The sequence below is a fragment of the Cupriavidus sp. 05T41 genome, assembly GCF_056396525.1.
This window is the reverse complement of the sequence record NZ_JBFTLQ010000045.1, coordinates 1-57,671: the sequence shown is the minus strand read 5'-3', so window position 1 is coordinate 57,671 and position 57,671 is coordinate 1. Positions and strand designations below refer to the sequence as shown.

Below are 57,671 nucleotides of genomic sequence, written 5' to 3'. Positions count from 1 at the left end.
CCACGCTTAAATATGCAGCAGACCAGATCCCGTGCCCGTCAGTGCGCATCTTTGCGTCCGGAAGGGAGAATTATCCACAGAAGCTGTGGATAATTAAGAGCTGCAGGCKACCATAACGACAAGGATTCGGGGCACGTCACTTCCCTTATCGTCATCCTCCAGGATTTTCGTTTAGATGACTTAGCTTTTGCGCCGCTGCACGGCGGTTAGTATCCCCCGCAGGATCTCGATGGGKGGAGGCGGGCAGCCAGCCACAGCGACGTCGACKGGGATGACGTTGGCGACGCGACCGCAACTTGCATAGCTCTCGCCGAAGATACCACCCGTACAGCCGCAGTCACCTACCGCGACGACGAGCTTCGGCTCCGGCGTCGCGTCATAGGTACGCCGCAAAGCCTCTTCCATGTGACGCGAGACCGGTCCGGTCACCAGCAGCATGTCAGCATGCCGCGGGCTGGCAACGAATTTGATGCCAAGCCCTTCGATGTTGTAGTAGGCGTTGTTGAGCGCGTGGATTTCCAGTTCACAGCCGTTGCACGAGCCTGCGTCGACCTCCCTAATCGCCAGCGCCTGACCGAGAATATCGAGGATGTCCTTGTGGATGCGTTGAATCGCGGCGCCGCCATCGGCATCGACGGCCTGGGGCGCAGGCTCGGTCACGATGCCRGTACGGGCAATTTGCTTGAGGAGGAGCCACATCAGAGGTCGTGCCCCGAATAGGAGAGATTGAAAGACTTGTTGATCAGCGGAAAGTCCGGAACGATATTGCCGATGACGGCGTGTTCAAGCACTGGCCAGTTCTGCCAAGAGGGATCATGGCAGTGGCAACGCAAGATCCGGCCGTCGCCGGCGATCTCGAGGGCGACAAGGACTTCACCACGCCAGCCCTCTACCCAGCCTGCTCCGATGGAGATTTTGTTCAGCATCCGGAGGTMACCACATATCGCGCCACCCGGCAGCTCCGAGCAGATGGCGCGAACGAGCCGCAGGGATTCAAGCGTCTCGTCGAAGCGCATCGCCACACGTGCGGCGACATCGCCGTTTCGGTGCGTGGCCATCCTGACGTCTAACCGATCGTAGGGCGGCCATGCGTGGTCGCAGCGCAGGTCCGCCGCTTGCGCGCTGGCGCGCCCGGCGAGCCCCGTGAGGCCAAGCTGGGCTGCGAGTTGTGGCGCCACCCGCCCCGTGGTGAGAAAACGGTCCTGCAGGCCGGCATGTTCGTCATACACGATCCGCAGTGCGCGGACCTTGCGCTCGATGCCGTCGCACTGCTTGCGCAGCCAATCCAGCATCGGCGGCGTCAGGTCGATCGCAACACCTCCGGGCACCACTGCATCCATCATGAGCCGGTGACCGAATACCTCCTTAGACAGGCGCTGCCAGTCCTCGCGCAGTCGCGAGAACTGGGCCAACCCAAAGGCCAATCCGGCATCATTGCCCAAGGCACCGAGATCGCCCAGGTGGTTGGCCACGCGTTCGCGCTCCAGCATCATGGCACGCAGCCAGGCTGCCCTTGTCGGTATCTCGCTGCCCGACGCGGACTCGAGCGCCATGCAGTAGGCCCAGGCATAGGCCACCGTCGAGTCGCCCGATACACGGCCGGCTAGCCGGTGGGCTTCAATCGGTGCGACTTCGGTGAAGCGTCGCTCGATGCCCTTGTGCGTGTAACCCAGGTGGGCTTCCAGCCGCAGCACCTTCTCTCCGACGACGGAGAGGCGGAAGTGGCCGGGTTCGATGATGCCCGCGTGCACCGGGCCGACGGCGATCTCATGCACGCCATCGCCATCGACGCGTACGAAAGGGTAGGCCGTCGGCAGCTTGCCCGCGGCGACCAGCGGCTGCGTCCCGTGTCGCAAGGGAAATGACTCGGGCTGCCACAGGCCATGGTCCAGCCAAGGGCGTCGGTCGCGGCTGCCGTGCACATGGATGCCCGAAAGGTCAACCATGGCGCGCTGCATCCGCCCGGCGCACGGGAATATGGCGCTCAGATCCGGAACTCCCTGCGCTGGATCGTCGAGCCGCAGTTCGAGCCAGACCAGGCCCTCCGGTACGGCATACGCGGCACATGCCGCMAACGCGCCCCCCGCGGCGCTACGGTCGACACCCCACACCGATATGAGGCGCCCTCCCGTGTCATTAACCGTGCGCGCTGCCGCGCTCCATGCGTCGGGACTGACCAGCCCGTGCCATACCGGCAGCGGTGCCGGCAGGCCATTCAGCTTGAGTCCGAGTTCAGGCAGAGCCATGCGCTCAACTCCCCAGCATGGCAGCCGCCTGGCGGTACCATGCATCCAGATACGGCGGGATATAAAGTCCCAGCATCAATCCAAGTACGAGGTGTGTGAACACCGGAATCAGCGCCGGCGGGTGTGCCAGGGGTTTCAGGGTGGTCTCGCCGAAGACCATCGGCTGCACGCGACTGAATACCGACGCAAAAGCCAGGCCGAGCGCGACCAGCAGGAAGGGCGTGGCCCAKGGTTGCTCACGCATCGCGGTGGTGACGATCAGGAATTCGCTGGCGAATACCCCGAAAGGCGGCATTCCCAGGATAGCCAGCACGCCCAACATCAGGCCCCAGCCGACCGTGGGGCTGACGCGGATCAGCCCGCGGATCTCGTCCATGACCTGCGTACCCGCTTTCTGCGCCGCATGGCCGACGGCGAAGAAGATCGCGGACTTGACCAGCGAATGCACCGTCATGTGCAGAAGTCCGGCGAAGCTGGCGATCKGCCCGCCCATGCCGAAAGCGAAGGTCATCATGCCCATATGTTCGATGGACGAATAGGCGAACATGCGCTTGACGTCCCGCTGGMGGATAAGGAGGAAGACAGCCGCCACGACGGAAACCAGGCCGAAGCCCATCATCAGGTGGCCGGTGAGATGGTTGTTCAGCGCGCCGTCCGTCAACACCTTGCAGCGCAGGATGGCGTATAGGGCCACATTGAGCAGCAGGCCGGACAGCACGGCGGACACCGGGGTCGGCCCCTCGGCATGCGCGTCCGGCAGCCAGTTGTGCAGCGGCACCAGGCCGACCTTGGTCCCATAGCCGATAAACAGGAAGGCAAAGGCCAGGGTGATGATATTCGGGTCCAGCCGACCCTTGACCGCATCGAGGTTGGTCCACAGCAGCGCGCCGCCCTCGGTGCCAATGACCTGCTCGGCTGCCATGTAGAGCAGTACGGTGCCAAAGAGTGCCTGGGCGATACCCACGCCGCACAGGATGAAGTACTTCCAGGCTGCCTCGAGGCTGGCTGCGGTCCGGTAGACGCTGACCAACAGTACCGTGGTCAGCGTGGCGGCCTCCATCGCGACCCACACGATGCCCATATTGTTGGTCGTCAGTGCCAACAGCATCGTGAACGTGAATAGCTGGTACATGCTGTGGTACAGGCGCAGCCGCGGCGGCGTCATCTTGCCGTGGTCGCGCTCCACGCGCATGTAAGGCCGCGAGAAGATCGACGTGGTCAGGCCCACGAACGCGGTCAGAGTGACCAGAAACACGTTCAAGGCGTCTATGTAGAACGCACGGTCCCACACGAGCGTGGGACCGTCGTCGATGATCCGACCGGTGAGCAAGCAGGCCGCGATGAAGGTGCCCAGGCTGAACGCGACGTTGACATCGCGCGCACTATCGCGATGGCCCACCAGCGCCAGCACCAGCCCGCCGGCGAGCGGGGTTGCAAGCAGGAAGGCTAGCGCAATCAACTCAGTCCTCCTTCAGCTTCTCGAGGTGGCGGATGTCCAGGCTGTCGAACTGCTCACGGATCTGGAACATGAACACGCCCAGGATCAGCACGCCGATCAGCACATCCAGCGCGATGCCAAGTTCAACCACCATCGGCATGCCGTAGGTTGCCGAGGTGGCGGCAAAGAACAACCCATTCTCCATGGCCAGGAAGCCGATGACCTGCGGTATGGCCTTGGAGCGGGTGATCATCATCAGGAACGACAGCAGTATGCAGGCTAGCGCGATGCCGAGCGTGCCGCTGGCCAGCTTCACCGACAGCCGCGAGATAGGCATGGCCAGGTTGAACGCGAAGATCACCACCAGGATGCCGATCACCATGATGGTCGGGATATTGATCAGCGTCTCCACGTCCCAGCGGATATCAAGCCGGTCGATGACGCGGTGCAGGAGATAGGGGATCAGCAGCACCTTGAGCACGAATGTCACGCCGGCCGACAGGTACAGGTCCGGCTGCCGGGTCACGTAGCCAACCACGGCCGTCGCCAATGCCAGGGTGGCGCCCTGCAGCGTGAACAGGTGGATTAGCGAAAGGACGCGGCGCTGCGAGATCATCCCGAAGGCGAGGATGAGCAGCACCGCACCGAGCAGGTTGACGAACTGGGTCAGTAAGGTGCTCATGTCAGCGGGCAAGCAGCAAATGCACCAGCATGCCGATCACCGCCAGCAAGAAGGCAGTGGCCAGGAACTCGGGGACGCGGAAGATGCGCATCTTGGCACTCACTGTCTCCAGCGTGGCAAGCAGGATGCCGCCCACGGTGAGTTTGAACAGCAGCGCCGGCAGCGCCAGCAGCATGGACAACGGCGCCTGGGCCTCTGCGATGCCCCAGGGGAAGAACAACGCCAGTCCGATACAGGAGTAGGCGAACAGCTTCAGGCTTGACGCCCACTCGATGAGTGCCAGGTGGCGGCCCGAGTACTCCAGGAGGAGTGCCTCATGGATCATCGTCAGCTCCAGATGCGTGGCGGGGTTGTMGACCGGCACGCGGGCGTTCTCCGCCAGCGACACCATGGTGAAGGCAACGCCGGAAAAGGCCAGCCCGGGGTAGATCGCGAGGTCACGATGGGCGAGTGTCTCGACGATGGTGGTGAGCGACGTCGACTTGGAGACTAGCGAGGCCGAGAACAGCACCATCAGCAATGCGGGTTCGGCAAGAAACCCGATCAGCATCTCGCGCCGCGCCCCCAGGGTGCCGAAGGCCGTGCCGATGTCCATCGCGGCCAGCGAAATGAAAACCCGCGCTAGCGCGAACAGGCCGACCAGCGCGATCGCATCAGCCGCAGGTGCCAGCGGGAGGTCGGTCGAGAGCGTTGGGATGATCGCGCACGCCAGGGCCATACAGCCGAACACCACGTAGGGTGTGGCGCGGAACAGCGGCGACGCGTTGTCGGCCACCACCGATTCCTTGTTGAACAGTTTGTGCAACATGCGATATGGCTGCCAGAGGCTGGGCGCGGATTTGTTTTGCAGCCAGGAACGCCATTGATTGACCCAACCCGTCAGTAGCGGCGCCAGGGCGATCGAAATCGCGATTTCTAGCGACTGCGACAGCAAGCCGGAGACCGTCATGGAAGCCTCATCGCATCACCGCCAGCAGCGTGGCAACTAGTGTCAGGAAACTGTATAGCAGATATACCGAGATGCGCCCTTGCTGCATCAGKCTGGCCAGTCGCGCCAGGTATGAAGCCAATTCGGCAGTGGGTAGGTACAGCCAACGCCAGAAGCGGTCCTCGACGGTCACCCGGTAGCGCGGCTGTTCGTCGAACGGCGTCGGCAGGTCGCGCTGCATCAAAAAGAAGGGTTCGAAGATCTGACGGATTGGCTGGCCGAAACCCTCGGCGGTATCCTGCATGCGCGCGGTGCCCCAGGGAAATCCGCAGGCCCATGGTGKGCCGCGGCGCAGCCGGCCATGGTAAAGCCAGCGCACGAGCAAGTAGGCGAGCGCAAAGCTAGTCAGGATGCCGAGGAGGAAGATCACCGGCCCGTAACTGGCTTGACCTAGGCTGCTCGGCGCCAGCAGCCAACTGCTGGTAGCCGCTCGGGCGCCCAAACCGGCGGCAACCAGCTGCTTCGTTACCGGGTCGATCAGCTGGATGAACTGCGTCGGCAGCAGGCCAAGCGTCACACAGCCGAGGGCGAGCCATATCATGCCTGCGCGCTCCCAGGGACCGGCGTCATGCGCGTGGGCGAGTTTGTGCTCGCGCGGCTGGCCGAGGAAGATCACACCGAAGAACTTGACCATCGTGTAGCCGGCTAGGGCCGCCACCAGCGCGATTAGCGCAGCGACCACCGGGATCAGCATCGTCAGCAGCGGCACGGGCAGGCCTGGCGTGAACAGGAAGCTCTGCAGCAGCAGCCACTCCGACACGAAACTGCCGAGCGGAGGCAGCCCGGCGCTGGCCAGCGCGCCCAGTAGCGTAAGCCAGCCAACCCAAGGCATGTACCGAATCAGCCCGCCCAGCTTGCCGAGACTTCGCTCGGCGGTGGCATGCAGTACGCTGCCCGTGCCGAGGAAGAGCAGGCTCTTGAATAAGGCATGGCTTGCGACGTGATAGAGCGTCGCGGTCAGGGCCAGTGCCGCCATCGGCCTCATGTCGTAGGCCGAGAAGATCAGGGTCAGGCCCGTGGCGACGAACAGCAGGCCCATATTCTCGATGGACGAATAGGCCAGCAAGCGCTTCATGTCGCTCTGCACCGCGGCAAAGACKACGCCGAACAGGGCAGTGGCCAGGCCGACGGCCAGAAGCAGCGCGCCCCACCACCACAGACGCATACACAGCAKGTCGAAGGACACGCGCAACAGCCCGTAGATGGCTGTATTGAGCATGACGCCGCTCATCATCGCGGAGACCGGCGAAGGCGCGGCCGGGTGTGCCTCCGGCAGCCAGACATGCAAGGGCAGGACGCCGGCCTTGGCGCCGAAGCCGAACACGGCAAGCAGGAAGCCGACCGAGGCCCAGAAGGGCGTCAGAGCCTGGTCACGCATGTTCGCGAAGGTGTAGTCACCGGTGTTGGCCTGCAGAACACCGAAGCAGAGCAGAATCGCGATCGCGCCGATACGCGCCATCGTGATGTAAAGGTAGCCGGCGCTGCGTACCTCTCGAATGCGGTGGTTTGCTGTCACCAGGAAGAACGACGACAGCGCCATGGTCTCCCACATGACMATGAACGAGTAGGCATCGTCGGCCAGGATGACACCGGCCATGCTGGCCAGGAACAGGTGATATTCCAGGCACAGCAAGCCTGGCGGCGTGCCCTCACCCTTGCGGAAATATCCGGCTGCAAATATAGAGATGCCCGCCGCCGTACCACCGATCACCATTAGGAAATAGGCGGAGAGGCTGTCGAGCCGGATGTGGAAGGGCAGTGCTGGCAGTCCAATGGCTAGTACGGCGACCTCGGGCGTGCCAAGCACAGCGGCAAGTGCCAGGCCGAAAAGCGCCAGCCCAAGCAATCCGCCGAGCGGGAAAAGAACGCGAGACACCAGGGTCAGCCGCTGCAGCGCGGCAACGCCTGCGGCCCCGACGAACAACCAAGCCCCCACAACAACAAGCACCCAGTCGATATGGAGCCATTGAGCGACGGGGGGCACGCTGCTCATGGCCTAGGCCTTGCGACGTGTGGCGCGCCGTCTGGTGGGGGGGGGCGCTTCGGCCTGCGCCGGTGCCTGTTCCTGTGGCGGTGTTCCGTCGTCAGCAGGCTCGGTATTGCCCGCGTGCAACCCGCTGGGCACGTACTGGACCCCATGTTGAGCGAGGTATTCGCGGATGAGCTGGCGCACCACTTGCGATGCCGTCAGATCCTGTTGTGCACAAAGGCGCTCGAAAGCGGCCTTCTTGTTGGGATCGATGAGCAGCGTCAGCCGAGCAGTCTTGATCTCCATGGAGCCTCAACATGCCAATACGATGGTCAGATGCGTCACATCATACATGAACGCCGTGCGACCCAAAAGTGCTTGCCGCCGCCGCGGTTCACCGTCAATGAAGCGACGGCAAAGGTCGCTAATTGCTTGCGACAACCTAGCATACGGAATGAAGATTGCATATGCTACAGAACCTAATGTAATGCAGTAGCGGTGTAATCAACATGTTAATCCTATTAACATATTCCGTCCCAGATTGACCTTGTGCGCAGGCGCGCCMTAGCTGGTCTTTGGAACCTTTGCTCACGTGGCATTTTGTGAGAACCCTCATCTGCCTGAGGGTGACGAGGCGTGGGCGATAGGGAACGGTGATCGACTCTTTCGATGGCCTCGAATCCAGGCAGACAAGGAGAAAGATATGTTTGCGCATCTTCTGCTCGCGGTCGATGGCTCTTTTCTATCTGATGCCGCCTGCCATAAGGCGCTTGCCCTTGCGCAGCAAATGAACGCCCGGGTTACGGCGCTTCGGGTTGGCCCGAACTACCATGTTCTGACCTATCACACTGAAATGCTGACGGACACCCGAGAGCGTTTCACGCAGGAATCCTGGGAGGAGGCCACRAAATATCTACAAGGCGTGGCGAGCGAAGCCGCCGCCGCAGGGGTGCCCTGTGATACGACGTATCTGGTCAACGATCACCCGTACGAAGCCATCATCAAAACAGCCGAGGATAAGGGCTGTGACCTCATCGTGATKGCGTCGCATGGGCGGCGCGGCGTGCAGGGACTGGTGATTGGCAGTGAGACGCAGAAGGTCCTGACTCACAGCAAGATCCCTGTACTGGTGTATCGCTAGATACCATGGCATCGAAGCGCGTGAGGCATTGGCGACAATGGGCTGGCAATGCCATGGACGTCCATTCGCCTGGAAGCAAGCGGCGACAGGACTACGAACCGACCGGGGGAGTGACCATCTCCACTGGCCGTATGGAGGACGGAGAGGCGACCATGGAACTGCTTGTGGAACAGGTGGAGGTTTGGGTGGCAGGGATTCCGGACAAGCCAGGTGGACTGGCCGGATCGTTGGCCCCCCTATGCGATGTGGGAGCCGATCTGCAACTCATCATCGCGCGCCGCAATCCGGACAAACCTGGTGACGGCGTCGTATTTGTCACCCCACTACAGGGTGATAGAGAGATTGTGGCCGCGGCTCTGGTTGGCTTCAACGTGACACAAACGCTGCACTGCGTTCGTGTCATGGGGATTAACCAACCGGGCATCGCATCGGCGCTGACGGAGAAGCTTGCCAAAGCGAATTTGAACCTCCGCGGGTTCTCCGCTTCGGTGATCGGTACGCAGTTTGTCGCCTATGTGGCAGTCGACTCGCAAGCCGAAGCCAATAAGGTAGTTGAGGTTCTCCAGGCTGCCTGAGGTCCAGCGCTTATGCATCAAGGAGAGGAGTAGTGGGGCGCCGGAGCGCCGAGGAGACGTATTCACATTGCCCGCTTGAAGGGCATGGACTGCGGTCCTGCGCCACCCTGCCTGTTGCCGAATCCGGCTAGTTGACGCCAGCACCACGCATGGTGGCTGATCGTAGGCTCGTCCTGAGCCCAATGCGTCGCAATAGTGTCTGAATAGCGGCCGTGGCGACGTCGTCCGTCTCTTGTACATCCTTGAGTACCGCCTGAATCCGCAAGGCCAGCGCTTCAGCAAGCCTTGCCGCAGTGTCGCGCAGCGGACAAGCGTCGCATCTCGCGTAAAGCGCGACATCTCTAAGCAAGGCGTCACCCCGATAGATAGCCACCAGCACCTTCGGTTGGTAGCTACCGTCATCGAGCGCTTTTGCGCGCGGCGTGACGCGATAAGTGACCGCCGGCTTGTGCATGGATGCCTCCCGATAGTTGCCAGACCCTGACTCCGGTCTCGGCATGCCGTAAAGCCAAGTATGAGATTGAGGCCAGCACCACGCATGGAAGGTCCCGATTGGGCGGTAGGCATCTCGGGATGCCTCGCAGTGGTCATTATCAGTGCGATGCCGAGGCCGACCTGCAGGGTGAGGCTGGTAGTCCGCTATGCGGACATCGGTCACTCGCGGTCATTCTTAGCCAGAACCGTAGCGCCAACCTGGGGCCGGGTGGCATAGGCCACCCCATGCTGCTCCAAATAGTCGCGGATCAACTGGCGCACCACCTGCGACGGCGTCTGATCCTGCGCCGCGCACAGGGTTTCAAAGGCTTTCTTCTTCACGGGGTCGATCAACACGGTGAAACGAGCGGTCTTGGATTCCATGCAGCTTAGAGTAGTGTTGTATGATAATAGCGTTATCATTATATACAAGTGAGCGGCCAAGTGCAGCCTGTGGTTCGGGCATACCCAGACGAGCATGTTCCGCCGCCGGCGGCAAGCCATATGGGTAAGCGCCTGGAAGTTGCTTAGGGGCCGCTTTTTATTTGAGGGCGATGTGCTAGACGCGACAATTGAAATGACCAACCGCATGGGCTTGCAAGGTCGCGGCTCAGCGCGGCTAACCTTTACCGCTGCCCAGTTMGAGTCMGAGATCCTGCTTGTCAGCAATGACTGCACAGCGAACGCCAAGAATGTGATGGACGTGATGCGACTCTCAGCGCGGGCGGGAACTCAGGTACGTATTCAGGCCACCGGCCCGGATGAAGTTGCTGCCGTGAAAGTCATCGCCGCACTGCTGACGGAGTGAGGAATTGAATACCACGCCTGATGGAGCCCCACACATGGACCCCAATCGCACCTCCTTTGAAGCCTACTTAAAGTTTCTCTCCGAAGCCCCCGACGACGGCACGCCGACCGTACCGGAAACCCCACTTGCAATTTCACTGCATTTCGATGCGCTGGCTACCCAAAGCATCATGTCGCGACGCGACCCCGACAAGCTTGTTCTTGGCTACACGCGGACGATGATGGCGTTTTTACTGCTGCAGCCGGCACCCACCAGGATCTCGATGATCGGCCTCGGCGGGGGATCATTACTCAAGTATTGCTATCGGCATCTTCCGAATGCGAAGGTGGTCGCAATCGAAATCGATCCGGCGGTGATTGCATTGCGCKATACGTTTCATATTMCGCCCGACGACGAACGGCTCGAGGTGGTTTGCGCGGATGGCGCCGAGTATGTCAAGAATCAGGACGCGCGGCCGGAAGTCATATTGGTGGATGGTTTTCTCRCTCATGGCATGCCGACACAACTGGGCAGCGCGGACTTCTACGCAGCGTGCCATGCCCGGCTCGCCGACGAGGGGGTATTGGTCGCGAACTTCCTCGACAGCGATTCCGATATCCCTTCCTATCTGGACGAAGTTCGTTCGGTGTTCGGCGACTCATTTTCCATTTCCCTGTCCGAGGACAGTTGCAACTACACGCTGCTCGCTTGGAAGAGCGCGCGGGCACTACCCTCGCTGGACGAACTGCTGATGCGCGCGCGCATACTGGAAACCACGCATCCCCTGAATCTGCGCGCGGCCGCGCGTCGTCTGAAACAGGGCAAACGGCTCGCGTCAGATCACACATTCTTGCAGAAGCTCACGGGCTGATGAGCTGGCGGGCCGATGTTGGATAGACACGGCCTGAACCGAAGGTAACGCCCACCGATGCGACCATGCCGATCCGATACTTGCGCAGACTGACTGGAAGGGAGCGCAGTCCAGAAGCCAACCGGCAACTGGCGCGTTATCTTGCCTTTGTGGCGGGCGCCACCAATGCAGGCGGATTCTTGGCGGTGCAGCAGTACACCTCCCATATGTCGGGCATCGTGTCCGCCATGGCTGACAATCTAGCGCTCGGCAGTGTCGGGCTCATTCTGGACGGCCTCGGTGCCTTGTTATCGTTTCTGGCGGGCGCGGCCTGCTCTGCGATTTTGATCAACTGGGGGCGGCGCGAGCGCCTGCACAGCGAATACGCGCTGCCGTTGATGCTGGAGGCGGCGTTGCTGGTATGTTTTGGTCTGCTAGGCAGCAATCTCGAGCATCACGAATGGCTGTTCGTGCCGGCGACGGTCATGGTGCTTTGCTTCATCATGGGGTTGCAGAATGCCATGATCACCAAGCTCTCGAAGGCCGAGATCCGGACCACGCATATCACGGGGATGGTCACCGACATCGGCATTGAACTGGGTAAGCTGTTCTACTGGAACCTGGCCAAAGCCGATGCCGCCAAGCCCATTGTGCTGGCCGACCGGAGAAAACTGCGAGTGCTCGTGACGCTGGTCGCGCTGTTCTTTACCGGCGGCGTAGTCGGGGCTGTGGGCTTCAGGCATGTTGGGTTCAGCGTCACCCTTCCATTGGCCACATTGCTGCTCGCCCTTGGTGCGGTACCCGTCATGGATGATGTGCGGATCCACATGTTGCGCTCGGATTTCCTCCCGCGGCAGGCCGCTCGTGCGCGCGTATGGGCACGCGAGGTCAAGCGAGACGTCCACGCGGTGTGGTTGGCAGCGCGCGACCCTCGCACGCCTCGGTATGCGAAAGCGCTAGCCGTGTTAGTCGCCGCCTATGCMTTATCTCCTATTGACCTGATTCCGGATTTCATCCCGGTCCTGGGCTATCTGGATGACGTGGTGCTGGTACCCCTCGGCGTGTTGCTGGTGGTCCGGTTGATCCCGGCTGAGGTGATGGAACAGCATCGCGCCGCCGCCGCGCTCGCTGCAGAGCGCCCCGTCAGTCGCGTCGCGGTCGTCGTGATTGTTGCGCTCTGGCTTGCCGCTGCTGCAGTGGTGGTGGCCTGGCTGGCTCGGCTGCAAGTTTGACTCGAACGCTCGAAATAGAAGTGGTGTACCCATGGTTGGGCAACTTGGTGCCAAATTGGGAACAGCGTGATGGCGTGGAGCCATGGATAACGTGCTTTGGGAGTGCTGCGAATGAATGCGCGTMCCATGCACGACTTTTGTGTGTCAGATGAACGATAACCAACAAACGAGCCTGCTTATGCTGATCGCGCTCGGCAAGGAGCGCGGATTCCTGACCCACGGTGAAATCAGCGACCATCTTCCTGACGGCAAGGACCAAGCCAGCATTACTGACAGAATTCTGGCGATGTTGGCGGAGCTTGGCATTGAGGTCGTGGATAGAGCGCCTGCTGACACGATGCTGTTAATCGAGGACGMGCCGGTCTCAAGCTCCGATGAGGCCACATTGGAGGAAGCTACCGCCGCCATCACGCAGAGCGATAACCGATTCGGTCGTACCACCGATCCCGTGCAGATGTATCTGCGGGAAATTGGCGCCGTCCAGTTGCTGACGCGCGACAACGAGGTAGAGATCGCGACCCGCCATGAAGAGGCAATCATGGAAATGGTTGACGCAATGGCGAGGTGTCCAACCGTCGTCTCCGAGATATTAGCCATGGCCGAGCAAGTCGAGCGCGACGAGTTGTCCGTAGATGAACTCGTTGATCACGTCGTCGATGCCCAAACCGTGCCCGCTGACAATCCGGGCAAGGATACCGGGTTACAGCTCGACGCCAGCGTAGGCGAGGAGGATGGAGAGCCCGATGATTGCGCCCGKAGTCCGAACACCGCCTCGAAGGCAACGTCAGCTGCCGCCTTGAAGCGGGATGTACTCGAGTGGCTCGCCAGCGTGCGAGCGCGGGTTATCGAATTGACCGCGTCCCACGGGCCTCATGAAGGTGGCACGCTCCGCGATATGCAGGCGCTGGCAGCGATTCGATGTGTGCTCGCCAAGCTGCGCTTCAGCCCAATCGCGATTGAGCGGCTCAGCCGAGTCCTCAACGTGCATCTTGAGGACGTTCGTCAAACGGAACGGCGACTCGCTGGAATCTTGATCGGTCAATGCGGCATGACACGCGATGAGTTCGCGCAGCGCTTAAAGGGTCGTGAAATCCAGTTCGACTGGCCGKAAGCGCTTGGGGCGGACTGTCCTACCCCCAACGGTTTGCTGCCGCGGCAGCTTCTGGAAATCCAGGCGCTGCAGCAACAACTGCTTGCCATAGAATCTCGCGCYGCTATTCCCCTTGAGGATCTGAGGGAAGTCGGCCGGCTGGTGACAAGAGCGCAGGTCAAGGCTCGCCAAGCAAGAGCCKAGATGATCGAGGCTAACCTTCGCCTGGTCGTCTCAATCGCCAAGAAATACATCAATCGTGGCTTGCCACTGTTGGATCTCATTCAAGAGGGCAACATCGGGCTGATGCGGGCGGCGGATAAATTCKACTACCGCCGTGGTTATCGATTTTCGACCTACGCGACCTGGTGGATTCGCCAGGCGGTGACTCGCTCTATTGCTGACAAGGCACCCACCATCGGCATCCCGATGCACCTCGTGGAGGTCGTTGKAAAGATCAATCGGGCCTCGCGCGAGTGCTTCAGTGAAACCGGAGCAATGCCGACGTCGGATATCTTGGCGGCCWAGGTGGGGATGAGCGAGAAGAAGATCAAGTCCATTTTGAACGTTGTCAAGCAGCCGGTATCGCTTGATATGCCGGTTGGGGAGAGCGGGGATGCGTTGCTGGGAGACACGTTGGCGGACGAGATCACCGCCTCTCCTCTTGATGCGGCAGTTCAAGCGGGGCTCAAGCGGGACTTGGAAGCCGTCTTGTCGACGCTGGGTGCGCGGGAGGCGAAGATTTTGCGGATGCGCTTCGGGATCGGCACTGCGACCGAGTACACGCTGGATGAGATTGGCCTGCAATTCGGCGTGACCCGCGAACGTATTCGKCAACTGGAAAGCCAGGCCCTGCGAAAGCTACGGAAGCCCGAGAGCACCKAACGCCTGAATGCCTATCGCGGCGAGTCGTGAGTGCTTCGCACGCGATGCGTTAGCAGGCCGGCAGGTCGACCAGAGGTACGCGGACAGGCCAATGGGGGTAGCCGCACAAATGATTAGTCAAAAAATTAGATTCTTTCGCTCACGGATTCCCTCATTCGAGTGCACCCCTGGATGCCATGACTGCTGTGGACCGGTGACGACCTCAACGGAAGAGATGTCGAGGCTTCCCGTCAAGAGCGATGCCGAGCACGAAGCTGCGCTTACAAACCTTAGTTGCCCTCATCTTGGCAACAAGGGGTGTCAAGTGTATGCTGAGCGCCCGTTGATTTGCCGGTTGTTCGGGACAACACCACGACTGGCCTGCCCGAACGGAAACCGGCCGGAGGCGATGGTCGATCCGTCTATAGAACGGCAGATTCAGCGCTTTTTCCTTGAAACGCGTCACGTGTTGGTTTGAGGTAGCGGGCGCGGTCTCCTACATGGGCGCAACGCGGTTMGAGGAAATACAGATCCAGACCGAAGCTACGCCACAGATGATGGCCTCCCGACTGAAGGCGCTTGAAGCGGACGGCATGGTCGAACGCCACCCATATAGCGAAAAGCCGTTGCGCTATGAATACCGTCTGACGGACAAGGGGTGGGCGTTCTATCCCGTGATCTACGCGCTGCGCGCCTGGGGCGAAACGTGGGCAAAGAAGAAGGACAGGGAACTGGCGATGCATTTCGTGCATCGCGAATGCGGGGACGACGTCGGGCTTGCCAGCATCTGCCCGCACTGCGGGAAACCGGTGGAGCGCAAGGATCTGCACGCTTCAATGGGTAACGATTTCGCGACGGAACGCGCAGCGCGACGTGCTTCCTTCAAGCGGAAATAACTAGACATCACGAATGGCGGCACGAGGCGCCCATGTCGCCTGTCCACTGAGCGCATGCCTTAGTCTGGCGCGAACGGCTGTCCAGAAGCGAATCGGCCTGTTCCCGGCTGATTTCTGATATCCGAGACCTGGTACTCCTTCCACTCGATCAAGCGGTTGCGAGGTCGGCATTCGGCCGAGGCGCTCTCCGACTGATCGCGCCACCTTCACACTTCCCGACCGCCTCTCCAACACGCGCAGCGCATGCGCGCACTGCGGGTCATCCGCCGCACTACCGCTGCGGTGTCGCTCCTGCTATTGCGGGCAGCCTTATCGAATCCTCTTCGCCTAGCACGCTCCTTTGATGACAGCGAGCTTGYCGCCACGGGCTACCGTCTCAGCCTTAATCGTCGGCGCTACCCACTGATCTCCCGTTCATCGGTCGCCGTCTGTCGTTGCTTTTCGTAGTCGCGACGCCCCTTCGGCCAACTGCCGTTTGTGAGCAGATCACCGCAAAGCCTTGTTTTTCTTGATACTATGATTTTCATAGCTACACTAAGACGTACCGATGTGTGAGACGTCACGCACCGTCAATCTTAAGCAGCAGGCGCCACTGCGAGAAGCGACTTTTTACTCAATGAMCTCAAGGAAATCKATCATGACTAGCAACATCGCCAAGCGCTTCGTACTCACTATCGCCCTGGTTACCGCCGCTGCCGGGGCGCAGGCAGCCGKACTGTCCCATCACGGCGCGGGTGGCCCGTACACCGACAGCGCCCGTTCGGTGCAGGAACCACGCAGTCCGTACACCGACGGTGCGCATGTGGAGTCCCACTGAGAGGTAGGCAGGCGTATCMGATGAAGACGTGCCGCCGCACGAGTTCGATCCTGAAATCGTGGCATGTCGTGCGGTCGCTTTGCCGGCTCTGACTGTCGAACCGGCCGCGCTCAACCTGTTTCCCAAGGAAGGACCCCGCAATGTTCAGTCATGTAGTGGTCGGCACCAACGACCTGGAAAGAGCCAGGAAATTCTACGACGCCGTTCTGGGCACGCTCGGCTATGGCGAGGGCCTGCTCCGAGCTATCGGCGACTATGCCTATCTCTCCGACAAGGGCTTGTTGATAGTGACCCGGCCACTTGATGGTCAGCCGGGGCCACCCCCGCCAATGGCGGCACGATTGGCTTCACCTGCCAGTMGATGGACCAGGTGGATGCCCTGCATGCCGCCGCGGTCGCCAACGGCGGCAGATCCGTCGAGGATCCGCCTGGTGTACGCAACACGGAAGCGGGCCMGCTGTATCTCGCCTATGTGCGTGATCCGGATGGCAACAAGCTCTGCGCTCTGTATCGCATTCCTGCCTGACACAGCCGACAGCGACGAAGGCTCGTTCGAACGGCCCTGGCCACGGGGCATCCAGCGGCTTTGCCGCAAGTCCTCCACGAAGCGAGGGCGGAACCATTCCCGATATCGCGTCAATCGATAAACGGCCAGTCAATCAATTTACAAGCTGTGTACTCGGTGGAGTAACACCACTGACGACCACGACGCCCCAATCCTTCCACTTGCCGAGAAATTTGATATGCAAGATAAGCCCAATTTCAATCGCCGTCGCTTTTCCGCAGCCGCGGCGGCAAGCGTTACCGCGGGATCGCTCGGAATTTTCAATCTCTCACAGCATGCAAATGCCATGACTACAGGTGCCCCACTTCAGGGCAGTGACGGGGTTGCCGTGCATCCGTTTCATGTGAATTTTCCGGAATCAAAGCTCGTCGAATTGCGTCGACGCATCAGGGAAACAAATTGGCCTGAGCGGGAAACTGTTTCGGATGAATCCCAAGGTGTGCAGCTCGCGACGATTCAGGCACTCGCGCGCTATTGGGCGACCGGTTACGACTGGCGCAAGGTCGAGGCGAAGCTGAATGCTCTGCCGCAGTTCATAACCGAAATCGACGGGTTGAACATTCACTTCATCCACGTTCGTTCGAAGCATGACAATGCCTTGCCGCTGATCATCAACCACGGATGGCCCGGCTCGATCATCGAGCAACTGAAGATCATCGATCCATTGACCAATCCCACAGCCCACGGTGCGAGCGCATCGGACGCTTTCCACGTGGTGATTCCGTCAATGCCCGGCTATGGATTTTCAGGCAAGCCGACGAGCACCGGCTGGGGTCCCGAGCGCATGGCCAAGGCATGGGCAGTCTTGATGAAGCGCCTCGGCTACACCCGCTATGTCGCCCAGGGCGGCGACTGGGGTGCATTTGTCGTCGATCAAATGGGATTGCAGGCTCCTCAGGGACTGCTTGGCATCCACACCAATATGCCCGCGACGGTTCCAGCCGACATCGACAAGGTGCTCCAGATCGGCGGCCCGGCGCCAGCCGGCCTGTCAGCGGAGGAGAAACGCGCCTTCGAGCAGCTCGACCTGACGTTCAAGGAAGTGAACTACGCCCGGCTGATGGGCTCGCGTCCGCAAACGCTCTACGGCATTGCCGATTCACCTGTCGGCCTCGCCGCGTGGCTCCTCGACCATAACGATGCCGATGGTCAACCGGCTGCGGCAGTCGCCTCGGCTCTGCAGCGGACCAGCAGCGCTACAGGCGAACTGACGCGCGACGAAATCCTCGACAACATCACGCTGTACTGGCTGACGAATACTGGTGTTTCGGCATCTCGTCTCTACTGGGAATACAAGGGCGGCTTCTTTAATGCCAAAGGCGTCAAGATCCCGGTGGCCGTGAGCGTGTTCCCCGGCGAGCAATATCAGGCGCCGCGGAGTTGGACGGGGCGGGCGTATCCCAATCTCGTCTATTACAACAAGGTCGACAAGGGCGGGCACTTTGCGGCCTGGGAGCAGCCGATGCTTTTTTCCGAAGAGCTTCGCGCGGGCTTCAAGCCAGTTCGCGTAGAGACGATGCGCCCGCATGACAATTGACCTGTTCAAGCTCACGGGCCGCAAGCCAATGAGCATATAAGCCTTCGTGAGGCTGCACACATCTGACTTGACTCGCAAGGCAACACACAGTTTAAGGCTGGAGACCGATCCCATGTCAAACAACGCTCCCATATCCTCATCGCGCCGGCACTTTGTCGGTACGGCCGTCGCAGCGACCGCCGCCGGCTCGCTGAGCCCGCTCGGCTTCGCAGGCACAAGCCTGGCATTCGGCAAGATCACGGAGCCTGCGATCGGCGACAAGACCGCGATTCGCCCGTTCCGCGTTCACGTCCCCGAATCGCAGCTCGTCGACATGCGGCGGCGCATCAAGGCCACGCGCTGGCCKGACCGTGAGACCGTGCMCGACGAATCGCAGGGCATTCAGCTCGCAACCATCCAAGGGCTCGCTCAATACTGGGCGACCGGCTATGACTGGCGCAAATGCGAAGCGCGACTGAATTCGTATCCGCAGTTCATGACCGAGATCGACGGGCTCGATATCCATTTCATCCATGTACGGTCGAAGCACGAAAACGCGATGCCGTTGATCGTGACGCACGGCTGGCCTGKATCAGTCATCGAACAGTTCAAGATCATTGATCCGCTCGTCAATCCGACCGCGTACGGCGCTCCGGCTTCAGATGCGTTCCATCTCGTGATTCCGTCCTTGCCTGGCTACGGATTCTCTGCCAGGCCCACCACGACTGGCTGGGGGCCGGAGCGCACCGCGCGCGCGTGGGTCGTGCTTATGAAGCGCMTTGGCTACGACAAATTTGCTTCGCAAGGCGGCGATCTCGGCGGCGTTCTGACCAACATCATGGCCATGCAGGCGCCACCTGAACTGATCGGCATACACGTGAACTTCCCTGCGTCCGTGCCGGCGGACATTCTCAAGTCGCTTGTCGCGGGCGATCCGACGCCCGCTGGCTTGTCGGATGAGGAAAAGCATGGGTATGAGCAATTGAGCGCAAACTTCAAGAGAAAGCGMGGATATGCACTCGAAATGGGTACGCGCCCGCAAACGCTATATGGACTCGCCGACTMGCCCGTCGCGCTGGCTTCCTGGCTCCTCGACCATGGCGACGGTTACGGCCAGCCCGCCGCGGCGTTGAGCGCGGCCGTGCTCGGTCATCCCGTCAACGGCCATTCCGCCGGCGCGCTGACGCGAGACGACCTGCTTGACGACATCACGCTATATTGGCTGACCAATACTGGCATCTCGGCAGCGCGTTTCTACTGGGAATCGCACTCGAACTTCTTCCTTGCAGCCGACGTCAACGTGCCGGCTGCCGTCAGCGCGTTTCCGGGGGAAAATTACCAGGCGCCGAGGAGCTGGACCGAAAAGGCCTATCACAACCTGATCTACTTCAATAAACCTGAAACAGGTGGGCACTTTGCGGCGTGGGAAGAACCGATGATTTTCGCGAGTGAAGTGCGCGCAGGATTAAGGCCCTTGCGGACATAAAGCGCGAAACGCTCCGATGCGCATGTATCGGAGCGCATGTCTTCTACGACAATGCGTGGAGCGCGGAATAGGCCCGCGGCATTCGGTAATCTACAGGCGGCTCCATACTGAACATCAACGACGGGTGAGAGGCCGCTATTTGTTCGAGGCAGACGCTTGAATGTCCGGTCCGGCGCTMAGACGAATGACGCCCGATGGCCGACAAGCGCCTGATCGACCCCGAGATCCGCGACGCCAGTGTCAGTCGGCAAGAGCTGCCCTTCGGCCTGGGGCAGCCTCTACGACTGCGTCTAATGCTCAAGCAGTCATTCGAAGGGGCAAGTGGGCCGCAGGCTCATGGGCGCCATGCACCGAAATCACCACAGCCCAACGCGCGCTCCGCTTGAACTGCGTGCCCCCTGTCATGGACAACGCTGCGAACTTCGCAAGAGCGCACAAATCCGCATAAGGCGGTCGAGGCGTCGCTTGCGCGATTCATCAAGGCTTCGACCAGCCCGACATCGTCCGGGCGTGCGCGTTACTGGCCGAAATGACGCCTGGCAGGAATGGGTTATGCGGGATCTGCTGGGGGCGCTAGGGGATTGCGCGGCGCGGCACCGGAAGACGGTCGAYGCGTGGCAAGGCCCGCGACGATTGCTTAAGCCGTGAGAATATTGACTAGATGCTCCATTTTGCCTTCTGCTTGTGCAAACGCCTCAGCTTCCTCCGTGATCGATCTTCCCGCTCGAAAGACCGTCTGAACAATGCCAGCGAGTGTGTGGTGTTTCACCAGGACGAATCCCTGATGCTTCCCAGAGGACAGGAGCTGCGTATAGGCTTTTAAATCGTGATACCCCACGCGTTTCTGGCTCTCCATTGCGCCCCCGTTTCGACGAGGAGGAATCGTAACGTTGGGGCAGTGCTCAGTGCGGCCTTGGACTGCCGCCAATGCGAGCGGAGAGGTATTGCCTATAGGCGTATTCAACGTCAGCAACGATCTGACGCAGGACCAGCGCATCGATCGTMGCGTTGATGATATCTACCGGCTGGTCCATCGTTTCGGCGGCGTCGCGCGCAGCGCGGATAGTAACCTCGTTGGCAGCGGTGCCGAGGTAGGCCTGGATGCCAAGGAATTCTCGCACGGCCCTGTAGTGCCGGAACAAGGTCGGCGACACCTTCCGGTCGTAGCCAAACTTCGTACCTAGGCTCAGGCCGGCACTGATGCGCACCAACTCCGTCACGCTGGCAGGAATAGTGTCAAGGTCCGGGAAGTGGTGTAACTGCTGAAAGACCTTCAGGAGCACCAGCAGACCAAGTCGGGATTCTTGCCCGCGTGTGGACCGGGTTGCCCAGTCCAGCTCTTCCGCGCTTGGTGTGTAACAGGCCCGCAATTCCTTGAGGGAAAAGACCTTCGGGAAACGCGGGTAGGCGGTACGCTCGACGGTGGCCATACAGGATCTCGACAATCGCTGAAAGGCCGGCCAGCCTAGCTGGGTCAGGTGACAGTTTGCTGCTTATTTCCACAAGTAATTAGTATCGCTTCTTATATAACCAGAAGGATTATGATAGCGGCTTGGGCGTATCTTGGTCAGGGGCCGCTACCACGATCATGACCGGTAATACTACCCAGATCGTGATCGACCTGGTCGATTTGTYGTCGGCCGGGCCTGAGCAGGCAGGCGCGATCCACGTGCGCTTGCGMAAGATGTTGCCCGCTGTGGCGGGCTTTGCCGCCGGTGCGGTGCTGGGCGCGCTGGCGTTCGCTGCCGTCAGCTTCTGCTGTGTCCTGCTGCCGGTACTGCTGCTGGCGGCGCTATGCCGCCAGCGGTGGCAGGCCAGGCTGGTGCTGGCGTGAAAACCTGCGAGGCGGCGCGTTCAACCATGACGCGACCCTCGCCCCCTGATCAAGACTGACGGGCCAGCCTGCTAGAACTTGTGACGGATGCCAAGCACCGCACCGAACTGGTTTTCCGAGCCGGAAACCGTGCCGAAGCCGGTCCCCTGAATGGAGCCGGTGCCACCTGCGGTCAGGCCTAAATTCGAGCCATCCTTGTTCTTGGTGTAACCGAGGTTCAAGTAGGCATCGGTACGCTTGGACAGCGCGTAGTCAGCCGATGCCACGAAGCTCCACGGATCCGCCTTGGTGCCCCGGAAGTCCTGGAAGTAGGCAACGCCGGTCAGGGACAATGCCGGGATCAGCTGATAGCGCAGACCCAGCCAGTACAGATTAGAGACGTTGTTAGCGCCGAGATTACCCGGGAGCGTGGCGCCACCGAGCGCCTTGGCCCAACGATATCCGGCGTAGGCCTTGGCGGGGCCGATGGAGTACGAGCCGGCCAGGCCGGCGCGGCGGATTTCGGCCTCCGTCAGGGGACCGGTCGCGGCCGCGCCGGGATTGGTTGAGTCGTAGATGGCGCCGACAGCGAACGGACCCGCAGCGTAGGTCAGGCTGGCACTGTACTCGCGCCCGATCCTCGGGCTGCCAGGGACTTCACCAGAGGCGCCGGCGCCGGTGTTCGCGCCAAAGCTGTACAGCGCCTTGGCGGACAGGCCACTGAAGGTGCCGATGTACTTGACCGAGTTATCGGCACGGCTGCCGAAAGCGGCGTCCTGCCCCAGGATCGAGTAGTTGGTGCTGACGGCCATCGGGTCGAAGTCAACGTTGAAATCATGGAACGGCGTCTGATGCCGGCCCAGGGTCAGGGCGTTCCAATTGTTCTGCAGGCCAACATAGGCCTGGCGACCAAACAGGCGGCCTGCGAAGGATGACTTGCCGTCGTCCACCGTGAAGCCGTTTTCCAGCACGAAGACACCCTTCAGGCCACCTCCGAGGTCTTCCACGCCGCGCAGGCCCCAGCGGCTGCCTGCCAGGTTGCCGGAGGTCATGCGCGTCACGCCATGGTCGCCGCCGGGTTGGTGGTTTTGGTACTCGATGCCAACGTCAATCAGGCCATACAGTGTCACGCTGGACTGGGCATACGCACTACCGGCAGCCAAGACGGCGACGGTGGCTGCAAAGTGTTTCATCTCCATATCGCCTCTTTCCTTGTTAGCATATTGGGAAACCTCTCTACAGTGCTTGTCCTGGCGAAAACACTGCGCGCAGTGCCTTGGAATAATAGCCCGTTCCCGGCTGACATTGACGGATCTTGGGCGACTTCAGTGCATTCGCGCCAGGCCGTGAATTGAGCGGCGAGCTGTTTGCGATGGCGCATGACCGGCTACGGGGACATTCCGATGACGGTTGCTGCCATGAAGGCGGGAGCAGAACACTTTCTTTCCAAGCCGTTCCGTGAACAGGAACTGCTCGATGCCGTCACGGAGGCACTACAGAAGGAGGGCTCGCGACGTGAGCATTTGTGCCGACTGGCTGCAGCGCGCGACTGCTTTCGTTCCCTGACGCTGCGGGAGAGTGAGGTCATGGCGCATGCCACATCAGGTTTGACAAACAAGGAGATTGCCGCCGCCATGTGCATCAGCGTGGTGACTGTCAAAGTTCATCGATGCCAGGCAATGCGAAAAATGAGGGCTCGGAGTTTCGCTTATCTGGTGCTACTTGCGCAAACTCTCGGTCTCGTGCTGCTTCCCTCTAAGTCCGAAGCTGCTGAGCAGCCTGCTATCCGGCTGCGGCCTCGACAGCTTAGAACCGCAACCCGAGCGTAGGGACGGCATCGGGCGGCGTGCAGAGGACGAAGGTCATGTAAGGACTGCACGACACACTCACGATGGAGGAGTGTCCGTCTTGCGAGGACGCAACGCTTTTTCAATGCAGTGGATCATGTCCGTATCCTGGAAGGGCTTGTAAAGGACGCACGTCGCACCCAATGCCATGGCACGCTGATCGAATCCCTCATGCGCAAATGCAGTCATGAAAATGACAGGCATATCGAGATTGCGTGCGCGCAGGGCCTCTATCAAAGCGAAGCCGTCCATGCCGGGCATTTTCGCGTCTGTGATCACGCAGGACAGGCAAGGCAGCGAAGTGCACCGCAGTAGCTCTTGACCGCCTCCGAACAATTGCACGCCAAGATCGAGCGAACGCAGCAGCCCGCCCACGGCATTTCGGACAGCGACATCGTCGTCAACTATTGCGATCGTGGCGCGAGCTATCACACTGACTCCTTGTATACGCGTTGAGCGCTGGCAATGCTCTGCTGGAATAGTAACGCCAAACCGGTGCATACCCTATCATACGATGGTATTGCCGATTCCTCGGGTGCACGTCCCACGCTACGTTGCGATGAAGTCACGCTGGCCAGGAAAATCAGTCCCCCCGCGATAGTGAGCCGGCCAGCTATTCTGTCCGATTCATACCAAGGTATTACATACATGGTTGCTTCGAAATGGCACCGCATATTCAAAAGTCCTTGTGGGTGCGGGCGGCCCCGGGACCGTTTGATGATTGATGATTGATGGTAGATGGCGCTATTGGGATTGTCGATGCTGCTGTAGTAGCGGAGCAGCGTCGCGTCCTTAGCCTGCAGTCGGCCTGCTTGCCCGCAGTGACGCGTTATCTTGCTGAAATCGTCGAAGGCACGAGACTTGGCTTGGTGCCGCCAGCCGCTCGATCGCAGACCGCGGCAAGTGCCAGTCTTGCTGGTACCGACTCAAGTTCCCGCTGCCCTCCGGAGCAGGACAGCGGTGAATCGGTCAGCTTACTTTAGGCAGTTCACTGCACGCCGGATTCCTTCACCATAGGTCGGATCGGCCTTGGTGAAATTCTCAATCTGCACGCGCACGATCTCCTCGGGCACGCCCTGCATCGCCACCGCGATGTTCGCGAACAGCCGCTGCCTCTGGCCGTCGTCGAACACCTGCTTTGATTGCGTCGTCGTTGCGTCCGCTGGTCTGATAGTGCTGGTGGATTTCATAGGCGAGCGTCAGGTTCAGGTTGCCGTGGTCATAGGCGGTGGCAAAGGAATACAGCGCCGGATTGCGCGGCACCGTTGTTTTCTCTTCCGGCAATCCCCAGGCGATGGCGCCGCTCAAGCCGTGCCACGTCGGCGACTGGTAGTACAACGAGTTCTTCTGCCGTCGATCAAATGAGCTGGTGTTCTGGACATTGTCGCTGGTAGAGGCAGCGCCATTGCCTATCAGCGCCATGTAACCCGCAGTGGTGGGGTAACGGGTCGTAGCTCTTGGTCGCACTTGTGTATGGTGTGTCCCAGTTGCCCATGAATAGGGTGCCGTACGGGCTCTGAAGGCCGAGCCGGGTATCTCGCGCGGCGATTTGCCCCGTGCCGTTGTCAATCGACAGGGCGCTTTCGATTTGCCAGATCGCCTTGATCCCGTTGGCCAACTGTTCCTCGCCCCGTAAGCCGAACACAGAGCGGTTATTCGTGAGCCGCGCCGTATTGCCCAATCTGGTGCCGTCGGTTGCGGTGGTCACGGTCACATACTCGATCGCCGTGTTCAGCCGGCCATAGATCGCGACGTTGTTGTCCGCCACGGCAGAGGTGCCGCGGCCGCGGCCAAAGACGCAGCCAGGGCCACGTGAATGCGCCGGGGCGCGATTGCGTTAGTGCGGCTGGCAGGTGCTTCGGGCTGCTTTCGGGAGCGGCTCATGCTGTTATTGGTTCCCTTCCTTGCTACGCGCGGGGAGGGATGCCGACGGTTCAACGGCCGTGTCCGCTTTGGGCGGTGTACCCGTAATCTTCGGGACGCATTCGCCGCGGAACCATGCAATGGTGACGGGCTCGCCGGCCAGCATGCGCTTGACCGGCGGCACAACCTGCTCGCCAATCAGCATGCCCAGCAGCCCGATCAAAGCAATTGCGGGCGGCGCAGGCGAGCGGACCTGCATCAGTGCATAGATAATGCCGACCAGGATGCCGGCGCCAAGGGAGATGAGATAGAGTTTCATATGTGACAAGGTTGGAGAGGGGGAAATCGGTGCGACGTCACGCCGGCGGCAAGCCCAGGCCGAGCAGGTGTCTCACGTGGGGCGGCTCGACGCCCACGTGGAAGCTGGCCAAGTCGCGCTGCACATCGGCATCGGCGTGCGGTACGCGCTCGTGCTGGCGCAGGTGCTCGGCCCACGACTCGACCAGGAACCACTCGGTCAGCAGTTCGGGGTTGGCCGGATCTTCCATCACGCCCCAGCTGAACGCGCCGTCACGCAAACGCTCTTCCGACAGCTTGTGCACCGCATGCAGAAACGCATCGCGGTTGGCGGGCGGGATGCAGTATTCGATCAGGATCATCACCGKACCACGGTCGTGCGCGATCTCGCCGGCCATCTCCGGTTCGGGCCAGTGACGTGCKGGACCGAGGTCTTCTTCGCCGCGCGGCAGCCGCATGCGGTGCAGGATCAGCGCGGTAACGACCAGCCCCGCCGCGGCGATCAGCAGCGCATGCGGTGTGCCCAGTGCCTGCGCCACAAAGCCCCAGACCAGGCTGCCACCTGCCAGCGCGCCGTTGAACACCATCTGGTAGACCGCCAGCGCGCGGCCGCGCACCCAGTTCGGCAGGATCGCCTGCGCCGCGCCGCCGAGCGTGGTCAGCGCCATGATCCACGCGGCGCCAAGCAGCAATAGCAGCGGCAATGCCAGCCATATGGGTGGTGCGCTCGACAGAGCCGCCATGACGACCGCCGTGACGATCGCGGACAATAGCACCATGCCATCTGCATCGAGCCGCTGCTGCAGCCTGGACATCGTCAGCGCGCCAAGGATCGCGCCAGCGCCCACTGCGCCCAGCAACACGCCATAGAGGCCGGCACCGCCATGCAGCAGCTGACGGGCTACCAGCGGCAACAACGCCCATACGCCGCTGCCGAAGGCAAAATGCACGGCAGCGCGCGCCAATACTACGTGCAGCTTGCTGTGCGCGCGTGTGAAGCGTAAGCCTGCTCGGAAAGCGCTGAAGAAGTGTTCGCGCAGCGGATCGCTTGGCTTTTCGGKACGCTTCCACCAGATCAGCGCAGCGATGACGAACACATAGCTGAGCAGGTCTGCGCTATACGTGGCAGCCGCGCCGAATGCCGCGAGCAGCAGACCCCCGGTAGCCGGTCCAATCGCACGGGCGACGTTCACGCCCAGCGAGTTCAGCGCCACGGCCTGTCGCAGCGTGCTCGGYGGCACGAGTTCGGGCACGATCGACTGCCACGTCGGCCCCATCATCGCCGCACCCACACCGCCGACGAACGCCAGCCCAATCAGGATTTCGATTGTCAGCGCCTGGCGCCACGCCAGCAGCATCAGCGTGCCACTGACCATGGCCAGTCCGATCTGGATCACGATCAGKAAGCGGCGCCGGTCGAGGATGTCGGAGAGCACACCGGCCGGAATCGCTAGCAGGAATACTGGCAGCGTGGCAGCCGCCTGGATCGTGGCGACCGCCGCCGGTGAAGTGGAAAGATCGGTTGCCAGCCATGCGCTGGCCACATCGCGCATGAAGCTGCCAATGTTACCGAGGATCGTGGCCACCCACAGTACCGCAAACGTGGGTTGGGCCAGCGGGGCAAACGTGCCCCCCGATGCAGGCCTGGCTGCCKAGGTGGCAGATTGCGTCATGGTTGTCTCCGCGTGCGAAGGTCATCCCACGCCACGAGCAGGAACCCACCCACCAGGCCCAGATGTTCGAAGAACGCGTTAGCCATCATGAACTACGCCTCGGGCGGTGCGCTCCAAAACCGGTTGGCCAGGAACGTGGCCATCAGCGTGAACGCCGCCAGCGCCAGTGCGCCTAGCCAGCGCCAGAAGCCGGTCAGGATCATTGCCGACGCACCAAGCTCCAGCGCAATCGTCGCCGCAGCCAGCGGCACGGCGGGCGACAGGCCGAAGCGMTGCATCTCTGTCACTGCGCTGGAGAAGTCAAACAGCTTGACCAGCCCGCCTTGCAGGTACGCCGCGCAAAGCAGCAGCAGGGCGATCCAGCGCACCCAGCGCGGCAGCAGGTGGGAGGAATTGCCGGCTGCCACCAGCGGAGAAGACGAGGAATGCATGGCGGGTCTCCGGTTTCAATACGGTACGGATTGCGAGATGCGTTAGCGGCCGGGAACGTTCAGAACGCCCAGCACGAGCAGCCMAGCGCCCCCCAGAAGCTGCTTTCGTCCGACGTMGGCACGCTCGATGTCCAGGCCTTGGCGTGAGCATGACCATGCACGCCGCACGAGCTGGCGCAGCCACAGGCGGTGTTCATCGCGAGCTGCTTTGCCTTGGCCGTCGGGCGCGGCTGGTACTGGCTGCCATGACGGGCCGGAGACCAGTCCGGCATCGCCGGCGGAATGTCCGGCGAGTGCTTGCCGAATTCGTTGTCGCCATAGACCACCTTGCCGCCCAGCACCGTCATCACAGACGTGATGTCCTGGATGTCGTCGCCCGGCACGGCGAAGTAGTCGGCCGACAGCACGGCCAGGTCGGCCAGCTGGCCCACCTTGATCTGGCCCTTCTTGCCCACTTCAGATGAGAACCAGGTGTTGGCCTCGGTCCACAGGCGCAGCGCCGTTTCGCGATCKAGCAGGTTGGCCTGTGGATACATCGACATGCCGCCGACGGTCTTGCCCGTGGTCAGCCAGTACAGCGAGACCCACGGGTTGTACGAGGCCACGCGTGTGGCGTCGGTGCCGGCGCCGACTTTCACGCCTCTTTCCAGCATCTTCTTGACCGGCGGCGTGGCTTCGGCAGCGCGTGCGCCATAGCGCTCGACAAAGTACTMGCCCTGGTAGGCCATGCGGTGCTGCACCGCGATGCCGCCACCGAGCGCGGCGATGYGGTCGATATTGCGGTCGGAAATCGTCTCGGCGTGGTCGAAGAACCAGTTCAGGCCGTTGAACGGGATGTCTTTGGCTACCTTCTCATAGACATCCAGCGCRCGGGAGATGGTCTSGTYGTAGGTGGCRTGCAGSCGCCACGGCCAGCGCTTCTCSGCCAGCAGGCGGATCACCGGCTCCAGATCGGCTTCCATCGACGGCGCCATGTCGGGGCGCTCGACGCGGAAGTCCTCGAAGTCCGCCGCCGTGTAGACCAGCATTTCACCGGCGCCGTTGTGGCGATAGAGGTCATCGCCCTGGCCGGGCTGCACCGTCGACGTCCACGTCTTGAAGTCGCTGAGTTCTTCCTTCGGCTTCTGCGTGAACAGGTTGTACGCCAGCCGCACCGTGAGCTGCCCGTCCTTGTGCAGCTCCTCGATGATGTTGTAGTCCTCGGGGTAGTTCTGGTAGCCGCCGCCGGCGTCGATCACGCCGGTCACGCCCAGGCGGTTCACCTCTCGCATGAAGTGGCGCGTGGAGTTCTTCTGGTATTCGGGCGGCAGCTTCGGCCCCTTGGCGAGCGTCGCATACAGAATCGTCGCGTTCGGCTTGGCCAGCAGCAGGCCGGTGGGATTGCCAGCCTTGTCGTGCACGATCTCGCCGCCCGGCGGATTTGGCGTGTCCTTGGTATAGCCCACCGCGCGCAGCGCCGCGCCGTTCAGGATCGCGCGGTCATACAGGTGCAGGATGAACACCGGCGTGTCGGGCGCTACCGCGTTCAGTTCCTCGATGGTCGGCAGGCGCTTTTCTGCGAACTGGTGCTCGGTAAAGCCGCCCACCACGCGCACCCATTGCGGGGCGGGCGTGCGGGCGACCTGGTCCCTGAGCATGCGCATGGCGTCCGCCAGCGAGCGCACGCCGTCCCAACGCAGCTCCATGTTGTAGTTCAGGCCGCCGCGGATGATGTGCATGTGGCTGTCGATCAGCCCGGGGATGGCCCGCCGGCCGTTTAGGTCGACAACCTTCGTCTGCGCCCCGGCCAGTTTCATGATGTCCTGTCGCGTGCCGACGCCGACGAAGCGGCCATCGCGCATGGCCACGGCGTCGGCCTGCGGGTTGGTACGGTCGAGCGTGGCGAACTTGCCGTTGACGAGGATGAGGTCGGGAGTCGGGGTCGGTGACATGGCGAGTAGCTCCGAAGAGGCTGCCGCACCGAGGGCGGCAGCCGAGGCGATGAAGTGCCGGCGGGTAATGGACATCTCGGCTTATGCGTTCAGGAAGGCCAGCAGGTCAGCATTGACCTGGTCGGCGTTGATCACGCACATGCCGTGCGACGCACCCGGATATACCTTGAGCGTGGCGTTCTTGACGATCTTGGCCGACAGGCGGCCCGAATTGCCGATAGGTACGATCTGGTCGTCGTCACCGTGCAGGATCAGCGTCGGCACGGTGATTTTCTTCAGGTCCTCGGTGTAGTCCACTTCCGAGAACTCCTTGATGCAGGCGTACTGGCCCAGGAGGCCACCGGCCATGCCCTGCGCCCAGAACGCATCGATGGTGCCTTGCGAAACCTTGGCGCCGGGCCGGTTGAAACCGAAGAACGGCACGGCCAGGTCCTTGTAGAATTGCGAGCGGTTTTCCGCCACGCCCTTGCGGATGCCGTCGAACACCTCCATCGGCAGGCCGTTCGGATTGGCCGCGGTCTTGAGCATGATAGGCGGCACCGCGCCGATCAGCACCGCCTTGGCCACGCGCTTCGTGCCATGACGGCCGATGTAGTGCGCCACCTCGCCGCCGCCGGTGGAGTGACCGACCAGCGTTGCGCCCTTGATGTCGAGGGCGTCCAGCAGCGCGGCCAGGTCGTCGGCGTAGGTGTCCATGTCATTGCCCTGCGCGGGCTGGTCCGAACGGCCATGGCCGCGCCGGTCATGGGCRATCACCCGAAAGCCCTTCTGCACGAGGAACAGCATCTGGGCGTCCCAGGCGTCGGCATGGAGCGGCCAGCCGTGGGAGAACACCACCGGGCGGCCCGTGCCCCAGTCCTTGTAGAAGATGCGCGTGCCGTCTTTGGTCGTGACGTAGTGGTCCTGCTTTGTGGCGCGGCTGCTGGCTGGCGCGGCTTCCGCGGCCGTGGGCGTTAGTGCGACAATCGAAGCCACTGATGCGGCCGCGGCGCCAACGGTGCTGCCTACCAGCAGTTGCCGGCGCGATGCATCGATGTTGTGACCTGGGTCCTGGGTGTGTTCTTTTTGCATGATCAGGGCTAGCCGAAAGTTGGCACGAAATCCTGGATGAATGAGATCGCTGGTTGCATCGGCCTATGCGCGGAAATCGTGCGTAGGCCGATGACTGTCTTTTTCTTGATCAGCTGTTTAGCGTGCGGGCACCGGGGCGATGGCTTCATGCGCCGTGGCCGTGCGCTGGGCGGCCTTGTGGACCATCGTGTACGCGTAGTCGACACCCATGCMGTAGGCGCCCGAGTGTTCCTTCACCAGCTTCATTACGGCGTCATACGTGTCGCGGTGGGCCCAGTCGCGCTGCCATTCGAGCAGCACCTGCTGCCAGGTCACCGGCACCACGCCGGCCTGGGCCATGCGCTGCATCGCATAATCGTGGGCTTCCTTGCTTGTGCCTCCCGAAGCGTCGGCGACCATGTAGATCTCGTAGTTGCCTTCGAGCATGGCGCACAGCGCGAAGGTGGTGTTGMAGACCTCAGTCCACAGGCCGGCCACGATCACCTTGTTGCGGCCGTTGGCCTTCAACGCATCGCGCACCTTCTGGTCGTCCCACGAGTTCATAGAGGTGCGCTCCAGCGTCTTCTGGTCCGGAAACACGTCGAGCAGTTCCGGATAGGTGAAGCCCGAGAACGACTCGCTCTCGACGGTGGTGATCGTCGTCGGGATATTGAAGATCTTGGCCGCCTTGGCCAGGCCGACGACGTTGTTCTTCATCGCCTGGCGGTCCATCGACTGGACGCCGAAAGCCATCTGCGGTTGATGGTCGATGAAGATCAGCTGGCTGTTCTGCGGGGTGAGGACTTCAAGCTTGGGATTGGACATTGCGTGCTCCTGTTGGGGGCGAGAGTAGGGCTGCCGCGGCACCAGCCGCCGCGACAGAGCCGCGTCGGGGCGGCTAGGCATAAGGGCCGCGACTGGCGTTTGTATCCGGATCGCAACCTGACGCAAGAATAGTCGGCGCTGTCGGCCATGGCCATTGTCGATTCGTATTAGTCGTGCGCGCCTTGGTTTCATCGCGACACCGCTAGGCCGTGCCACAGCAAACGGGAATAGCTTCCCCGGCCCTTGCGGCGTGAGGAGACATAGGGCTGTGTGCGACTCTGATGTGTTGCACCCTGCATACTGGCTGGCTGGCTGGGGCTGGCTCCGAGAGCCACGCCGAACTAACCCCATGGTATAAGTATTCAGGATCTCGGCAATGTGATGTAATACAAAGTTTTGCGGGGATCATGCCAAATTGGCGTGAGTGGGCCTGCCCAGACCCGCGCACCGATGAGTGCACTGGAGATTGACTGTGACAATCAACAGCTTCGTAACCGCGGACACCAGTGCGAGTGATGAAGCGATGGTGCTAATCGTTGATGACGACGCGATGCTTCGCGGCGCGTTGGAGAACCTCTTCCGATCAGTCGGGATGCGCGTCGCACTGTTCGCATCCGCTGCCGAACTGCTAGCATTCGAGTTCCCGGACGCGCCCACTTGCCTTCTGCTMGATGTCAGGCTCCGCGGGCAGAGTGGCCTKGACCTACAGACTCGGCTGTCCCAAATGGGCATCCAAGTCCCAATCATTTTTATGACTGGTTACGGCGACATCCCCATGACCGTTGCCGCTATGAAGGCTGGTGCTGAGGATTTTTTGGCGAAGCCATTCCGCGAGCAGGTCCTGCTCGATGCCGTGGCGGCCGCCTTGCAAAAGGATCAGCATCGCCGCCATGGCATGCGTAAGCTGGATGAACTGCGAGCCAGCTACCAGGGCCTGACGCMGCGTGAGGCCGAGGTCATGCGCATGGTGGTGACCGGTCTGCTGAACAAGCAGATCGCCAGCGAGCTAAGTATCAGCGAGGTCACCGTGAAAATTCATCGCGGCCAGGCCATGCGCAAGATGAAGGCGCGCACCTTTGCCGAGCTTGTATTGATGGCACAGCAGCTCGGCATTTGCGAGTCGCTGCTTTGAGTCCCTGTAGCCGCCCGCCGTCGGCGGGCGGCATCTAGTCTTGAGGCGGCAGGGTGAACTGAAACACGGCCCCGCAAGGCGCGTTGGGGCTGGCCCACAGCCGCCCTCCATGTGCCTCGACGATCAACCGGCAGATCGCCAGGCCCATGCCCAGACCTTCGGCCTTGGTAGTAAAGAACGTCTGGAAAACCCGCTCCGGATCTTCCGGCTCCAGTCCGATGCCAGCATCCTGAACGGCAACCAGCACAGCGCCGGATGCGTCGAGGCTTGACCGAATCAGCAATTCCCGCGGCCGCTCTGCCACCTCTTTCATTGCCTCGATGCTATTCATCATCAGGTTCAGGAGCACCTGCTGCAACTGCACCCGGTCACCCACAACCGGCGGCAGGTCCGGCGCCAGCTCCGTCCGGAGCAGGACTTGATGGCGGCTTACCTCTCCCCGKATGAGGCCAATCGTGTCTTCGATAAGGGTGTTCATGTCAAGGTGCACCGTGACGGCGGCCGTCTTCTTAAGCAGCGCACGCATTCCTCCAATCACTGCGCCAGCCCGATGGCCATCCTGAACGACGCGCCCCAACGTCTCTCGCACCTCGGCGAGATCGGGCGGCTGGCGAGCGAGCCAGCGCAGGGCCGCATTGGCGTTGGCGACGATGGCGGTCAACGGCTGGTTGACCTCGTGAGCGATCGAGGCGGTCAGCGCGTTCAACGTCGTCACGCGGGTAACGTGTGCCAGTTCGGCCTGTGCCTGGTGCAGTGCCTCCTCGGCGCGCTTGCGCTCGGTTAGATCAAGTATGTAGGAGACACCTTGGTCCCCACCCTCTTCGAATGTCGCGCACCCTAGCAGGACGGGCACGCGGCTTCCATCCTTGCGGAAGAACTCTTTTTCGAACGGCGGCAAGGTCCCGTTGATCCGAAGGTCCTGGAGCAACCGTGCGTCACGCTCGCGCCAGTCCGGGGGCGTCAGGTCCGTCCAGCGCAAGGGGGCTGAGGCGAGGTCCTCGCGGTCGTAGCCCAGCATGCGGAGGAACGCGTCATTGGCCTCGAGGATTCGGCCGTCCAGGTGCCAGATACAGATCCCGATGATGTTGGCCTCAACCAGGCGCTGGATCTTCGCTTCGCGTTGTGCGAKATCCCGATACAAACAAGTAATCTCCAGGGCGATCGCGGCCTGCGAGGCGAGCATCTTCAGCACGGCGGTTCGGCTCGGCGCGAAGACGCGTGGTGAGAGGTTGTTCTCGAGGTAAAGCACCCCGATGAGCTTGGCCTGTGTGAGCAGTGGCAGGCAGAGAATCGATCGGGCATGATGCTGCAGAATGTACGGATCGGCGGAAAATGGGTTCTGTGTCGCGGCATTGTCGAGAATAATGTTCTCGCCGGTGCGCAAGACATAGTGGAGCATCGATACCGGCAGCGCAGTCGCAGTCACGCTCTCGTCGCGGAGCTGCACCGTGACAATATCGCCACCGGTCGTAGCCTCTGCTGCGATGCGCTGATCGGCCCCTCGGGGCAGGATCAGCAGTCCCCGTTCCGCGCCGGCCTGTTCAATCGCGGTGCGCATGAGGGTGTCGAGTAATTTGTCCAGGACGATCTCGCCGGACACAGCTTGCGACACCGCAATCACGGTGGCGAGGTCCAGGTGTTCGACTGGCGCCCCKATCGTCGTCGTCGGTGCGGGTGCTCGCTCTTCCCCCCAGAGGTGCGGATACAACGCATCGAGTTGCCGCACCTTACCGCCGGCGCCCCAGCGGAGATAGCCATGGCGGGCATCCTGCAAATACACGCGGGCAATCTTTTCAAAGCCACGCGCAGCATAGAATCGCGCGGCCAACTCGTTGGCGAGTGCCTGGTTATGGATGAAATCATTGTCCTGTGCAGAGCGGATGGCCTGCTCGTAGAGGCCCATTGCATCAACTTCGCGCCCATCGAGGCGGGCGATTTCCGCGCCAACCAGTGCGGCTCTGTTCTCGAAATTCTCTGGACAATGCTCGGACCAGATAAGGAGCTGGCGATGATGTACGGCCAATGCCTCCAGGTGCTGGGTCCGTTCTGGCGCGGCGGCCGTGCTGCAGCATGCGGCCCGCGCCAACGCTGCGTAGAAGTGGTATTCCGCCTGCTCGAAGAACGATGGCGATGTCCAGAGGAGACTTTCTGCCCTGTCCGCCGCCGTTATGGCGGCTGCGTGGTCGTCGGCGAGGAGGCGTGCCTGCAGTTTTCGGATCCAGTACCAGCAGGTGGCGAGGGCGGGGCCCGGAGCCTCATCCAGATACCGCTCAAACTGTTCCTCGTTGAAATCATCATCATCGAAGACGCCGAAGATCGGGGTCAGGCCGCGCAGAGTTCGCGCTAGCTGGAGCTGGGGGGTAACCCGGTCGACGGCGAGACCGAACCTCGCCMGGCGCGCGAAGCCGATCGCGGCCTCGGCTTCGTTCTGCACCTCGGCAAGCGGATCGCCGCAGGCGAGCAACTGCGTAATGAGGTTGTTGCGCGCGAAGGACGCATAGGTAAGGTCACCAAGCTTGCTGGCCACGTCGAAAGCGCGCCGCACCAGGCTGCGCGAGGCACGGATGGGTTGCGTCCATTGCATCACGTGGCCKCCGAAAGCCTGGTAGACGCGGGCCCTGAAGCGGTCCAGCCCGCGCTGCTCGACCAGGTTCAGGCCGAGCTGGCCGAAGCGGAATGCCGCCTTGTARTCGCCGGACCGAGGCCMCRGGAGCATGCCGAGCCAGGTATAGGCGAGGCACGACGCGTCGCTGTTGCCATGCTCGAGGCTGAGGTTTGCCATCCGTCCGATGATGAGGGAGCCCAGGTTCACGTCGGTGTACCAGGCCGGCAGCATTAGCGCGGTCAGGACATCCATTGTCTCGCACGCGACCGCATTGGTCATCATCGGCAGGTCGAGCAGCGCCTCGATCGGGCGGTCGCCAAGTTGCCGCCACATCCGATCGTATTCCTGCAGAACCTCCTCATCTGTCGGGTGTGCCGAACACTGGACGCCGGCCCGGTACAGGCTGTCGAGGCCCACCTCGACGGCGCGCTCGCGCTGGCCGAGGGCCAGAAACAGCTCCAGCCGCAGCTGGGTGATGGAGGCCAGATCGGGGAGGCTGGCGGGACGGCACGCAAGCTCGGCCAGGCGCGCGTCCGCCGCGGCCGACGCGCCGGTCAGAAATTCGCATTMGGCGAGATGGAACTCGAGCGCGAAAGCAAACTTTGGCCGGTGCTTCCAGGCGTCCCCCTGCACGAACGCTGCACCGGCGGTGAGATAGGTTAGCGCCGAGGCGTAGGCCGTGGACGCTTTGGCGCGCTGGCCGGCGAGCAGATTCAGCTCAGCCACTTGCTCCCGCTCCTCGGCCGCGGTGATAAGGTCGGCGCCACGGTTGAGCTGGCCGACGATCTCGAAGACACGCTCAGCTATTGCCTCGGGCGGCGTGCCCGCAGCGAGCTGTCTGCCAATAGCGAGGTGCGCTGCCGGCCGCGCGCCTTCAGGAATCAGGGCGTAGGCCGCCTCCTGGATACGATCGTGCAGGAATCGGTAGATATTTCCCAAACGCAACACAAGTCCGGCGCGTACCGCCGGCCACAGGGCCGCGTCCAGCTCCGCCTCGCTGGCATCCTGGACCATGGTCAGGATGGCGATCGGCGCGTMATTACCGAGACACGCCAACTGCGTCAGGGCGTTACGGGTCGCCGCGGGAAGGCGTCTCAGCTTGGCGAGCATGAGATCGACCACATTGTCGGTGAAGCCCTTCGCCCGAATCTGCTCAAGGTCCCAGGACCAGCGCGCGCCACGATGATCGAAAACGAGCAGCCCCTCTTCGCTCAGGGCGGTGAGGAACTGGATAGCGAAAAATGGGTTACCGCCAGTCTTCTCCTGCACCAGGCGGGCCAGAGGTGCGGCGTCCCCAGTTGCGCAATGCAAGGCATCGACGATGAGTCTGCTTACATCGTCGAACCSAAGGGGGCAAAGTGCAATGTCATTTACCCGCCCCCCGGCCTGGCGGATTGCCGACAATCGCAGTAGCAACGGATGTCCAGGCTTGACTTCATCATTCCGATAGGCTCCGATAAGCAGCACGTGGCGTACCTCCGGCTGGGTCGCCAGATACTCGAGCAGATCAAGTGTTGCCGCATCCAGCCACTGCAGGTCGTCGAGAAAGAGTGCCAGCGGACGCGCGGGTTGAGCAAAGACGGCAAGCAGGCGCTGGAAAACCATCTGGAATCGGAGCTGTTCGTCGCGCGGCGGCAGCTCCGGAACCGGCGCCTGCGGCCCCAGAATCAGCCCGAGCCCGGGTATGAGCGGCACCATGAGGCCGCCATTCGGGCCCAGCGCCTCCGCCAGTGCGGCGCGCCAGGGCGCCAAGTCGGCCTCGCTCTTGCCCAGTAGTGGGCGGACCAGATTCTGGAAAGCCTGTGCCAGCGTCGCATACGGGATGTCTCGCTTGTACTGATCGAACTTGCCCGAGGCAAAGAGACCATTCCTGAGAGCCAGTGCGMTGCGCAACGCAAGCACGGCCGAGGTCTTCCCGATACCGGCGTAGCCGGAGACCAGCACAATCTCTGACGTGCCCTGGGTCACCACCCTATCGAAGGCTGCGAGCAAGGTCTCAATCTCGCGCTTCCGTCCATAGAGCCGCTCCGGAATCAATGGGCGATCAGGCAGGTCGTGCTCGCCGAGCGGGAAGGTGTCAATGCTTCCCCGGTTTTCCCATGTGGCCAAACTGCGCCGTAGATCGGCCTCCAGCCCCGCTGCGGTCTGGTAGCGCTCCTCCGCCGTCTTGGAAAGCAGCTTCATCACCATGGCGGAAAGCAATGGCGGGATCGACGGTACCCGTTCCGCCGGCGGGGTTGGCTGTCGGGCGAGATGGCTGTGCAACAGGTCCATCGGGTCGTCGGTGGTGAACGGTAGCACGCCCGTGAGCATTTGATAGAGCGTGACGCCGAGCGAGTAGAGGTCACTCCGCGCGTCGATTGGCCGGTTCATGYGTCCGGTCTGCTCGGGGGCCATGTAGGCCAGCGTGCCGGCGATCTCTTCCGGTGGCGCCAGTGCCTGGCGCTCGCGCGACTGGCGCGAGGCAATGCCGAAGCCCGTGAGCCGCGCCTCGATAGCGGCATCGTTCACCAGTATATGGGCCGGCTTGATGTCCTTGTGTATAAGACCCCGCTGGTGGACCTGGTCCAGGGCCGTGGTGATGCTGATGGCCAGGCGCAAGAAACGGCCTACCTCCATGGGGGCGCCCAGTAGCCCGGCAAGCGGCTCGCCGCCGGGGTCCTCAAGCAGCAAAACAGTCCGACCATGTTCCCGCACAAGCTCTAGCGGCCGCACCGCCCAACTGCCGTCCAGCGCGCCCTTCAAGTCGTATTCGTGTGCGAGGCGAGCGAGGCTAGAGGGCAGCGGGTGCTCGGCCGCGGGCCACACAGCCAGCACAGCCTTCGGCTCGCCATCTGGGCCGAGTCGCGAGCCTCGACCGACAACGCGATCGCCGTCCTCCCATGCGACCTGGAAGCCGACGCCAGTCTCAGTACCGAAAGAAAATAATGAGTTCATCTGCCCTGTTCCACTCTCAAATCGGTAACTGCCATTGCTGTCTCTGGACCGGATCCGTCGAACAAATGTTTCTGCTACTKTCGTACGGGTGAGCTGGTCTTGGTGGGCGATTTTGCCACGGGCTATGCMTTCATGCTTCGCGCGCGCATCTCGCATCACATTTTCTATTGCAAGGGCCGCACTCGCGTCMCTTGCGACGGCTTTACAGGCTCTTGGGTTGCTCGCGCAACGTTTCGAGCGAGAACACGATCAACAGACCGCCCTTGGGTTACCCCGTTTTATCGGACACCCATTAGCGGGACGGTGTCAAGTGAGCAAAGGACACCCGCGTCTGCTTGAGCGACCGATTTTGAATTCGAGTATCCGAATGCAGTGGCCCGAACTCGTCCGTTAATGAACAGGATGCCGGACAGCGAACTGACCAAGGCAAGGAGCGGTCCAGCCAGCTCGTGCTGCGCCAGCGGTAGTAGCAGCATCACGGCCGGCACATTCGATACGAGGTTCGACAGAAAAAAGGTGGCCCCGAATAGCGGTGCAAGCCGGTCGAGGTGAAGACCGGCAGCGGCGAGGTCGTTGATGACGGCGGCGGTGACGCCGGATTGCTGTAGCGCATGATTGACCACGAAGAGCGCCATGAACAGGATCAGGAGCTCCCAGTCGACGAGGCCAAGCGTCCGAGTGGAATGCATTTTGCGGTTCATCAACAACACGCCCGCGCCGATGAGCGCCACGTGCTCGCGCGGCCAAAGCCCGACAAGGAACGCCACGAGTAGCACTGCCGCAACTGCGAGTCCCTTGGTAGTCTGCCAGCGGTCCAGCGGCACTTCGTCGGCACGCCGTGCCGCCTCATCAAACGTGCCCGCAGCGCTTGCGGGAGCCGACCTGCGACCCTTTACCTGCCAAGTAATCAATGCCCAAGTTGCCAAAAGTCCGAAGGTGACTGGCACCATCGCCTCGCCAACATAGGCGAAAAACGGCATGTGCAACGTCTGGCCGATCAGCATGTTCTGTGGGTTCCCGATCAATGTGGCGGCGGAGCCAATATTGGAGGCACAGGCAAGCTGGTTAGGCGGGTCAACCCCGTTGGATGGAATTGGAGCGCCAGGGTGCCCACACGCGGATCGATGTGGATGACATCGTCGATGCGCATCTGAGGGCGCAGGACGGCGACGCGTACGCGCAGCGCCACGCCGACCGCGAATCGCAGACGCTGCGGGCCGGACAGGGTCCGCCGCAGGTGTATGCCGCTCACGTCGGTAATAGTCAAGGTCACGAGGGTGATCTTGCCCGGATGGCGAGCCTCGTTCACATCGGCGCCGAACTTGCCCGCATCTTTCGGTTGGCTGTCCAGCACAGTGATGCTGGCTGGCCCGTCGAGATTTTTTCCCCGTCGYGACTCTGAACGGCTGTCCAAATCCGGCTTTCAAGCCTGCGGTTCCCCATTGGCTTAACGCGCCTGGCAATGACTTGAGCCGATGTCGCATTCTGCACACCCTTCCAATTGACGGGACGATTGGGTTATTACCCGCCGAGCATCAACTCATACCCTTGCTTCACCGGTAAAAGGCCGGAAGGAACCATATCGTCAATCAGGACGGAGCAGGAGGAGAGCGCATGAAGAGGATGGGAGCACTCTGGGTAATGGCGGTTGCAGCGGTACCTGGCATCGCGGCAGCAGAATCGGGGGTAACCCTGTATGGTGTAGCCGATCAGTACATGGAGTACGTCAATACCGGTGCGAGCCATGTTGCGCGCGTGGAAGACGGCGGCCTGTATCAGTCGCGCTGGGGCCTGCGTGGCAAAGAGGAACTGGGGAAGGGCGTATCCGCGGTCTTCACGCTGGAGACCGGCCTCGCACTTGACAGCGGCACAGCGCAGCAAGGTGGTCGTCTGTTCGGGCGCCAGGCCTGGGTCGGTCTGAGCAGCAACGAATGGGGCGCGGTGACACTCGGCCGCCAGAACACGCCGATCTACTACATCGAGGGGCAGGCATCGGCCTTCGGCTTCTCGCCATATGGTCCCTTGGGACGCCTGCAGAATAGCGGTCCTGCTGGCAGTAGCTTGACCGCACGTGCCGACAACTCTATCCGGTACGAGAGCCCGGAGCTTGGCGGGCTGCAGGGGAGCGCCATCTACTCGTTCGGCGCTGAACGGACCGACGCCCCACGTGATGCCGACACGTTGGCGGCCGGCAGCCTTACCTATTCGCGCGGTCCCCTGTGGCTGGGCGTCGCATACKAACGCACCTACAGCATTAGTGCCGTGGCGGGTGCCGATCGGGACGAGCGCGCACTTGGCGCCACCTATGAATTTCCCTTGGTGAAGCTGTTTGCGAACGTGCGCCAAGCTACGCGTTGGGTACCTGGGCAATCTACCCTCAAGGACCGCGGATTCCATATTGGCGCCACCATTCCTGTGGGCGGAGCTGGCCTGGTGCTGCTGGCGTATGGCTTTCAAGAATCGGTGGGCACACCGAATCGTGGGCAGCAGGCCTCGATCGGCTACCAGTACGCCATGTCGAAGCGCACTACGCTCTATGCCAACGCAAGCAAGATCTGGAATACGAATCTTGCAAACTACACGTTCTCCAACATCCCGAACGGGGTCACTGCGACCAGCGTGAGCGATCCGCGCGGGGTCATGATGGGCATKCGGCACCTCTTCTGATCCAGGCCGTCAGGCCGGCACTGGCGCCGGCCTGATACGGTGCCTCGAAGAGACATCAATCATAGGAAAATCATGAAGCTTCCCGGTATCGCCTTGGTCTTGGGCATGCACTTTATCTGCGCGTCGGTCGCGTCTGCGGCAGACACGACACAGTTGCAGACCCTTAGCGCGGACGCAGCGGTTCGGCTTACGGATGCCGCCAGTCGCTTTGCCAAGGACCGAAAACTAGCTGTCAGCATTGTCATAGTCGACGCTTCCGGCCATTTTCTAAGCGGCGTAAGAATGGACGGGGCGCCGTTTGCGACGTTTGATGTCGCACGCGGCAAGGCAATCGCTTCAGCAGCGACTGGTGGAGTGTCTGGAGCCGAGCTTGTAAAACGATATCAGGCAAACCCCATCGTTTTCGGCCAGATGAGCTCCCTTGTGTATGGCGGACCGGTCTTCCCGTCGCAAGGGTCCCTGGGTGTATATGTTGAAGGCCGGTTTGTCGGCGCAATCGGAGTCAGCGGCGGGCCCTCGGATGCGGACGAAGAGGTCGGGCGCCGCGGCTTGGCAGCAATCGGTGCCACCGAGGCCCCCTGATCTGATAGCCTGCCCCGAGCAACTCGGGGCACGTKACATATTGCGTCAGTTACAGGCCGTGGCGCTGGATCAGGAATCGCTCGATCCGCGTAGCAAGGTCCACTGGGGCTTCATCCATCGGATAGTGTCCGGCGTTTTGTATGACATCGATGGTCAGATCGCGAAACGCCTTCCCGTACGTCTGTGCCATGACATCAGTGGTCAGCGACGGGTCATGCTCACCCACCAGCAACAGCGTTGGGATGCTGGTGCCCGCAATGTCTGCAGAGAGATCGGTGTCCGCCCAGGCCCGGAAATAAGCGGCAAAGGCGTTGACATCGGCATGCCGCGTTGAAGCGCGGGCCATCCTGTCCACCCAGTATCGGCTCAGACGATCGCCGGTCGAATGGTTGAGGACAGCGGCTCGTGCTTCCAGTTCGTTCGCGGCGCGCTCGAACAGGGCGCGTGTCGGCGCGTCGAACGGTGTCGGTGTCGGCGGCACCGGAGCAATGCCAACCATAGCTTGGACCCGGGTGGGGGCCAGCAAGGCGACGCCTTGCATGGCCTTGCCTCCCATGGAATGACCGATCAGCGAAAAGCGATGCCAACCCAGCTCGTCGCCCAAGTTCAACACGTCCGTGGCGATCTCCTGCAAGTCAAACCTGCCCAACATGTTCTGCCGGGTCCCATAGCCTCTGTAGTCGATGAAGGCGTAGGTGAATCGCTCGACRTCGAGTACATCTACCAGGGGCCCCCAGCCTCGTGCATGACCGAACCACCCATGCAGGGCGATAACATGGTTTGGGCCGTGGCCGATGGAGACCACATCTTTTTTCTCGGTGTKAAGCATTACGTTTCCTCCCCTTATCGATGGGCGTCCATATTGCATGACGGCCGGCGTCACCAGCGATCCGCCTGCAAGTTCTCGGACCATCCGGTAAGAACCTGTCCATGCGGCATGCKGCAGTGGCCGGCGGATGTATCGGAGCCGCAGAACGGAGGACGTTTTGGTAAACGGCTCCCCAAATTGGGAAGCGACTTCTGCTCGAATCAGTAGAGTACGAATCGGGCAAACGCAGCCGCCCACGTACAGAGATTCACGAGGAGATAAGAGTCAATGCCAAGTCGAACGTCTTCAACATTTCGCACCGCACCCATGAAGAAAACCAAGCGTGTCGCCGTCGTTGCTGCGGTGATCGCGACACTGTCGGCGGCGATCGCCGGGACGTGGGCTGGCGCCGCCAGTGCGGCATCGGCTGACCCCAGCGCACAGGCCAACTGGAAGCCGTCGAAGCCCATGGTCTTCATCGTGCCGTTTCCGCCGGGCGGCATCAATGACGTACTGGCCAGGACGGTGGCACAGCGCCTGTCGACCACGCTGGGACAACCTGTCGTCGTGGAAAACAGGCCAGGTGCGAGTGGCAACATTGGTGCGGAAGCGCTGGTACGCGCTGCGCCAGACGGCCACACCATTGGCATTCTGAACAGCATTCATGCTGTCAATGYGGCGTTCTATCGAAAGCTTCCGTATGACGTGACGCGCGACGTGCTGCCTGTCGCGCCGCTGGGCGAATCACCGCTGGTGCTCGTCACGAATCCAAACACGCCTTACAAGTCTGTCCCTGAGTTGATTGCCTACGCCAAGGCCAACCCCGGCAAGATCAACTACGGCGGCCCGGCCAGCTATCCGCTCGAAATGATCAAGACGATGGCCGGGGTCGACATTACCAATATTCCCTACAAGGGCAGTGGCCCGACGATCAACGACATGATCGCTGGTCACATTGACCTGGCGACGGGCCCTCTGCTTGAGTACATTCCGCATGTGAAATCGGGCAAGCTGAAGATGTTGGCCGTGGGTGCCGCGAGTCGTCTCAAGACGTTGCCAGGGGTGCCGACAGTAGCAGAGAGTATTCCCGGCTACGACATCACAGTCTGGTATGGCGTATTTTGCCCCAAGGGCACGCCGGCACCGGTGGTGGATACCCTGCGGTCCGAGATTCGCGCGATCATGAACGATCCTGCTATCCGCGCAAAGATGGAAGGCTTGAGCGTCGACACCGCCTTCAGTCAGGCCGGCGTGGCCGGGCTGACTACGCGACTGACGCGCGAGACGCAGCGCGCGCATCAGATCGTAGCCAAGACCGGTGGATATCTGAACTAGACAGGGCGACGACCCTGTTGCGAGGAGCTCAGACGTGAAACTTCCCATGGTTCGCCGGCGGCTGATTGCCTGCACGCTGGCGTTGTGCGCGCTGGCCTTGCCGTCGCTCGCTCAAGCGGCGTCGGAATCGAGCGACGCGTCACCCGCGCGGCTCGTGGTCGAGCAGGTATGTGCCGCGTGCCATGGCATCACTGGCCAGAGCACCGGGAAAGGCTATCCGAGTCTGGCTGGCCAKAACGAGGACTATCTGTTCAAGCAACTGCGGCAGTTCAAGGGTGGCGCCAACGGGCCGGCGCTACGTCAGGACGCCACCATGGCTGCAGTGGTCCAGAACATGAGCGACGCGCAGATGCGCGAGGTGGCGCGCTATTTCAGCCAGCAGCCGCCGGCGCACGGCCAGGCCGCCCGGCCGCAACTGGTCGAGGCCGGCAAGGCAATCTACTGGAAGGGCAATCCCGCCAGTGGACTGCCGGCTTGTGTTTCGTGCCACCGGCCCAACGGAGAGGGTATCGCGCCCGACTTTCCGCGTATTGCAGGCCAGCAGCCAGACTACGTGGTGAAGCAACTGCACGCATGGAAGTCGGGCACGCGCGGCGGGCCGGGCAAGCTAATGAGCCTGCTGGTGCCGCTGATGACCGACGAGGAAATTGTCGCGGTTGCGCAGTACTTGGCGCAGCTTCTCTAATTTGTTGCACATCGCCGTCCAGCACCGAGCTGATGCCCGGATGCCCGGATGGCTCAATGAAAGGAAATCAAAACCATGAAGATCGACAGGAGACACTGGCTCAAGGCAGCCGGCGCGCTTGGACTCGGTGCCGCTGCGCTGGAAGCGGGAGCTCAGGCGACGGCAGGGCGGAGYGTGCCGCCTGCTGCGCCAGGTACCAATGCCCTGCCCGTGATCCGGCCCGGCAAGACCCACCGGATCGAGTCCGCCAACGAAACCGTGCGCGTCGGCATTCTCGACCCAAAAGCCGCGCCCATCGCCAGCATCGATTCGGGCGATCTTGTGAAGTATCCCAATACATGGGTCAACTGGGCAAACGGGGCAGAGTATGGCATGAGCTACGAGGATCGAGAACCTGTGCGCAAGCGATTTCCGCAGGGACCGTACTCGAACATCGGACCAGTTGAAGTGCGTGGGGCGATGCCCGGCGATGTGGTGGAGTGCCGGATGGTCAAGTTGCGTCCAATTGGCTGGGGTTGGAACTCGGCGCCCAAAGGCGTCGRCGCGCTGCCGAGCGATTTTTCCAAGCCGTACCTGCGCTATTTCAAGTTCGAAGAGAACCGTCAATACACCGAGTTCGCGCCGGGCATCCGCATCAAGCTCGCGCCGTTCCAAGGCGTGATGGCCGTGCAACCGGCGGGCGACGAGCCGGTCAGTGGCATTCTCAGCGGCCCGTACGGCGGTAATCTGGTATTGCGGGAACTGGTCGAAGGGACGTCACTGTTCCTGCCCGTCCAGCGGCCAGGTGCGATGGTCTGGACTGGCGATTCGCATGCTGCGCAAGGCGACGGCGTGGTGAATCAGACCGCCATCGAAACAGCGATGGAAGACATGCAGATCCAGTACATCCTGCACAAGCAACGGCCCCTGGCGCTGCCAATGGCGGAGACGCCCAGTCACTGGATCATCCTTGGCTTCGGCAAGAACCTCGATGAGGCGCTGGTCGCGAGCCTGCGGCAGATGCTTGACTGGGTAAKCGCCGCGACCGGCATGGATCGACAAGATGTCTATTCGCTTGCCAGCATCACCTCGAATTTCCGCATCACGCAGTATTCGAACCAAACGAACAGCAACTACACTTCGATTCCTGCGAAGACCGTGCACGGCATGCTGCCAAAGGCTATCTTCGATGCCGCGATCCAGGAAAAGCTGTCACGTTCTCTACGCGGCTGAGCGCAGTGCGTGCCGGGCGTATGCCTCAGTCCGCCGCCGCACTGCCTGGTATGCCGGTGCGGCGGAACTCCGAAGGGCTGAGTCCCAGGTGTTGGACGAAGAAGCGCGTAAAATGCCCTTGCGCGCTGAATCCGAGTTGATGAGCGACGTCACCGATGGTGGCGTGCCTCTCTGCCAGTAGCTGCGTGGCGATGCCTATGCGGATCCAATCGAGATACTGTTGAGGCGAGATGCCCATGCAAGCCTTGAACTGGTGGAAGAGCCGGCTGCGGGACATGCCCACGGCGCTGGCGACCATATCAACATTAGGATTCTCGCTCGCGTGGCTCCGAATGAATTCGGTCGCACGCTTTATCCGATAGTCCAGTGGCCTCGTGTTTGCCAGCACTTCGGTCATTGACCTCCGCTGGAGATGATCGGCGGACACTTTGCGCGCCAGCTCCGCGATGGCAACCTCGCAGTCGAACGCCCCGATTCTTGCGTCGTCAGTCAAATCGCGGGCCAGGTACGTACCAAGCATCATCAGCGACGCGATGGTATCTGCATCCATTCGTACCTGCGTGTCACGGAATCGTAGCGCGATGGCTGGATTGTCCACGCCGAGCGTCCGGCCAAGCCATTCCGGGTCCAGCAGCAAAGCCAGCAATAGGGAAGGCGGTCCTTCCTTCGAACTCTTCGCGTGGGTCTCCCAAGGGTTGATTAGAAGGGCGCAGTTGTCGGTAAGCGTTGCTGGTTGATTGTCAATTTTGAAATGTGCGTCCGTGCCACCGATCTTGAAGATCAGATGAAATTCCGCATGGGCATGGGCGACCAACGGTCCCGAGATGCGATGCAGGGTGGCACGACCAAAGCCGCCGTGGACGATCCGTATCTGACGGTCTTTTTCCATTCAAGTGTCTCCTCAAACCGCCAAGAGGGCAGGCGGACAAACCGTAGACACGAAGCGCACAAATTGCTTGTGCGCCCACCACGAGCCCCCCTTTTTGGTGCAAACGTTTGCAGCGAGATTATGTCAGACCCGCGATATCGTCAAGGGAGATGTTGTTTTGTGCTTTGTCAGCCCCACGGCGCGCATTGCTATACCCAGGGAGTGCAGATACCTGCCTGGCGGGCGAGGTTCCGGAGCGCGTCTGCGGTCGCCGGCGCCAGCGCAATCCCGTTGACGCTGCGCTCCTTTGCAGCGGCATGGCCGCGCTCTCCAGGCAGCCGTGGAGGCCCCTCGGCAGAAGCGGGGAGATCGTGGATGGCAGTTGTCAGATCGGCTAGCTGCGCATGAAACACGGCTGGGTCGACCACCTGGGCGATGTCCACAACGAGCATCCACGCGTTTTGCGTGTGGCCACGCGCGGCGGTTCCGGCCTGCAGCGCCGGCGCCAGGATGGGGTGGGCGGTCAGGAGGCTGCACGCGATCTCCGCCATCAGCGCCAAGCCGGAACCCTTCGGGCCGCCAAGTGGCAGCGGGGTCGTTGCCTTGTGCGGGTCGGTGGTCGGATTGCCCATGGCGTCGATTGCCCAGCCCGGCTCAAGCGCTTGCCCGCTAGCACGTGCCTGCATCAGCTTGCCGAAAGCAATGGCACCCGACGCCATGTCGAACACGATTGGCGAGTCCAGTCCCGGGCTCGCCATTGACACTGGCGCTGTCGAGACGCCTGCCACAGCGGCGCCATGGTACGCCATGAGTGGTGCCGACGCGGCCATCGCCATGGCGAACATTCCTGCGCCGGCCACATGCGCTGTGTGAAACCCAAGAGCGCCGGTATGCGTCGTCTCCCGCAGGAGCACCAGACTGGCACCGCTTTGCCTTGCGCCGGACATCGCTCGCCCGGCGGCGAAGCGCATGCCCAGCGCGCCGGCGCAGCGATCGCCTTCGACGACCATCAAGGCGGGCAAATCGAGCCCGACACGCGKATGCGCCTGACCATTCATCTCGCCGGAGGTCAACCACGCAATGTACTGCGGGATGCGAGATACGCCATGTCCTGGCGCACCACGCATGTCAGCCCATACCAGGCCTTCTGCCACGAGGGCCGCAGCCGACCCCTCAAGGCCGGCGGAGACTAGCAGCGCTTTGGCAAGGGCTTGTAGATCAGTGCCGCTGGTCAAGCTTGGTGGGCGCGCAGTCATGCCGCCTCCGAACGCATGCTGCGAGCCGGGAAGAATTTGTGCAGCCATTCCGTGACAAGATTCAGCGCCGCACGGTTGTCATCGGAGAAAATGAAGTGATCGATTTCCGACAGCAGATGCAACTCCGTCGGCATCTTTGCGTTGCGGAACAAGCCGATCGACTGATCCGTGGGGGTAACTKAATCATCCGCAGGGTGCAAAAGGAGGAGCGGACGCGGAGCGATGTTGCCAACCACGGCATTTGGCTGGAAGCGCAGCATGCTTTCTACCACTTCGAACGGGAATTCCATAAAACTCCCAGCAGGCAGATTGCTACGCATCTCCGGAGGAATTGGCACGATATCGAAGCGCGAGACCTGCATCGAATGGCCAAGAGCCAACTGCGCACGGCCCTTTTGCACCATTGCCTCGAAGCGCTCCCAGGCACCCGGACCAGCATGTTGCTGGCGGAGTTTTGCCGCCCCGTCGCCCCAACCGGCTGATGATATGCAAGCGCCAATACGAGGATCCACGCCGGCTGCATGGACGGCAACAGCAGCCCCGAAACTGTGCCCCATCACGGCAATTTTCGCCGGGTCCACTTCGGGCAGGCTCTGCAAATAACTGACAGCGTTGAGCGTATCGCAGACTTGATCCTCACACAGTACCTTGCCACGTTMGCCGTCGCTCGTGCCACAGCCACGCATGTCAAAGCGTAAGACCACATAGCCGAGCAACGAAAACAGGTTTGTGGCCAATTTCACCATGCCGTCATCCTTGTTGCTGCCGAATCCATGCAAKACTGCGATGGCAGGGCGACGTTCGCCATCGGCGAGATCGGCGGGCAAATGCAAGGCCCCCGTGAGTTGCAGTTCATCCGACTCAAACATGACTTCTTTGTGCATCCTGATTTCTCCGTGTTCATTGGCATACGATCTTCTACGAATTCGCCCTTTTCCTGGCTGCCCAAGCATCCACGGACTTACCGGATCGTCCGCTTAGTTTTCGGTTGCGTCGCTCGGGTTCGAACTGTTTCGCTGCCCTGATGCGCGAAGAATGCAGAGTCTGTAATGTTCCCTTCTGATGGCAATAATGTGGGCGGGGCGGCGCAATGGCCACACGCTTTGTCAGATCGCACGACTGTTCGATCACTCTCCCTCATCTGTACAAGGTCTTCTTGCGAGAACTGATGTGAGACAGCCAGCACTATTTTCTGACAGCGGAGAAGGCAGCCTGCAAACAATGCCGGGCTTTAAAATCGAAAAAGATAATGTCAAATGTCGTGTGCGCAATATGGCACATTAGCCTCGAAATTTTCGGCTGGAACCTGAATAAGACACTAAGATAAAAATTCAACCTCGCCCGCAGGGGCATTCTTTGGCTGAGGGGGAATCATGTTAAGAAAGCTCGCCGCAGCGATCCTTTGCGTACTGACGCTTGGCGTGTTTGGCTGTGCCAGCCAGACGCTGAGCGCCCAGCAATCGCAGCGATTCACGACGGATCCGTATAACTACGATTTAAGCAAGAATCTATGAGTCGGCGGCATGCCGACGAGAAACCGGCGCACCTGCATCTGGCCTTCACGGCCGAGAGTCGCCAGCAGGTCGCCGTGGTCTATCGCGCGAATTGCTATGCCGCCTTCGTCATTGGCCCGAACGGGCACAACCTCGGAGAGGTTTGCCACGCTGAGGCCTGAATCCGTTCCCAGCCATGGCTAGGGTTTGACCGGATGCCATCGTCGGCGCCTTGATTTCGCGGTGTTTTCCACGCGCAAGTAGATATTCAGCCACTTTCCGTCTCCGCTTCCGTGCTTGCCATTCGCGCGGAACCGATCATAATGCAAACGTTTGCAAAAGAAGGAGATGGTTATGGAGACGAAACACGCCAAGCCGGCGCCCAAGCCGGTCAGTGCGCTTGCCCTGATCGAAGGGGAGGCGTCGGTGACCGAGGTCGTCGTGCAGGCAATGGCAAGGACGGAGGACGATCGCCTGCGGACCGTGATGGCCGCGCTGGTATCGCATTTGCACGCCTTCCTCCGCGAGGTCAGGCCCACCGACGAGGAATTCGAGCGAGGCCTGGCGTTCATCGCCGCGCTGGGGCACGCGACGCACGCCACCAACAATGAAGTCGTGCTGGCCGCCGACGTACTCGGCCTGTCGACGCTGGTCACGACGATCAACAACAGCACGCAGGGTGGCCGCACGCCCGGCGCGTTGCTGGGACCGTTCTATCGCGCCAATGCGCCGCGCTACCAGTGCGGTGACTGCGTGGTGCAAGACGACTCTCCCGGCTTGCCATTGTTCGTCAGCGGCACGGTGCGTGCCACGGACGGCTCGGTGTTGCCTGGTGCGATGGTGCAAGTCTGGCAGGCGTCGCCAGTCGGCCTGTATGACAACCAGGACCCGCGCCAACCCGACCGTAACCTGCGTGGCATGTTTCACGCGGATGCCGACGGCAACTATCACTTCCGTACGGTGCGTCCCGCCGGCTATCCGGTTCCCACCGATGGCCCGGTCGGCACGTTGCTTGCCGCCCAGCACCGGCATCCGTATCGGCCCGCGCACATCCATTTCATCGTTGCCGCACCGGGATATCGCACGCTCGTGACGCAGGTCTTTGCCGACGACTCCGACATCCTGGAGACCGATGTCACGTTCGGTGTGCATCGCCAACTCGTCGGCGCGTTCCAGCTTGTGGACACGGGGCTGAGCCCCTGGGGCGACCTGCCCGCGCCGTACTACACGCTGCAGTTCGACTTCACTCTCGAACCCGGCGAGCAGACGTTTCCAACACCTCCGATCGGCTGATGGACTGATCKACTGATCGACTKATACACAAGGCTGTCCACCTATTCACTGCGCCACACCATGACCATTACTACACTCTCCGGCAAGGTTGCCGTGATCATTGGCGGAGCCGGCGGTATCGGCTTTGCCACAGGCCGCGCGCTGGCCAATCTGGGCGCCAGCGTGGTGCTGACCGGTCGCAATGCCGATCGCACCGCGAAAACGGTCGAGGGCCTGCCTGCCGGCAACCATATGGCCGCGTATGCCGAGGTGGCCGATAGCGCTTCGCTTCGGGAGCTGGCTGCCGATGTGCAGCACCACTATGGCCGCGTGGACATTCTCGTCAATACGTCAGGATTCACACGCGCCATTCCACACGGCGATCTCGACGCCCTCGACGACACCCTGATCGACGAACTGTTCGCAGTCAACTGGCGGGGCCAGTTCGCGGCGATTCGTGCCTTCGCGCCGGCATTGCGAGCCGGGGGCGACGGCCTGGTCGTCAATGTTGGCTMGATTGCGGGCCGCACGGGGCAGGGCAGCAACGTTGCGTATTGTGCCGCCAAGGCCGGCCTCGACGTGATGGCGATGTCGCTGGGCCGGGCGCTGGCCCCCGAGATTCGCGTCCTCAATGTTTCTCCGGGCGTGGTCGATACGGCCTTTGTACCCGGCCGCGACAGCACGTTCAATGACCGGGCCGCCAAAACCACGCCGCTGCGCCGCATCGGCCATGCGCAAGACGTGGCGGATGCCATCGCTGCATGTGCCACGTCGCTGCGGTTCGCCACGGGCACCACCATTGTTGTCGACGGCGGCCGCCAGCTCGGCTGACTATTCCTCAAGCCCTTATTTTTCGAATTGTCCATGCACGCAAGAAAGACCATCATTACCTGCGCGGTGACCGGCAATATCGTGACACCCGAGCAGCACCCCGGCTTGCCAGTGACGCCGGCCCAGATCGCCGACGCCGCGCTCGAGGCCGCCGAGGCCGGCGCTGCGGCTGCGCATATTCACGTGCGCGACCCGAAGACTGGGCGGCCATCGATGGAGCTCGACTACTATGCCGACGTCATCGACCGGATTCGCGCCCGCAATCGCAGCCTGATCATCAATCTCACCACAGGGCCGGGCGGACGCTTCGTGCCCGACGAGAACGAACCGCGCGTGGCCGCGCCTGGCACGACGCTGTTGCATCCGCTCAAGCGCGTCGCGCATATTGCGGCCTTGCGTCCCGATGTCTGCTCGCTGGATCTCAACACCATGAACTCGGGTGCGGATGTGGTGATCAACACGCCGGCAAACGTACGCAAGATGGCAGAAGTGATCCGCCGGGCAGGGGTCATGCCCGAGCTGGAGATCTTCGACTCTGGCGATCTGAATCTGGCACTCGACTTCATACGTGATGGCGTGCTCGATGGTCCCGGGCTCTGGACTTTCGTGCTGGGCGTGAAGTACGGCTTTGCCGCCACGCCGGAGACGATCTTTTATGCCCGCAGCATGCTGCCACCAGGCGCGCGATGGTCGGCATTCGGCATTGGTCGCGCCGAATTCCCGATCGTCGCGCAGGCGTGGCTGGCCGGCGGTCACGTGCGTGTCGGTCTCGAAGACAACATCTATCTCGAGAAGGGCGTTCTGGCGCCTAGCAACGCAGCGCTCGTGGCCAAGGCCCGTGACATCGTCAAGTCGCTTGGCGGCGAGATCGCTTCCGCGTCCGACGCGCGTGTGCAGTTGGGCCTGCGCGAAGCCTGACCGTTCCAGAAGTCCCAAATCCTCCACGTTTCTTGTTATCCMATTCATCATGAACACCATTCAGGTTCACCAGAAAGCTCCGACCATCGATGCGCTCGAACTGTCGCTGGTCGGGATGCCGCGACCGGAGGCTGGCATCGGCCAGTGCATCGTCGAAGTGGCCAGCGCGGGCGTCAATCCCAGCGATGTGAAGGCCACGCTTGGCCTGATGCCGCACGCGATCTGGCCGCGCACGCCGGGACGCGACTATGCGGGCGTCGTCATCGACGGACCGAGCCAATGGATCGGCCAGCAGGTCTGGGGAAGCGGCGGCGAGCTCGGCATCCGTCGGGATGGCACGCATGGCAAGTACCTGCGCATCGGCATTGACGCCGTGCGTGCCAAGCCGGAAACGCTGTCGCTGATGGAAGCCGGTGCGGTGGGCGTGCCATTCATTACGGCATACGAAGGGCTGCGGCGTGCTGGCATGCCCAAGGCGGGTGACGTGGTGCTGGTCGGCGGTGGCAACGGCAAAGTCGGGCAGGCGACGATCCAGATCGCCACCGCGCTTGGCGCGCGCGTCTTCGCCGTGGAGCGTAAGGCGGGGCCGTATCGTGGCCACGCCAGCGGCCCGGTGCGCATGATCGACTCCAGCCGCGAGACCATTTCCGACGTGGTCCGCGACGAAACCGGTGGCCATGGCGCCGACATCGTCTACAACACGGTGGGCAGTCCCTACTTCGAACAGGCCAACCTGTCCATGGCAATCGGCGCCACGCAGATCTTCATTTCGACCATCGAGAAGCCGGTGCCGTTCGATATCTTCGCGTTCTACCGGGGGCAGCACACTTACGTGGGCGTGGACACCCTGGCGATGGACAGCCAGGCCTGTGCCGGGATTCTCGACGCGCTGGCTCCGATGTTCGCCACCGGCAAGCTCAAGCCGTTCCCCGTGTTGCCGGACTATACGTATGCGCTGGCCGATGCCAAGGACGCCTATCGCGCCGTGCTGCAAGGCGCCACCGAGCGCGTGGTGCTGACGCCATGAATACGACACGATTTGCGCAGGCGCCGGCCTACTACCCGGCCAACCACGAGGGCATGCAGTGCCTGCGTCTCCAGGGGCATGAGGCGGGCCCTTCGGATGCCTTGTGGATGGGCGTATCCGTCATCCTGCCAGGCGGCCATACCTCGCTCGATGCGTCGCCAGTCGAAAAGCACTACGTCGTCCTGGAAGGCGAGGTCTGCATCCGGACCCCGTCCGAGAGCGTCACCCTAGGGCGGTTCGATTCGGTAAGGCTCGCGCCGGGAGAGGCCCGCCAGGTCACCAATCCATTCAACCTGCCGGCCATGCTGCTGCTGGCGATGCCGTATCCCGCGCGGGCAGCACCGTAGTGTTTTTTGTTTGCCTTTGCAAACGTTTGCACACCATCCATAGAAACAGGAGGAGACCCCAGATGCGAAAGAAGACGTCCAGGCGCACGGCGCTCTACGCGTATTTCAGCCACATCAACAACAAGAAAAACGCGACCTACGACTTTGCCATCAACGAGCTTGGCGTCAAGGCCAGCGCCGATCCGCAAGCGATCGCGTTCGGCATGCGGCACTTCTTCTGACGCCCGGACAGGACATTGTTGCGAGGAGACCATCATGATTCGACTGTTTTTCCGCCCCGTTGCTTTCCGGCCCCGTGTTTTCCGTCGCCTTGCGGCTTTGGCGCTGGCGCTGGCCGCCGCCATGCCGACGCTCGCTAGCGCGCAGCCCCAGTATCCGGCCAAGCCGATTCGGCTGGTCGTGCCATTTTCCGCGGGAAGCGCCACCGACATCCTGGCGCGGATCATTGGCACCAAGATGGGCGAGAGCGGCCATTGGCAGGTCGTGGTCGACAACCGGCCGGGCGCCGGCGGTACGCTGGGCGCCACCACGGTTGCCAAGTCCGCGCCCGATGGCTACACCCTGATCCTGGTCTCGGTGGGGCATGCGATCAATGCCACGTTGTATCCGAAGCTGGGCTACGACACGTTGAAGGACTTCGCCCCGGTATCGCTGGTGGCCTCGGTCCCGAATGTGCTGGTGGTCAATGCCGCCAGTCCGTACAAGTCGGTCCGCGACATTGTCGCGGCGGCGAAGGCCAAGCCGGGCGCGATGAACTTTGACTCGGCCGGTTCGGGCAGTTCCACGCACCTGAGCGGCGAGATGTTCAAGATTCAGGCGGGCATCGACATCATGCACATTCCGTACAAGGGCACCGGCGAGGCACTGACCGATGTGATGGCCGGGCGTGGCGACATGATGTTCGCGCCTACCGTATCGGCGATGCCATTCGTCAAACAGGGCAGGCTCCGTGCGCTGGCCGTGACCACGCCGAAGCGTGCCGCTGCGCTCCCCGACATCCCCGCCGTGGCGGAATCGGGGCTTCCCGGGTATGCATTCGACTCCTGGTTTGGCATCCTGGCGCCGGCCTCGACCCCGAAGGAGATTGTCAGCGCCCTCAATGCCGAGATCGGCAAGGCGCTGGCCGCCCMCGACGTGCGCGAGCGCCTAGCTGCGCAAGGCGCGGAGCCCCGATCCAGCACGCCTCAGGAATTTGCCAGCTATATCCAGGCTGAGATCGTCAAGCTGGCGCCAGTGGTCAAGCAATCGGGGGTGCGCGCCGGAGAGTGACGGGCGCCAGCGCGGCAGACGCTAGAATGGCGCATCTCAACGATCCAGCCTGGCTTCCGCCGTCCCATGTCCGAGCGCAAACGCGTGACCATCAAAGACCTCGCCGCAGAGGTCAATGTGCACTATTCCACGGTATCGCGCGTGATGAACCCCGCGACGCGCCACCTTGTGGCCGAGGAGGTCGCCACGCGCATCCTCAAGCTGGCCGAGGCACGCGGTTTTCGTCCCAACCGCATTGCGGCGGGGCTACGTACGCAACGCTCAGGGCTGGTTGGCGTAATCCTGCCCGATATCGCCAACCCGGTGTTTCCGCCGATTCTGGCGGGAATCGAGTCGGTGCTTGCCAGGATGGGCTATGTGCCGATTGTCGTGAATGCGGGCATTGAGCGTGCCCGCCAGCGCTTTGTCGTCGAACAGATGTTGGCCCGGCAGGTGGAAGGGCTGATTCTCGCGACCGCCGAGCGAGACGATCCGTTGCTCGACTACTGCGTGAAGGTCGGCATCCCCGTGGTGATGGTGAATCGCGGCGAACACACGGGCAGGGCGTCGTGCGTGGTCAGTGACAGTGCGCTGGCCATGGGGTTGACGGTCGACCATCTGGTGTCGTTGGGACATCGCTGCATCGGGCATATTGCCGGCCCGGCCAGTACCTCGACCGGGGAGTCGCGCCGCGAGGGCTTCCTGCACGCGGTCAAGCGCCATCGGCTGCGTCGCGGTGAACATGCGGTCGTCGAGGCTGACAGCTACGCGCGTGAAGCGGGTCGCAAGGCCTGCGCGCAACTCTTCGAGGCCCTGCCTTGCCTGACCGCCATCGCCGCGGGCAATGACCTCGTTGCCATGGGTTGCTACGACTATTTGCGCGAACGCGGCATCCGCTGCCCGGAAGACGTATCCATCGTCGGCCACAATGACATGCCATTCGTCGACGCGCTGACGCCGCCGCTCACGACCATCCGGATACCCGTGCATGACATGGGCGAACAGGCCGCCGAGCTGCTACTGCGCCGGATCGCCAAGCCGCTGACGGCCAGTGTCGTCATCGAACTGCGCCCCGAGCTGGTGGTGCGCGGATCCACGGCGCCGCCGCCGGCCTCCCGGTAGGAGACCGCGCCAAAACGGGGGCGAGCGACCGGACCACCGCCGAGAGGCCAATGAGGCACCTAAAATACGCGCATGGCTTCCGATCCCGGGCCGGCGACCTCCCTCCTTCAACTTCGCATTGCTCTGCGCGGCCTCAGCCCGTCGGTTTGGCGACGCGTCCTCGTTCCCGAGCACTTGACGCTCGGGCAATTGCACAATGTCATCCAGGTCGTCATGGGCTGGGCCGACGAACATCTGCACACGTTCAGTATTCGTGGCCGGCGTTACGGCGAAGTTCATGAGGGCGTCTTGCAGTTCTGCACCGTGGATAACGAACTGCCGCTGACCGCGTTTCATCTCCGCGAACACGAAGGCTTCGTCTACGTGTATGACTTCAACGCGTGGTGGCGCCACGAGATACGGATGGAGCGGCGTATGCTGCGGCAACATCCTGCTCGGCTGCCCCGTTGCGTGGCGGGTTTCGGGCCATGTCCACCCGAGGACATGGGCGGGATCGAGAGGTATCTGGAGGCCAGGGACGAACACAGTGAATATGAGTTCGTCGATTGGATCGAGTCACTGCGCGAAGGGCCTATCGTGTTGGAAGACCTACGCGACGCGGTCGACCGGTGGYTGACTTGGCTGGATCGTCGCTTTGACCGTCAGACCGTCAATGATCGGTTGCGACAACCGCGCCTTGGCAGTGGGTCAGCCCTGTTTCTTCCGGCTCGATTGAAGAGGCATCCGCTGCCTCAAGCGATTGGCCATGCACTTCGTGTGCGTCGCCGCCAGCCAGTACCGCATGCACAGCTACAGTGGCAGCGTTGGCGTCCAGAGGCTTGTCAACGGAATCGCGAGCGTTGAGCGCGGAAACGACTCCGCAGGTCTCCATGTTGGCCGCCGGAAGCACGTAGGTCGTTCCGCTAAGATCGCACGGGAGAGAATCGGTGCCAACGAACATGCTGGCCTTACTGAGCCGAAAACTTGGTGCCCCTCTGTCAGCGTTCAAGGATTTGTCGCTATCGCGGTAAAACATCCGCTGTTGCTGGMCCAGAACGTCACTGTTCCCAACACGCGTGCCGCCGTCGTAACGGTCGGCCAGAGGCTGACCTGTATTGCGAATACCCTCACCGTTCAGCGTATCCATCATCGCCCGCAAGTCTTCAATTTGAGGCGGTGTTAATTCCGCCAGTGCCGCAAACATCTCTCCAACCTGCTCTGAAAACATTGTCCTTCTACCCCGTCTTTCCGCCCCGCAGTCCGTGTCAATCGCCGTTCTGCGGAAACCATGAGTTCTGCCCGATTGCGTGCGCAACTACTTTACACGGCACAAGCCAGATGCCCGAAGAAGGCGCTCTTGGAAATGTGCGATTAGCGGATCTGCTAGGGGCATAGCTGTGGCCGTAACGCCAATGGAATGAGCTGCTCGCAACAAAAACATGCAAGCGATTCCACCGCTTTCCGCGTAATGTGCACCATGTAATACTTGCACCAAACTTTTGTGCATCTTGCGGCACGTGATGGCAATCACTGTCGTCCTATATGTGCCAGGCGGCCTCGCTTTGGATGTATTGAAAATACAACAAAAAGCTGTCGTGAGAGATGGGCATCCACCGCATGTTGTTCCCCCAAAATCGGGCTAGGGGCTTTTCAAGAATCTGCTCGAAGACATCTGCCTTTATGGTCGCCGCGCCGACCAATTCAAGGCGATCAGTCTGTACAGAAATCCTCTGTCGCGGATTGAATGGCCATCGGAGCAGCTTGCCATCGTTCGCCTGAATCTGGGCGCGAATTCGATCGAATGCCCGCCCGACGGGCTGGCGCGGGCGAAGGGAAAGCTGCGCGAAGCGTTCGGGCGGCCACCAAAGCACCGGCCACGGGCCCCGGGCTCGCTTGCACAATTGCATTTGCKAGCTAATGCTTGTTCTCATGTCACCTGCGCGGAGCAACATCATGGACACACGAAGCGAACTGCAAGCCACTGTGGACGCTCTGGTTCAA

Annotated in this window: 50 protein-coding genes and 7 pseudogenes; 30 read left to right on the top strand and 27 right to left on the bottom strand. The window is 61.8% G+C overall.

What is annotated here, in order from left to right; translation table 11 throughout:
- Window positions 1-180: 180 nt before the first annotated feature.
- From AC1DKV_RS24575 to AC1DKV_RS24545, 7 genes are read right to left on the bottom strand one after another with little or no spacing between them, the layout of a single operon-like run.
- Window positions 181-699 carry an NADH-quinone oxidoreductase subunit B family protein gene (locus tag AC1DKV_RS24575; protein WP_441621714.1) on the bottom strand — a complete coding sequence of 173 codons (519 nt, stop codon included), beginning with the start codon at window positions 697-699 and terminating at the stop codon, window positions 181-183.
- Window positions 699-2,246: a hydrogenase large subunit gene (locus AC1DKV_RS24570; protein ID WP_477138200.1), complete on the bottom strand. Its 1,548-nt coding sequence runs from the start codon at window positions 2,244-2,246 to the stop codon at window positions 699-701. Before AC1DKV_RS24570 ends, AC1DKV_RS24575 begins: the two co-directional genes overlap by 1 nt.
- 4 nt (window positions 2,247-2,250) lie before the next feature.
- Complete coding sequence (locus AC1DKV_RS24565) at window positions 2,251-3,705, bottom strand: hydrogenase 4 subunit F (protein ID WP_477138199.1); 1,455 nt, start codon at window positions 3,703-3,705, stop codon at window positions 2,251-2,253.
- Window position 3,706: 1 nt separating this feature from the next.
- The gene (locus tag AC1DKV_RS24560) at window positions 3,707-4,366 is read right to left on the bottom strand and encodes a formate hydrogenlyase (RefSeq protein WP_441621708.1); all 660 of its coding nucleotides are present in this window, start codon (window positions 4,364-4,366) and stop codon (window positions 3,707-3,709) included.
- Window position 4,367: 1 nt separating this feature from the next.
- Window positions 4,368-5,315: a respiratory chain complex I subunit 1 family protein gene (locus tag AC1DKV_RS24555; protein WP_477138198.1), complete on the bottom strand. Its 948-nt coding sequence runs from the start codon at window positions 5,313-5,315 to the stop codon at window positions 4,368-4,370.
- Between the two features lie 7 nt (window positions 5,316-5,322).
- Entirely contained in the window at window positions 5,323-7,347 is a 2,025-nt protein-coding gene (gene hyfB / locus AC1DKV_RS24550; RefSeq protein WP_477138197.1) for a hydrogenase 4 subunit B, read from the bottom strand.
- A gap of 3 nt (window positions 7,348-7,350) precedes the next feature.
- Window positions 7,351-7,629, bottom strand: coding sequence for a ribbon-helix-helix protein, CopG family (locus AC1DKV_RS24545; RefSeq protein ID WP_441621703.1), 279 nt, complete (start codon window positions 7,627-7,629; stop codon window positions 7,351-7,353).
- A 397-nt stretch (window positions 7,630-8,026) separates the two neighbouring features.
- Between AC1DKV_RS24545 and AC1DKV_RS24540 the strand changes: the two genes are divergently transcribed.
- Both AC1DKV_RS24540 and AC1DKV_RS24535 read left to right on the top strand, forming a co-directional pair.
- The gene (locus AC1DKV_RS24540) at window positions 8,027-8,464 is read left to right on the top strand and encodes a universal stress protein (RefSeq protein ID WP_477138196.1); all 438 of its coding nucleotides are present in this window, start codon (window positions 8,027-8,029) and stop codon (window positions 8,462-8,464) included.
- Between the two features lie 152 nt (window positions 8,465-8,616).
- Window positions 8,617-9,039: an ACT domain-containing protein gene (locus AC1DKV_RS24535; protein WP_441621699.1), complete on the top strand. Its 423-nt coding sequence runs from the start codon at window positions 8,617-8,619 to the stop codon at window positions 9,037-9,039.
- A 127-nt stretch (window positions 9,040-9,166) separates the two neighbouring features.
- Here AC1DKV_RS24535 and AC1DKV_RS24530 read toward each other — a convergent pair whose 3' ends face one another.
- Both AC1DKV_RS24530 and AC1DKV_RS24525 read right to left on the bottom strand, forming a co-directional pair.
- Entirely contained in the window at window positions 9,167-9,493 is a 327-nt protein-coding gene (locus AC1DKV_RS24530; RefSeq protein ID WP_441621698.1) for a hypothetical protein, read from the bottom strand.
- 200 nt (window positions 9,494-9,693) lie between these two features.
- The gene (locus AC1DKV_RS24525) at window positions 9,694-9,897 is read right to left on the bottom strand and encodes a CopG family transcriptional regulator (RefSeq protein ID WP_441621696.1); all 204 of its coding nucleotides are present in this window, start codon (window positions 9,895-9,897) and stop codon (window positions 9,694-9,696) included.
- A 172-nt stretch (window positions 9,898-10,069) separates the two neighbouring features.
- Between AC1DKV_RS24525 and AC1DKV_RS24520 the strand changes: the two genes are divergently transcribed.
- The 10 genes and pseudogenes from AC1DKV_RS24520 (at window position 10,070) to AC1DKV_RS24475 (ending at window position 19,616) form a co-directional block, all read left to right on the top strand.
- Window positions 10,070-10,321: an HPr family phosphocarrier protein gene (locus AC1DKV_RS24520; RefSeq protein ID WP_477138204.1), complete on the top strand. Its 252-nt coding sequence runs from the start codon at window positions 10,070-10,072 to the stop codon at window positions 10,319-10,321.
- A gap of 34 nt (window positions 10,322-10,355) precedes the next feature.
- Complete coding sequence (locus AC1DKV_RS24515; RefSeq protein WP_477138195.1) at window positions 10,356-11,171, top strand: fused MFS/spermidine synthase; 816 nt, start codon at window positions 10,356-10,358, stop codon at window positions 11,169-11,171.
- A gap of 65 nt (window positions 11,172-11,236) precedes the next feature.
- Window positions 11,237-12,382 carry a DUF1275 domain-containing transporter gene (locus AC1DKV_RS24510; RefSeq protein ID WP_441621692.1) on the top strand — a complete coding sequence of 382 codons (1,146 nt, stop codon included), beginning with the start codon at window positions 11,237-11,239 and terminating at the stop codon, window positions 12,380-12,382.
- A gap of 148 nt (window positions 12,383-12,530) precedes the next feature.
- On the top strand, window positions 12,531-14,387 hold the full coding sequence (rpoD, locus tag AC1DKV_RS24505) for an RNA polymerase sigma factor RpoD (RefSeq protein ID WP_477138194.1): 1,857 nt from the start codon (window positions 12,531-12,533) through the stop codon (window positions 14,385-14,387).
- Window positions 14,365-14,814 carry a YkgJ family cysteine cluster protein gene (locus tag AC1DKV_RS24500; protein WP_441621688.1) on the top strand — a complete coding sequence of 150 codons (450 nt, stop codon included), beginning with the start codon at window positions 14,365-14,367 and terminating at the stop codon, window positions 14,812-14,814. Before rpoD ends, AC1DKV_RS24500 begins: the two co-directional genes overlap by 23 nt.
- 22 nt (window positions 14,815-14,836) lie before the next feature.
- Window positions 14,837-15,232 (top strand): winged helix-turn-helix transcriptional regulator, encoded by a 396-nt coding sequence (locus AC1DKV_RS24495; protein ID WP_477138203.1) that lies wholly within the window; start codon window positions 14,837-14,839, stop codon window positions 15,230-15,232.
- A 637-nt stretch (window positions 15,233-15,869) separates the two neighbouring features.
- On the top strand, window positions 15,870-16,049 hold the full coding sequence (locus AC1DKV_RS24490) for a hypothetical protein (RefSeq protein WP_477138193.1): 180 nt from the start codon (window positions 15,870-15,872) through the stop codon (window positions 16,047-16,049).
- Window positions 16,050-16,189: 140 nt separating this feature from the next.
- Window positions 16,190-16,575 (top strand): annotated as a pseudogene (locus tag AC1DKV_RS24485) (VOC family protein).
- Window positions 16,576-16,792: 217 nt separating this feature from the next.
- Complete coding sequence (locus AC1DKV_RS24480) at window positions 16,793-18,151, top strand: epoxide hydrolase family protein (protein WP_441621681.1); 1,359 nt, start codon at window positions 16,793-16,795, stop codon at window positions 18,149-18,151.
- Window positions 18,152-18,263: 112 nt separating this feature from the next.
- A complete protein-coding gene (locus AC1DKV_RS24475; RefSeq protein ID WP_477138192.1) occupies window positions 18,264-19,616 on the top strand; it encodes an epoxide hydrolase family protein in 1,353 nt (450 codons plus the stop codon).
- Window positions 19,617-20,590: 974 nt separating this feature from the next.
- Here AC1DKV_RS24475 and AC1DKV_RS24470 read toward each other — a convergent pair.
- Window positions 20,591-21,046: pseudogene (locus tag AC1DKV_RS24470) on the bottom strand (DUF4158 domain-containing protein); the annotation flags it as partial.
- Between the two features lie 122 nt (window positions 21,047-21,168).
- Between AC1DKV_RS24470 and AC1DKV_RS24465 the strand changes: the two are divergent.
- Complete coding sequence (locus AC1DKV_RS24465; RefSeq protein WP_477138191.1) at window positions 21,169-21,450, top strand: DUF1275 family protein; 282 nt, start codon at window positions 21,169-21,171, stop codon at window positions 21,448-21,450.
- 71 nt (window positions 21,451-21,521) lie between these two features.
- Here AC1DKV_RS24465 and AC1DKV_RS24460 read toward each other — a convergent pair whose 3' ends face one another.
- A complete protein-coding gene (locus AC1DKV_RS24460; protein WP_441621676.1) occupies window positions 21,522-22,628 on the bottom strand; it encodes a porin in 1,107 nt (368 codons plus the stop codon).
- A gap of 180 nt (window positions 22,629-22,808) precedes the next feature.
- On the opposite strand from AC1DKV_RS24460, the pseudogene AC1DKV_RS24455 reads away from it, so the two are divergent.
- Window positions 22,809-23,258 (top strand): annotated as a pseudogene (locus AC1DKV_RS24455) (response regulator transcription factor); the annotation flags it as partial.
- Between the two features lie 57 nt (window positions 23,259-23,315).
- On the opposite strand, the gene AC1DKV_RS24450 reads toward AC1DKV_RS24455, so the two are convergent.
- The 9 genes and pseudogenes from AC1DKV_RS24450 to AC1DKV_RS24410 all read right to left on the bottom strand — a co-directional run bounded on the left by AC1DKV_RS24450 (window position 23,316) and on the right by AC1DKV_RS24410 (window position 31,346).
- Entirely contained in the window at window positions 23,316-23,708 is a 393-nt protein-coding gene (locus AC1DKV_RS24450; protein ID WP_441621675.1) for a response regulator transcription factor, read from the bottom strand.
- A 542-nt stretch (window positions 23,709-24,250) separates the two neighbouring features.
- Window positions 24,251-24,358, bottom strand: coding sequence for a hypothetical protein (locus AC1DKV_RS24445; RefSeq protein ID WP_441621673.1), 108 nt, complete (start codon window positions 24,356-24,358; stop codon window positions 24,251-24,253).
- Between the two features lie 46 nt (window positions 24,359-24,404).
- Window positions 24,405-25,160: pseudogene (locus AC1DKV_RS24440) on the bottom strand (porin); the annotation flags it as partial.
- A gap of 4 nt (window positions 25,161-25,164) precedes the next feature.
- Window positions 25,165-25,458 (bottom strand): XapX domain-containing protein, encoded by a 294-nt coding sequence (locus tag AC1DKV_RS24435; RefSeq protein ID WP_441621671.1) that lies wholly within the window; start codon window positions 25,456-25,458, stop codon window positions 25,165-25,167.
- 37 nt (window positions 25,459-25,495) lie between these two features.
- On the bottom strand, window positions 25,496-27,109 hold the full coding sequence (locus AC1DKV_RS24430; protein WP_477138190.1) for an MFS transporter: 1,614 nt from the start codon (window positions 27,107-27,109) through the stop codon (window positions 25,496-25,498).
- A pseudogene (locus AC1DKV_RS24425) lies at window positions 27,106-27,540 on the bottom strand (DoxX family protein). The gene AC1DKV_RS24430 and the pseudogene AC1DKV_RS24425 overlap by 4 nt, the downstream one beginning before the upstream one ends.
- Before the next feature lie 59 nt (window positions 27,541-27,599).
- Window positions 27,600-29,546 (bottom strand): amidohydrolase, encoded by a 1,947-nt coding sequence (locus AC1DKV_RS24420; RefSeq protein WP_477138189.1) that lies wholly within the window; start codon window positions 29,544-29,546, stop codon window positions 27,600-27,602.
- Window positions 29,547-29,552: 6 nt separating this feature from the next.
- Complete coding sequence (locus tag AC1DKV_RS24415; RefSeq protein ID WP_441621666.1) at window positions 29,553-30,542, bottom strand: alpha/beta fold hydrolase; 990 nt, start codon at window positions 30,540-30,542, stop codon at window positions 29,553-29,555.
- A 117-nt stretch (window positions 30,543-30,659) separates the two neighbouring features.
- Window positions 30,660-31,346, bottom strand: coding sequence for a hydrolase (locus tag AC1DKV_RS24410; protein ID WP_477138188.1), 687 nt, complete (start codon window positions 31,344-31,346; stop codon window positions 30,660-30,662).
- A gap of 523 nt (window positions 31,347-31,869) precedes the next feature.
- Between AC1DKV_RS24410 and AC1DKV_RS24405 the strand changes: the two genes are divergently transcribed.
- Window positions 31,870-32,478: a response regulator transcription factor gene (locus AC1DKV_RS24405; protein ID WP_477138202.1), complete on the top strand. Its 609-nt coding sequence runs from the start codon at window positions 31,870-31,872 to the stop codon at window positions 32,476-32,478.
- A gap of 34 nt (window positions 32,479-32,512) precedes the next feature.
- Here the strand turns inward: AC1DKV_RS24405 and AC1DKV_RS24400 are convergent, their stop codons facing one another.
- Both AC1DKV_RS24400 and AC1DKV_RS24395 read right to left on the bottom strand, forming a co-directional pair.
- Complete coding sequence (locus AC1DKV_RS24400) at window positions 32,513-38,020, bottom strand: trifunctional serine/threonine-protein kinase/ATP-binding protein/sensor histidine kinase (protein ID WP_477138187.1); 5,508 nt, start codon at window positions 38,018-38,020, stop codon at window positions 32,513-32,515.
- Window positions 38,021-38,298: 278 nt separating this feature from the next.
- Entirely contained in the window at window positions 38,299-39,114 is an 816-nt protein-coding gene (locus AC1DKV_RS24395; RefSeq protein WP_441621720.1) for an SLC13 family permease, read from the bottom strand.
- Between AC1DKV_RS24395 and AC1DKV_RS24390 the strand changes: the two genes are divergently transcribed.
- The 3 genes from AC1DKV_RS24390 (at window position 39,108) to AC1DKV_RS24380 (ending at window position 41,269) form a co-directional block, all read left to right on the top strand.
- Window positions 39,108-39,422, top strand: coding sequence for a hypothetical protein (locus tag AC1DKV_RS24390; RefSeq protein WP_477138206.1), 315 nt, complete (start codon window positions 39,108-39,110; stop codon window positions 39,420-39,422). The two genes, AC1DKV_RS24395 and AC1DKV_RS24390, sit on opposite strands and share 7 nt — an antisense overlap.
- A gap of 212 nt (window positions 39,423-39,634) precedes the next feature.
- Window positions 39,635-40,687 (top strand): porin, encoded by a 1,053-nt coding sequence (locus AC1DKV_RS24385; protein WP_477138186.1) that lies wholly within the window; start codon window positions 39,635-39,637, stop codon window positions 40,685-40,687.
- Between the two features lie 72 nt (window positions 40,688-40,759).
- Entirely contained in the window at window positions 40,760-41,269 is a 510-nt protein-coding gene (locus AC1DKV_RS24380) for a GlcG/HbpS family heme-binding protein (RefSeq protein ID WP_441643522.1), read from the top strand.
- Between the two features lie 49 nt (window positions 41,270-41,318).
- On the opposite strand, the gene AC1DKV_RS24375 is transcribed toward AC1DKV_RS24380, so the two are convergent.
- Window positions 41,319-42,098 (bottom strand): alpha/beta fold hydrolase, encoded by a 780-nt coding sequence (locus AC1DKV_RS24375; RefSeq protein ID WP_477138185.1) that lies wholly within the window; start codon window positions 42,096-42,098, stop codon window positions 41,319-41,321.
- Window positions 42,099-42,404: 306 nt separating this feature from the next.
- Here AC1DKV_RS24375 and AC1DKV_RS24370 point away from each other — a divergent pair, with 306 nt between their 5' ends.
- From AC1DKV_RS24370 to AC1DKV_RS24360, 3 genes are all read left to right on the top strand, one after another.
- Complete coding sequence (locus AC1DKV_RS24370; RefSeq protein ID WP_477138184.1) at window positions 42,405-43,412, top strand: Bug family tripartite tricarboxylate transporter substrate binding protein; 1,008 nt, start codon at window positions 42,405-42,407, stop codon at window positions 43,410-43,412.
- 34 nt (window positions 43,413-43,446) lie between these two features.
- On the top strand, window positions 43,447-44,097 hold the full coding sequence (locus tag AC1DKV_RS24365) for a c-type cytochrome (RefSeq protein WP_477138183.1): 651 nt from the start codon (window positions 43,447-43,449) through the stop codon (window positions 44,095-44,097).
- 75 nt (window positions 44,098-44,172) lie between these two features.
- Window positions 44,173-45,309 (top strand): acetamidase/formamidase family protein, encoded by a 1,137-nt coding sequence (locus AC1DKV_RS24360; protein ID WP_477138182.1) that lies wholly within the window; start codon window positions 44,173-44,175, stop codon window positions 45,307-45,309.
- Window positions 45,310-45,334: 25 nt separating this feature from the next.
- Here AC1DKV_RS24360 and AC1DKV_RS24355 read toward each other — a convergent pair whose 3' ends face one another.
- The 3 genes from AC1DKV_RS24355 to AC1DKV_RS24345 form a co-directional block, all read right to left on the bottom strand.
- On the bottom strand, window positions 45,335-46,198 hold the full coding sequence (locus tag AC1DKV_RS24355; protein WP_441621649.1) for a helix-turn-helix transcriptional regulator: 864 nt from the start codon (window positions 46,196-46,198) through the stop codon (window positions 45,335-45,337).
- A 188-nt stretch (window positions 46,199-46,386) separates the two neighbouring features.
- Entirely contained in the window at window positions 46,387-47,433 is a 1,047-nt protein-coding gene (locus AC1DKV_RS24350; RefSeq protein ID WP_477138181.1) for an Ldh family oxidoreductase, read from the bottom strand.
- Window positions 47,430-48,317, bottom strand: coding sequence for an alpha/beta hydrolase (locus AC1DKV_RS24345; protein ID WP_477138180.1), 888 nt, complete (start codon window positions 48,315-48,317; stop codon window positions 47,430-47,432). Before AC1DKV_RS24345 ends, AC1DKV_RS24350 begins: the two co-directional genes overlap by 4 nt.
- 963 nt (window positions 48,318-49,280) lie before the next feature.
- On the opposite strand from AC1DKV_RS24345, the gene AC1DKV_RS24340 reads away from it, so the two are divergent.
- From AC1DKV_RS24340 to AC1DKV_RS24300, 9 genes and pseudogenes are all read left to right on the top strand, one after another.
- Window positions 49,281-50,219 (top strand): dioxygenase family protein, encoded by a 939-nt coding sequence (locus tag AC1DKV_RS24340; protein WP_441621643.1) that lies wholly within the window; start codon window positions 49,281-49,283, stop codon window positions 50,217-50,219.
- Between the two features lie 60 nt (window positions 50,220-50,279).
- Complete coding sequence (locus tag AC1DKV_RS24335) at window positions 50,280-51,029, top strand: SDR family NAD(P)-dependent oxidoreductase (protein WP_477138179.1); 750 nt, start codon at window positions 50,280-50,282, stop codon at window positions 51,027-51,029.
- A 33-nt stretch (window positions 51,030-51,062) separates the two neighbouring features.
- The gene (locus AC1DKV_RS24330; protein WP_441643521.1) at window positions 51,063-51,947 is read left to right on the top strand and encodes a beta-keto acid cleavage family enzyme; all 885 of its coding nucleotides are present in this window, start codon (window positions 51,063-51,065) and stop codon (window positions 51,945-51,947) included.
- 49 nt (window positions 51,948-51,996) lie between these two features.
- Window positions 51,997-52,974: a quinone oxidoreductase family protein gene (locus tag AC1DKV_RS24325; protein WP_441621638.1), complete on the top strand. Its 978-nt coding sequence runs from the start codon at window positions 51,997-51,999 to the stop codon at window positions 52,972-52,974.
- Window positions 52,971-53,321 carry a cupin domain-containing protein gene (locus tag AC1DKV_RS24320; protein ID WP_441621637.1) on the top strand — a complete coding sequence of 117 codons (351 nt, stop codon included), beginning with the start codon at window positions 52,971-52,973 and terminating at the stop codon, window positions 53,319-53,321. The genes AC1DKV_RS24325 and AC1DKV_RS24320 overlap by 4 nt, the downstream gene beginning before the upstream one ends.
- Before the next feature lie 77 nt (window positions 53,322-53,398).
- Window positions 53,399-53,542, top strand: a pseudogene (locus tag AC1DKV_RS24315) (porin); the annotation flags it as partial.
- 121 nt (window positions 53,543-53,663) lie between these two features.
- Window positions 53,664-54,590, top strand: a complete 927-nt coding sequence (locus AC1DKV_RS24310; RefSeq protein WP_477138201.1) for a tripartite tricarboxylate transporter substrate binding protein — start codon at window positions 53,664-53,666, stop codon at window positions 54,588-54,590.
- A 66-nt stretch (window positions 54,591-54,656) separates the two neighbouring features.
- Window positions 54,657-55,691: a LacI family DNA-binding transcriptional regulator gene (locus AC1DKV_RS24305; RefSeq protein ID WP_441621635.1), complete on the top strand. Its 1,035-nt coding sequence runs from the start codon at window positions 54,657-54,659 to the stop codon at window positions 55,689-55,691.
- A gap of 72 nt (window positions 55,692-55,763) precedes the next feature.
- Window positions 55,764-56,183: pseudogene (locus AC1DKV_RS24300) on the top strand (plasmid pRiA4b ORF-3 family protein); the annotation flags it as partial.
- A 157-nt stretch (window positions 56,184-56,340) separates the two neighbouring features.
- Here AC1DKV_RS24300 and AC1DKV_RS24295 read toward each other — a convergent pair.
- Window positions 56,341-56,898, bottom strand: a complete 558-nt coding sequence (locus AC1DKV_RS24295; RefSeq protein ID WP_477138205.1) for a hypothetical protein — start codon at window positions 56,896-56,898, stop codon at window positions 56,341-56,343.
- Between the last annotated feature and the right edge of the window lie 773 nt (window positions 56,899-57,671).

Coding starts and splice junctions, on each gene's coding strand:
- AC1DKV_RS24560 (WP_441621708.1), bottom strand. CDS start 4,366: ATGAGCACCTTACTGACCCAGTTCGTCAACCTGCTCGGTGCGGTGCTG.
- AC1DKV_RS24545 (WP_441621703.1), bottom strand. CDS start 7,629: ATGGAGATCAAGACTGCTCGGCTGACGCTGCTCATCGATCCCAACAAG.
- AC1DKV_RS24535 (WP_441621699.1), top strand. CDS start 8,617: ATGGAACTGCTTGTGGAACAGGTGGAGGTTTGGGTGGCAGGGATTCCG.
- AC1DKV_RS24530 (WP_441621698.1), bottom strand. CDS start 9,493: ATGCACAAGCCGGCGGTCACTTATCGCGTCACGCCGCGCGCAAAAGCG.
- AC1DKV_RS24525 (WP_441621696.1), bottom strand. CDS start 9,897: ATGGAATCCAAGACCGCTCGTTTCACCGTGTTGATCGACCCCGTGAAG.
- AC1DKV_RS24500 (WP_441621688.1), top strand. CDS start 14,365: ATGCCTATCGCGGCGAGTCGTGAGTGCTTCGCACGCGATGCGTTAGCA.
- AC1DKV_RS24480 (WP_441621681.1), top strand. CDS start 16,793: ATGCAAGATAAGCCCAATTTCAATCGCCGTCGCTTTTCCGCAGCCGCG.
- AC1DKV_RS24460 (WP_441621676.1), bottom strand. CDS start 22,628: ATGGAGATGAAACACTTTGCAGCCACCGTCGCCGTCTTGGCTGCCGGT.
- AC1DKV_RS24445 (WP_441621673.1), bottom strand. CDS start 24,358: ATGCAGGGCGTGCCCGAGGAGATCGTGCGCGTGCAGATTGAGAATTTC.
- AC1DKV_RS24435 (WP_441621671.1), bottom strand. CDS start 25,458: ATGAAACTCTATCTCATCTCCCTTGGCGCCGGCATCCTGGTCGGCATT.
- AC1DKV_RS24380 (WP_441643522.1), top strand. CDS start 40,760: ATGAAGCTTCCCGGTATCGCCTTGGTCTTGGGCATGCACTTTATCTGC.
- AC1DKV_RS24355 (WP_441621649.1), bottom strand. CDS start 46,198: ATGGAAAAAGACCGTCAGATACGGATCGTCCACGGCGGCTTTGGTCGT.
- AC1DKV_RS24340 (WP_441621643.1), top strand. CDS start 49,281: ATGGAGACGAAACACGCCAAGCCGGCGCCCAAGCCGGTCAGTGCGCTT.
- AC1DKV_RS24330 (WP_441643521.1), top strand. CDS start 51,063: ATGCACGCAAGAAAGACCATCATTACCTGCGCGGTGACCGGCAATATC.
- AC1DKV_RS24325 (WP_441621638.1), top strand. CDS start 51,997: ATGAACACCATTCAGGTTCACCAGAAAGCTCCGACCATCGATGCGCTC.
- AC1DKV_RS24320 (WP_441621637.1), top strand. CDS start 52,971: ATGAATACGACACGATTTGCGCAGGCGCCGGCCTACTACCCGGCCAAC.
- AC1DKV_RS24305 (WP_441621635.1), top strand. CDS start 54,657: ATGTCCGAGCGCAAACGCGTGACCATCAAAGACCTCGCCGCAGAGGTC.